Source organism: Variovorax sp. LG9.2, assembly GCF_035018885.1.
In the GTDB taxonomy this organism is placed as follows: domain Bacteria; phylum Pseudomonadota; class Gammaproteobacteria; order Burkholderiales; family Burkholderiaceae_C; genus Variovorax.
Window position 1 is genome coordinate 55651 of sequence record NZ_JASJXB010000011.1, and the last position, 55675, is coordinate 111325.

The following is a 55675-nucleotide window of genomic DNA, read 5'->3' on the forward strand; positions in this document are numbered from 1 at the left end:
ACGGCGCGCCGGTCAGTGCAACGGACCGCGCGCTGTACGCGGTCGGTAACCTGATGGTCTACGGGCCGCTGCGCAACGTGCTGGGAATGAGCCGCATCCGTGTGGCGTACACCGCGGGCGCCGCGATCGGCCCCGACCTGTTTCGTTTCTATCGCTCGATCGGCGTCAACTTGAAGCAGTTCTACGGCCAGACCGAAACCTGCGCGTACGTTTGCATGCAGCAGGACGGCAAGGTCAAGCTGCAAACCGTCGGCACCGCAGCGCCGGGGATGGAGCTGCGCATTGCCGACAACGGCGAAGTGCTGGTGCGCGGCGTGTCGGTACTGCAGGGCTACTACAAGCGGCCCGACGCGACAGCCGAAGTGCTCGATGCCGACGGCTACTTTCACACCGGCGATGCCGGCGTGCTCGACAGCGAAGGCCACCTGCGCATCATCGATCGCGCCAAGGATGTGGGTCGCATGGCCGGTGGCGCGATGTTCGCGCCCAACTACATCGAGAACAAGCTCAAGTTCTTTCCGCAGATCAAGGAAGCGGTGTGCTTCGGCGATGCACGCGAAACGGTGTGTGCGTTCGTCAACATCGACTACGAAGCGGTCGGCAACTGGGCCGAGCGGCGCGGACTGGCGTATGCCGGCTACGTGGACCTGGCCGGCAAGCCCGAAGTGCTGACGCTCATCGCCGGCTGCATCGGCAAGGTCAACGCTGATCTGGCGGGCGAGCCCGGCATGGCCGACACGCAGATCGCGCGCTTCCTGGTGCTGCACAAGGAACTCGACCCCGACGACGACGAGATGACTCGCACCCGAAAGGTGCGGCGCAGCTTCATCGCCGAAAAGTACGCGGTGCTGATCGAGGCGCTCTACACGGGCAAGACAGAGCAGTTCATCGAGACGCAAGTGAAGTTCGAAGACGGCCGCACCGGATCGGTCAGCGCGACGCTGCAGATCGTCGATGCGAAGCGGTTTGCCGAAGTGAAGGCGGCTGCATGAGCGCCGCGCCGGGCCGCCCCGGGCAAGCAAATAGAAAAGTCGGCGAGGTCATCCTCGACGTGCAGAACATCTCGCTCAGCTTCGGTGGCGTGAAGGCGTTGACGGACATCAGCTTCGATGTGCGCGAGCACGAGGTGCGCGCCATCATCGGGCCGAACGGCGCGGGCAAGAGCTCGATGCTCAACTGCATCAACGGCGTGTACCAGCCGCAGCAAGGCTCCATCACCTTTCGCGGCCAGACCTTCACGCACATGAACTCGCGCCAGGTAGCCGAAATGGGCGTGGCGCGCACCTTCCAGAATCTGGCGCTCTTCAAGGGCATGAGCGCGCTCGACAACATCATGACGGGCCGCAACCTGAAGATGAAGAGCAGCCTGCTCGCGCAAGCCTTTCGCAATCCGTTCGGCTGGGGATCGGCCGAACGCGAAGAGCTGGAGCAGCGCGAATTCGTCGAACGCATCATCGACTTCCTGGAGATCCAGCCGTTTCGCAAAACGCCGGTGGGGCAGCTGCCCTACGGCTTGCAGAAGCGCGTCGACCTCGGACGCGCGCTCGCGATGGAGCCGCAGGTGCTGCTGCTCGACGAGCCGATGGCCGGCATGAACGTGGAAGAGAAGCAGGACATGAGTCGCTTCATCCTCGACGTCAATGACGAGTTCGGCACCACCATCGTGCTGATCGAGCACGACATGGGCGTGGTGATGGACATCAGCGACCGCCTGGTGGTGCTCGACTACGGCAAAAAGATCGGCGACGGCACGCCTGACGAAGTGCGCAACAACGAAGACGTGATCCGGGCGTACCTGGGCGTGGAACATTGACATGGGCTTTTTTCTTGAGACCCTGTTCGGCGGCCTGATGGTCGGCATGCTCTACGCCCTGGTCGCGCTGGGCTTCGTACTGATTTTCAAGGCATCGGGCGTCTTCAACTTCGCCCAGGGTGCGATGGTGTTGTTCGCGGCGCTGGCGATGGCGCGGTTCTCCGAATGGTTCCCGCTGTGGTTCGGCTTCAGCAGCCTGGTACTGGCCAACATCCTGGCGTTCATCGCGGCGGCCCTGTGCATGGTCGGCGTCGCCTGGCTGGTCGAGCGCTTCGCGTTGCGGCGCCTTGTCAATCAGGAAGGCATCACGTTGTTGATGGCGACGCTTGGCATCGGCAACGTGCTCGACGGCGCGGGGCAACTCATCTTCGGCAGTGCGGCCTACAAGATCGATGTCGGCATGCCGAAAGATCCGCTGCTGGTACTGGAGAACATCTTTGAAGGCGGCTTGCTGTTGAACAAGGAAGACATGTATTCGGCGGTCGCTGCGGCAACGCTGGTCATCCTGCTCACCCTGTTTTTCCAGAAGACGCGCACCGGTCGCGCGCTGCGCGCCGTGGCCGACGACCATCAGGCGGCACAGTCGATCGGCATTCCGCTCGGGCGCATCTGGGTCATCGTGTGGTCGGTCGGTGGCATCGTGGCGCTGGTGGCGGGCGTGATCTGGGGCAGCAAGCTCGGCGTGCAGTACTCGATCTCGCTGGTCGCGCTGAAGGCGTTTCCGGTGGTGATCCTCGGTGGGCTTACCTCGGTGCCGGGCGCCATCCTGGGCGGACTGATCATTGGCGTCGGCGAGAAGCTGTCCGAGATCTATCTCGGCCCTTACGTGGGCGGCGGCATCGAAAACTGGTTCGCCTATGTGCTTGCGCTCGCAGTTCTGTTGATCCGCCCGCAAGGTCTGTTCGGCGACAAGATCATCGACCGCGTCTGACGAAACCGCCACTATGTTCTACAGAGAAAACGGTCAATTCAAGAGCAGCTACCGGGCCGACCTGGCGCTGTTCCCGATCGCGCAAGACCGCTGGGCGATGCTGGCGCTGGCGGTCATCGCGTTCGTCGTGGTGCCGCTCACGGTGAGCGACTACAGCTTTCGCGCGGTGCTGATCCCTTTTCTGATCCTCGCGCTGGCGGCCATCGGGCTCAACATCCTGGTCGGGTATTGCGGGCAGATCTCGCTCGGCACGGGCGCCTTCATGGCGATTGGCGCGTACGCGGCCTTCAACCTGCAGGCGCGCGTCGAGGGCATGCCGCTGCTGATCGCGATCCTCGGCGGCGGGCTGGCGGCCACGGTGCTGGGCGTTCTTTTCGGCATACCGAGCTTGCGCATCCGCGGGCTGTACCTGGCGGTCGCGACGCTCGCTGCGCAGTTCTTCATCGACTGGTTCACCAACCGGGTGAAGTGGGTCACCAACGACTCGTCTTCCGGCTCGGTCAGCGTGCGTACCTTGCAGATGCTGGGCTTCGAATTCAACACGCCGGTGCAGAAGTATTTGCTGTGCCTCGGCTTCGTCGTGGTGTTCGGCCTGCTCGCCAAGAACCTGGTGCGTGGGGCCATCGGCCGCGAGTGGATGGCGATGCGCGACATGGACGTGGCGGCCGCCGTCATCGGCATTCGACCGGTCTACGCCAAGCTCACTGCCTTTGCAGTCAGCAGCTTCATCGTCGGCGTGGCCGGTGCGCTGTGGGGCTTCGTGCATCTGGGCGCGTGGGAGCCGGCTGCCTTCGGCATCGACAAGTCGTTCCAGCTGCTCTTCATGATCATCATCGGCGGGCTCGGATCGATTGCCGGCGCCTTCTTTGGCGCTGCCTTCATCGTGATGCTGCCGCTGCTTCTGAACTATGTGCCGCACTGGCTCGGCCTGTCGATATCGACCGCCACGGCGTCGCATCTGGAGCACATGATTTTTGGCGCGTTGATCGTCTTCTTCTTGATCGTCGAGCCACACGGACTGGCGCGGCTGTGGTCGACGGCGCGACAGAAGCTGCGGCTGTGGCCCTTCCCGCATTGACCGCACTGAACCCGCTCACTCACCGTTTTCAACGTCGTTCCAACCCTGCACTTTTATGTGCTCAATAAAAGGAGACAAGCCATGAGATTGATGAACTTCGCTCGCACCGCGGCCTTTGCCGCCGCGGCACTGTCGATGGTCGCTGCGACCTCGATTGCCCAGGCGCAGACGGCCGAACAATTCGTGCCGCTGCTGGTGTACCGCACCGGTCAGTTCGCTCCCCTGGGCATCCCGTGGGCCGACGGCAAGCAGGACTACTTGAAGCTCGTCAATGCGCGTGATGGTGGCGTCAACGGCGTCAAGCTGACGTACGAAGAATGCGAGACGGCATACGACGCGGCCAAGGGCGTGGAGTGCTACGAGCGCCTGAAGGGCAAGGGCACCGGCGCCTCGGGCTTCGATCCGCAATCGACCGGCATCACCTTTGCCGTCACCGACAAGGCCTACGCCGACAAAGTGGCGATCGAGACCCCCGGCTACGGCCTGTCGCAGTCGGTCGATGGCACCGTGTTCGAGTGGAACTTTCCGTTGCTCGGCACCTACTGGACTGCTGCCGACGTGATGATCCAGGACATCGCCAAGAAAGAAAAAGGCAACCTCAAGGGCAAGAAGATCGCGCTGGTCTATCACGACTCGCCTTATGGCAAGGAGCCGATCCCGCTGCTGCAAAAGCGCGCTGCGGCCGATGGTTTCGAGCTTTCGCTGTTCCCGGTCACGCCGCCCGGCGTCGAGCAAAAGTCGGTCTGGCTGCAGATTCGCCAGCAGAAGCCCGACTACGTTTTGTTCTGGTCGGCCGGCGTGATGACGCCCGCCGGCATCCGTGAAGCACAGGCTAGCGGCTTCCCGCGCGAGAAGATGTACGCGATCTGGTGGGCCGGCTCCGATCACGACGTGAAGGACATCGGCGCCGGCGCCAAGGGCTACAACGCCATCACCATCCACAACAGCGCAGCCAAGGACAAGGTGCAGGACGACCTCAAGAAGTTCGTCTACGACAAGGGTCAGGGCACCGGTGCGGCCGACGGCGTCGGCACGCTGGCGCACACGCGCGGCATGATGATCTCGATGCTGCAGGTCGAGGCCATTCGCGCCGCGCAAGAGAAGTACGGCAAGGGCAAGTCGCTGACGTCCGAGCAGGTGCGTTGGGGTTATGAAAACCTCGACCTCACGGCCGACAAGCTCAAGGCGCTGGGCTTCGGCGAAATCATGCGGCCGGTCAAGACATCCTGCAGCAACCACATGGGCACCGACTGGGCGCGCATCGTGACGTGGGACGGCAGCAAATGGGAGAACAAGTCCGACTGGTACCAGTCGGACAAGAAGTTCATCGACCCGCTGGTCAAGGAGTTCTCCGAAAAGTACGCCAAGGACAAGAACGTCAAGGCGCGTTCTTGCAGCTGAGGCTGCAAGCTTCCAAGCGACAGCGAACTACCGCGTAAAGAACGCCCATGGAATCTTCAGCCACATCCATTGCATCGACGGCCAGGCCGATGCTCGAAGTCAACGGCATCGAGGTGATCTACAACCACGTGATCCTCGTGCTCAAGGGTGTGTCGCTGAAGGTGCCGGAGGGCGGCATCGTGGCGCTGCTCGGCGGCAACGGCGCGGGCAAGACGACGACCTTGCGGGCGGTGAGCAACCTGCTGCTGGCCGAGCGCGGCGCGGTGACCAAGGGCACGATCGAGCTGCGTGGTGAACGCATCGAAGCGCTGACGCCCTCGGCCCTGGTCAAGCGCGGGCTGGTGCAGGTCATGGAAGGCCGGCACTGCTTCGCGCACCTGACCATCGAAGAGAACCTGATGACGGGCGCCTACACGCGTACCGACGGCAAGGCCGCCATCGCCGAGACGCTGGAGAAGGTATACGCCTACTTTCCGCGCCTGAAAACGCGCCGCACTTCGCAGGCGGCGTACACCTCAGGCGGCGAACAACAGATGTGCGCCATCGGCCGCGCGCTGATGGCAGCACCCAACATGGTGCTGCTCGACGAACCGTCGATGGGCCTTGCGCCGCAGATCGTCGACGAGGTGTTCGGCATCGTCAAAGACCTGAACGAAAAAGAGCGCGTGACCTTTTTACTCGCCGAACAAAACACCAACATGGCACTGCGCTACGCCGACTACGGCTACATCCTGGAAAACGGCCGCATCGTGATGGACGGCGAGGCGAAGAGCCTGCGCGAGAACGAAGACGTCAAGGAGTTCTACCTCGGCGTCGGTGGCGCAGACCGCAAGAGCTTTCGCGACGTGAAGAGCTACAAGCGCAGAAAGCGGTGGTTGGCATGACGACAGATTTTTACGACGCGCTCGAAGTGCGCGACCCGGCCGAACGCGAGCGCGACTTGCTCGCTGCATTGCCCAAACAGATCATGCAGGCGCAGACTGCCGCGCCGGCCTTCGCGAAGATTCTCGATGGCGTGAAGCCGGCCGACATCACGTCGCGCGAAGCGCTGTCCCGGTTGCCGGTCACACGCAAATCGGAACTGCTCGCGCTGCAGAAAGAACGACGCGCGAACGACCCGTTCGGCGGCTTCGCGGCCATCGCGCGTGGCTCGCGCATGCCGCGCGTGTTCGCGAGCCCCGGCACCATCTACGAGCCCGAAGGCGAAGCACGCGACTACTGGCGGACGGCACGCGCGTTGCACGCGGCGGGCTTTCGCAGCGGCGAGCTGGTGCACAACTGCTTTAGCTATCACATGACCCCTGCGGGCTCGATCATGGAAAGCGGCGCGCACGCGATGGGCTGCACGGTGTTTGCCGGCGGCATCGGCCAGACCGAGCAGCAGGTCGACGCCCTGGTCGATCTTCAGGCCGAAGGCTACGTTGGCACGCCGAGCTTCCTGAAGATCATTCTCGAGAAGGCTGCAGAGCTGAAAACGCCGCTCCCCAGACTCAAAAAAGCGCTCGTGTCGGGCGAGGCTTTTCCACGCAGCCTGCGCGACTGGATCGATGCGCACGGAGTGCACGGTACGCAGTGCTACGCAACGGCCGACTTGGGCCTGGTCGCTTACGAGACGAGCGCGCGCGAAGGCCTGGTGCTCGATGAAGGCGTGCTGGTGGAGATCGTGCGGCCCGGCACCGGCGACCCCGTGCCCGATGGCGAGGTCGGCGAGATCGTGGTGACCACCTTCAATCGAGACTACCCGCTGGTGCGCTTCGGCACCGGCGACTTGTCTTCAGTGTTGGCCGGCGATTGCCCCACCGGCCGTACCAACAAACGTATCAAGGGATGGCTCGGCCGCGCCGACCAGACCACCAAAGTGCGCGGCATGTTCGTCCACCCTTCGCAAGTGGCGGACATCGCAAGCCGGTTTCCGGAAGTGCGGCGCGCACGTCTGGTGGTCGAAGGCGAGATGGGCGACGACCGCATGACGCTCAAACTGGAGTGCGACGGCGCACCCGAAGGCCTCGAAGCGCGCGTGGCAGAAACGATTCGCGAAGTCACGAAGCTGCGCGGCGCGGTCGAATGCGTAACGCCGAACAGTCTTCCGAACGATGGCAAGGTGATCGAAGACGCGCGCAGCTACAAGTAAGCCGCGCGCCGCAGCCGGGCGCTTCAATGGATCTCTTGCGCAATCCGGACCCGCGCCATCACTGGCGGGATCTCCTCGACCGCGATCAGTTCCGTGTCGAGGCTGGCAGCCACCGTGTCTGCAAGCTCGTCCCCGGAACGCCAGGCCGCCTCGACCGTGCCTGCGCCGAATGAATCTCCGCAAACGCCCAGGCCGATCACCGGATCCCACCAGCATTCGGAGCGCCCCGACGATGGCTGTCCAAGTGAGGCATACAGCCAGCGATGCACGCCGACATGCTGCCACTCGCGCTGCGAATCCGGAGGCATCAACGCGGTGAGTGCAGCACGCAACATCTGCACGACGGCTTTGGGATCGTCTTCCAGATGCGCCTCGCTCCAGGCGGCCGTGGCGTGGGCTATCCAACTGGCACAGCCGACAGCGCCGTCGCGACCCGGCTTGCGGTCGTTGCGCGTCACCACTGCGAGGGGGCCGTTTTCCGGCTCGGCGGCATCCCAGGGCCAATCGACATCGTCGGTGACGGCCATCAGCGTCCAGCATGGCGTCATGGGAACGGCTGCAAGTGCATCGGCCCAATCGTCCTTGTGTCCCGCCAACAACAGCGCGGCCTGGGCTGGCGGCATGGCCAGCATCACATGGTCGAACAATCCAGCCGACTCGCCGTCCGAAAATACGAGGCGCCAACCATCGACCCCCCGCTGCAGCCTTTGCACTTGTTGGCCCATGCGCATGGGCACGCCGCCGAGCAGGTTTCGGCAGAACGAAGGCATGTCGGGAACCGGCATGACCCGAAGCCGCATCCTCGGCTCGGGGAACGCCGCATACACCCGCTGCTGCCAAAACTCGGCTTGCCCAGCCGCCTCTGCGCGAGCGACGACCGCCCGGAAGCGCGGGCTTTGCGCACTGAACTGTTGCGCTCCATGGTCGAGATCGGTCGACCTCTCGACGCCTAAAGCGTCGGTCCATTGAACGCGTCGGGTGGCCATTCGACCGCCGACGTTGTTCGATTTCTCGAACAGCGTGACGTCGTGCCCGGCACGCAGGAGCGCCGCGGCGCAGGACGTCCCGGCTATTCCCGCCCCAATGACCGCGATGGCGGGACGAATTTTGCGGCTTGACATCGGTTTTTCCTTTTGGAGATGGAAGGTGAATCAGAGACGGCGAACAAGTGCGCCGAAGGCGCCCGAGCCGCTTTGCACCGGACGCGGTTCGCCCGCGTGCTCGTTGGTGGTGTCGACCGGGGCCGCTGAGGTCGCGGGCAATTCGGACGGCGTCTTGCGCCAGAGTGGCCGGACCGCCAGAAAGCCGCGATAAGCGAAATCGAGCACGATGGGCATCGGACCGAACGAAACGATGTGCCCCAGCCACGCTGTGCGGGGCAGTGCTTGCCACAAGACGCCGAAGCCGCGGGCACCGTCCGCGAGCGTTCCGTCGGGCCGGCGCACGTGGAAACGTTTCAAGGCGGCAGCGCGGGTCAGGTCTGGCCCGAGCTCCGCGTCGGCGCAGCTCGAAGCGTCGATCCACTGGCAGGTGTCCGCACCCGGTTGACGGCGGTAATAAGCGATCTCGCTGGAGCAAACCGGACACGCGCCGTCGAAGTACACAACCACTTCATTTTGTGTGACAACGTTCTCTTGAGTCATATTTGCACCTGTTTTGAACACTTCTTGAATCGAATATTAGCCAGATAACCTTGTCACGTACGGTTTATGACACGCTATTTGCACGTATCTTAGAGATTAGCGATTCAAATCCACTTCATTCTTTCGCTATGATGCGTAGGCAATAGCCTCTTCAACTTCCCGACCATGCCGCTCAACACTGACCCCATCGACCCCACGCCAAACGCAAGCCTTCGAAGCGGAACGGCTGCGCGCCTGGCCGGGCTGCCGGTAGCAACACTTCGCGTTTGGGAGCGCCGCTACGACGTGGTGTCAGCATCAAAAACGTCGACCGGGCAGCGCCTTTATTCGAGCCATGACGTGTCACGTCTCAAGTTGCTTCGACAACTCACCCACAACGGGCACGCCATCGGAACGATCGCCAACCTCGAGCTCGCCGCCCTCCAGTCGCTCGGCGAGGGGGTTTCTATCGCCATCTCAGGTGCTCCGGTCGCGATCCGAAGCGTTGTCGTCGTCGGTCGCAGTGCGGCGCACAAACTGGAGTCGGTCATGGGGTACGAGTTGCGGGCGGTTTACGAAGACCTGGAACAGGCCGAGTTGCATCCGACTGCTGAAGGCAGCATCGACGTCTTGCTTGTCCGGCTCGCGTCGCTGCAACCCGCATCGGTCGATCGCGTGCTGGCGCTCGCCAAGTCCCTCAACGCCGGCACGACGGCAGTCCTTTACAACTTCACCGCCGAGGGCACTGTCGAGGCGTTGCGCAAGGTGGGGGTAAGGGTCTGCCGCGAACCTGCCACTGCCCGCGATCTTTCGCAACTGATGCGAAACGAGTCCGACACCGCATTGCCCGTCAACATGGAATGGCACGCTGCACCGCGACGGTTCAGTGACGAAAAACTGACTGAATTTGCCGAGCGCCCTTCGACGATCGCGTGCGAGTGCCTTCGACATGTGGCCGAGATTGCGCTGCAACTCGCGGGATTCGAACGCTACAGCGTGGATTGCGCCTCGTCGAACGCCGCCGACGCTGCATTGCACAAACATCTGACGGCAGTGGCCGGCGCCGCACGCACGTCCTTCGAGCAGGCGCTGCAAAAAGTGCTGGCGCACGAAGCGCGTGGCCGAGCACCAATCTAAGGGCTAGTCGGTATAGGTCAGGGTCTGGTCAGCCGATACCATCGGCATTTTTCATCCGGGAGACACCCATGAAGACCTTGTTTGCGATCGCCGCAATGGCACTGACCGTCGTTGCGACACATGCCCAGACCTACCCGAACGCAAGGACGGTGACCATCGTCGTTCCGTTTGCCGCCGGAGGGCCGACCGATCGCGTGGCGCGTGACCTGGCTGAAGCCCTTGCCAAGCCGCTCGGCACCAACATCGTGGTCGACAACGTGGCGGGCGCGGGCAGTTCCATCGGCACCGCCAAGGTGGCGCGGGCCACCCCTGACGGCTACACGCTGCTGCTCAACCACATCGGCATGTCGACGATGCCTGCGCTCTACCGCAAGCTGCCGTTCAACGTCGAGACCGACTTCGAGTACCTCGGCATGATCAACGAGGTGCCGATGACGCTCATAGGCAAGCCCCAGCTGCCGGCCAACAACTTTCAGGAATTGCAAACCTGGATCGGCCAGAACAAGGGAAAGATCAACCTCGGCAACGCCGGACTGGGTGCCGCATCGCAACTCTGTGGCCTCTTGTTCCAGAGTGCGATGAAGGTCGAGATGACGCCTGTGCCCTACAAAGGCACCGCGCCTGCCATCGCGGACCTGATGGGCGGCCAGATCGACCTGCTATGCGACCAGACCACCAACACCACCGGCCAGATCACGGCAAAGACCGTCAAGGCCTATGCCGTGACCACGTCCAAGCGCCTGACGACCCCGGCGCTCAAAGGCCTGCCGACGCTCGCCGAGTCGGGCCTCAAGGATTTCGAGGTAACCATCTGGCACGGGCTCTATGCGCCCAAGGGCACCCCGCCGGAAGTGACCAAAAAGATCAACGAGGCACTGAAAGCCGCGCTCAAGGACCCCGCTTTCATCAAGCGCGAAGAAGACCTCGGCGCCGTTGTGATGGCCGACAAGCGCGTCGAGCCGGCAGACCACAAGAAGTTCGTGGCTGCCGAGATCGCCAAGTGGGGCCCGATCATCAAGGCCGCCGGCGCTTACGCCGACTAGCGTGTTGCGCGCGCCCTCAGGGTGCGCCAACTACTTCGGCCGGATGGCATCGGCCGTGCCTTGAATGAACGCCTTGATTTTCTCGACGTCTTCCATCGTCAGCTTGCCGGTGAAGTCGGGCATGCCGCGTTCCATGGCAGCGCCATGGAAGACGAACTTGTCGAGGTTTTCGATGTAGCTCGAGTTCATATAGCCGAGGTTGGGAATGTTGCCGCCGCGGTCCACGCCCGGCACACCGTGGCAGAACACGCAGTTGCTCACGTACAGGTAGGTGCCGGCCGTGACGTTGGCCGGGTCGTACTTGACGCCCTGCACCAGCTTGTCCATTCGGTACTGGACGAAGTCGGGCTTGGCCGCGTTGCCGCCCGCCGCGAAGGTGTAGACGGTGCCCGGCCCGTTGGTCTCGGTCGCGCGCTGCGCCAGGCCGTAGACACCGCCCCATCCCACCGCGATCGATACGTACTGCTTGCCGTCGACCATGTAGGTCGACGGTGCGGCGACGATCCCGGTGCCGGTCGGTGTTTCCCAGAGCTTGTCGCCGGTCTTTGCGTTGTAGGCGACCATTCGCCCGTCGGCCGTGCCCTGAAAGACAAGGTTGCCTGCCGTCGTCAGCGTGCCGCCGTTCCATGGCGAGACGTGCTCCACGCCCCACACCTCCTTCTGCGCGACCGGGTCCCAGGCCACCAGACGCCCGCTCGGCTTGCTGGTCGGTGGCTCCACATTAGCGAACTTGGCGGTGTTCCAGCCCAGTGCCGCATGCGGACGGCCGGGGGCGTTTTCATTGAACTTCCAGTCCTTGTCGTCCATCAGGTTGAGCGGGACGTGTTGCGACGGCAGGTAGGCCAGGCCGGTCATCGGGTTGAACGACATCGGTTGCCAGTTGTGCGCACCGAAAGGGCCGGGAATCGCATCGTTGGGCTTGGTGCCGTCGCGCGCCGCGGCCACGCCGATCGGCCGGCCGTCCTTGCCGTAGCCGGTCGCCCAATTCACCTCGGTGAAATTCTTCGCTGAAATGAACTTGCCGTTGGTGCGGTCGAGCACGAAGAAGAAGCCGTTCTTGGGCGCGTGCAGGATCACCTTGCGCGGCTTGTTGTCGATCTTGATGTCGGCCAGGATCATCGGCTGCGTCGAGGTGTAGTCCCAGTTGTCGCCGGGCGTTTCCTGGTAGTGCCAGACGTACTTGCCGGTATCCGGATTGAGCGCGACGATCGACGCCAGGTACAGGTTGTCGCCGCCACCCGGGCTGCGCGCCTTGTGCGACCACGGCGAGCCGTTGCCGGTGCCGACGTACATGAGGTTGAGTTCGGGGTCGTAGGTGATCGAATCCCACGCGGTGCCACCGCCGCCGGCTTTCCAGTATTCGCCCGAAGGGTCCCAGGTCTTGGCCGCCTTGGCCATCGATGCGTCTTCGAACGGTTTCGACGGATCGCCCGGCACGATGAACCAGCGCCACTTCTGGTCGCCGGTGGCAGCGTCGTAAGCAGTGACGTAGCCGCGCACGCCGTACTCGGCGCCGCCGTTGCCGATGACGACCTTGCCCTTGAACACGCGCGGCGCGCCGGTGATGGTGTACGACTTGCTGTGGTCGACGATAGTGTCCTTCTCCCACACGGTCTTGCCCGTCGCCGCATCGAGCGCGATGAGGCGACCGTCGTAAGACGCAACGTAGACCTTGCCCTGCCACAGCGCGACGCCGCGATTCACCACATCGCAACAGCCCTTGAAACCTTTCGCCTTATCGACCTTGGGGTCGTAAGTCCACAACGCCTTGCCGGTGCGCACGTCGATCGCGTGCACCACGCTCCAAGACGCGGTGACGTACATGACGCCATCGACCACCAGCGGCGTGGCCTCGACACCGCGCGTCGATTGCAGGTCGTACGACCAGACCAGCCCCAGGTCCTTCACGTTGCTGGCGTTGACCTGGTCGAGCTTGCTGAAGCGCGTCTCGGCGTAGTCGAGGCCGTAGCTCGGCCAGTCGGGCGTCTTGGCGGCATTGGCGCGCATGAAGGCAGCGTCGACCTTCGACGGCGGTTTGGTCGGTGGTTTGTTCTGCGCTGTGGCGGCAGCGCCGGCCAGGCACAGCAGCGCGCCGAGCATGCGCACGGCATGGGGGATCTTCATCGTGATGTCTCCTGTCGTTGTGCCCTAGAGGATCGCGCGCACGGCGCCTTTGTTCATCTTCGGGAATTCCCTGAAGCACGACTGTTCCATTGCGGAACACATTCGGACATGTCCTTGACGACCACCCGCACCACGCGAGCGCCCTGGCAACTCTTCGCAAACACGGCCGCAGAGCGGACCGCATTGGCGCGCCGGCAGTTTTTCGAAGAAGGCGTGCGGCCCTCGGGCCTGGTCGGCGAGGCGGTGATCCAGTCGTGGATGCGCTGCAACCGCGCGCATGAAAACACGCGCCGCGCAGTGGTGTTCGATGCCGTCACGCCGAGCCGCCTGCACGCCACGCTCGGCCGCAACCGCGAGTTGCTGGCGGCCGCGCAGATCGACTTGCACAGCATGGAAAACGCCCTCGCCGGCACCGATTGCCGCGTGCTGTTAACCGACGCGCAAGGCGTGATCGTGCATGCGACACAACACGATGCGGCCGCGCAGCAACCCATCCTGCGACAGACCGCGCGCGTCGGCATCAACATCGCCGAGAGCGTGATCGGCACCAGCGCGCCGGGCATCGTGGCCGCCACCGGCCAGGCCTGCACGGTGAACGGTGCCGAGCACTACTACGACTGCCTCAGCACGATGCAATGCGCCGCCGCACCGATCCGCGATGTGCATGGCCATCTTGCCGGCGTGCTCGACGTCACCGCCGAATCGCGGCGCTTCGGCTTCGATGCGGCGTCGATGGTCGCGCTCTTCGCCACCACCATCGAGAACCGGCTGCTGCAGGCGCAGTCGCACGACCATCTGGTGCTGCGCTTTCAGGCCAGCCCCTCGCTCTTCGGCACGCCGCTCGAAGGGCTGGCCGGTATCGCGACGGATGGCACGGTGGCATGGATGAACACCGCCGGTGCGGGCCTGATTCAACCGCGGCATTGCGATGAGAGTGGCCCGGGCGATGTCGAGCGATTGTTCGGACTCGACCTGCGCGCGTTGCTTCGGCTCGGGCGCAGCAACGGGCCGCAACCGGTGCGGCTGACGAGCGGCTTGTCGGTCTGGCTGCAGGCGACATGGCAAGGGCGCGACGGCATCGACTTCAGGCATGCGACGCCTCTGCGGGCGGCACGGATCGCCGACGCCGGACGCGCGATCCAGGGCATTGAAGTTGCAGAGGCAGCCGCCTCGACAACAACGATGAAGACAACAACGACGCCGGCCGACACGCCAGTCATTCCTGCAGCCGCATCACCTTCAGAAGCAGACACGTTGCGCGGCCATAGCCGCAAGCTGATCGAAGACGCGCTCGCCGCGCACGGCGGCAACATCGCGCAGGCTGCACGCCAGTTGAAGGTATCGCGCGGCATGCTGTATCGGCGGCTGTATCGGTGGTCGCACACCGACTGCGTCGTCCCTGACACCAACACGTCAGCCGGGTAAGCCCGCTCACGACCACGCGTCACGGTCGATACGATCTGCCGGCTTGCGCAGGCGGTTCTGCGCTGGAGCCGATATGGATTTGCTGGTGTCAGAAGACAAACGACGTGCGCTCTACCGCACGATGGTGCGCATTCGCGCTTTCGAGAATGCGGCGGAGATCGCCAGCCAGGGGGGCGTGAGCGCTTATGGGCAAGAGGCGGCAGGCCTCGTCAAGGTGCGCGGCCCGCTGCACTTGTCGACCGGACAGGAGGCGGTACCTGCGGGTGTCTGCGCGCACTTGAACGTTACGGACTACCTCACCTCGACGCACCGCGGCCACGGCCACACGCTGGCCAAAGGAGCCGACCTGACGCGAATGATGTGCGAGCTGTTCGGCAAGGCGACCGGCTTCAACGGCGGCAAAGGCGGCTCGATGCACATCGCCGATTTCTCGGTCGGCATGCTTGGCGCCAACGGCGTGGTAGCGGCGGGTCTGCCCATCGCTGTCGGCGCGGCGCACGCGCAAAAGTTGCAGAAGCGCGACGCCATCACCGTCTGCTTTTTTGGCGATGGCGCAATCAACCGCGGGCCCTTTCTGGAGTCGCTCAACTGGGCGCGGGTCTACGGCTTGCCGGTACTGTTCGTCTGCGAAGACAACCGATGGAGCGCCACCACCGCGAGCGGTCCGATGACCGCGGGTGATGGCGCGTCAGCGCGTGCGCAATCGATGGACATCGCGGCCACGCAGGTCGACGGCAACGATGTGTTCGCGGTGCATGCGGCGGCCGCGAGGCTCGTCGCCGAAGTGCGAAGCGGCGGCGGGCCGCGCCTGCTGCACGCGCTCACCTACCGCGTCAAAGGCCACGTGTCGGTCGACCCTGCGGCCTATCGCGACCCTGCCGAACTGGCGGCGGCACTCGAGACCGACCCGATCTCCAATGCGCGCGCGCAATGCCTGAAGGCGGGCATCACCGCCTCTGCACTGGACGGCATCGATGCCGAGGCGCATGCCGAAGTCGAAGCCGCTCTCGCTGCCGCCGACGCTGCGCCGTGGCCCGAGCCTAGCGCCGCCTACACCGACATCCAGACCATCGGAGCCGGCCAATGGCATTGATCGAACTCAGCTACGCCGAAGCCGCCGCGCTTGCGGTGCAGCATGAAATGGAAGCCGACGCCAACGTCGTCGTGATCGGCGAAGACGTCGGCCGCGGCGGCATCTTCGGCCAGTACCGGGGACTGCAGCAGCGCTTCGGACCCGACCGCGTGATCGACACGCCGATCAGCGAGGCCGCCATCATGGGCGCCGGCGTCGGCATGGCGCTCGCGGGCTTGCGGCCGGTGGTCGAAATGCGCGTGGTCGACTTCGCGCTGTGCGGCATGGACGAACTGGTCAACCAGGCCGCCAAGAACCGCTTCATGTTCGGCGGCCAAGGGCGCGTGCCGCTCGTGGCGCGCATGCCGGGCGGCATCTGGGACGCCTCCGCCGCGCAGCATTCGCAGTCGCTCGAAGCCTGGTTCACGCACCTGCCCGGCGTGGTCGTGGTGAGCCCGTCGACACCGCAAGACAACTACAGCCTGCTGCGCGCCGCGCTGCAATGCGGCGACCCGGTGGTCTACATCGAGCACAAGGCGCTGTGGGGCGCACGTGGCCCGGTCGACGCTGCTCTGCAGGTGCCCCTCGGCCAGGCCGCGCGGCGGCGCAGCGGCGACACGCTGACGATGGTCAGCTGGGGCAAGCAGCTGCTGGCTTGTGCCGCCGCGTGCGACGCGCTGTCCGATCAAGGCGTGACGGTCGATCTGCTCGACCTGCGCACGCTGTGGCCGTGGGATCGCGACACCGTGCTCGCATCGTGTGCCCGAACGAAGCGCTTGCTGGTCGTGCACGAGGCGGTGCAAGCGGCCGGCTTCGGTGCCGAGATCGCAGCGTCAGCGGCAGAGGCCACCGGTTGCACGATCGCACGGCTCGGTGCGCCACGCATTCCCGTTGGCTATGCGGCGGTGCTCGAAGCGCAGTCGCGCGTAAGCGCCGATGCGATCGTGGCCGCGGCACGCGCGCTGGCAGAACGCGGCGCCTGAGGGGCTGAACGCATCGAAAAACGCTTCGGGGCCGCATCGCGCGAGCCCGTGAAGCAAAGCCATCTCCACGGTAGCCTGTAGCGGCTTCGCCTGTAAAAATGAGCACATGACTTCATTCACCAAGATCCCCCGTCGCACCGCGCTGGCCGTGTCTGCGCTCGCATTGGCAGCCGCTGCACTGTCCACCCACTCGGCCTTCGCCCAAAGCACCTGGCCGGCCAAACCGGTTCGCATCGTCGTGCCGTTCTCCGCCGGCGGCACGACCGACATCCTGGCCCGCGCGGTCGCGCCAGAACTCTCCAAAGCATTCGGCCAGCAATTCATCGTCGACAACCGCCCCGGCGCCGGCGGCAATCTCGGCGCCGAAATCGTCGCGCGCGCACCGAACGACGGCTACACGCTGTTGATGGGCACGGTCGGAACGCACGGCATCAACCGGGCGCTCTACCCCAAGCTGCCGTTCGACCCAATCAAGGATTTCGCGCCGATCACGCTGGTCGCCGCGGTCCCGAACGTGATGGAAATGAATGCCGAAAAAGCCAAGGCCCTGAATATCAACAGCGTGGCCGACTTCATCAAATACGCCAAGGCCAATCCGGGCAAGCTCAACATGGCATCGAGCGGCAGCGGCACTTCGATCCACTTGGCCGGCGAGCTTTTCAAGAGCATGACCGGCACCTACATGATCCACATCCCTTACCGGGGTTCGGGTCCGGCGTTGATGGACATGGTGGGCGGCAGTGCCGATGTGATGTTCGACAACCTGCCCTCGTCGATGCAACAGATCAAGGGCGGCAAGCTGAAGGCGCTGGCCGTGACCAGCGCGACGCGCTCGTCCGCATTGCCCGACGTGCCGACTGTGGAAGAGGTCGGTGGCCCGCAGCTCAAGGGCTTCGAGGCCAGCTCGTGGTTCGGCCTGCTGGCCCCGGCGGGCACGTCGCCCGACATCGTCAATCGCATTCAGCAGGAAGTGGCCAAGTTGCTGGCCACGCCTGCCATGAAAGAGAAGATGCAGTTGCAAGGCGCGATCCCGAGCGGCGACACGCCAGCGGCGTTTACCACGCTGATCGCCAACGAGCACGTGAAGTGGGCCAAGGTAGTGAAGACCAGCGGCGCCAAGGTCGACTGATCAGCGGCTGATCAGCCCGGACGAATCAGACCTCCCAGGTCACGTCCTTGTTGTCAGCCAGCGAGTCCTTCAGCATGTGAAGCAACGGCGAGGCGCGTTGGCTCAAGCCGACGTGCTGTGCTTCAGCATCGGCGGCATGGCCTTCGACCGCAAAGTTGTCGTTGTTGTGCGCATTGCCGCTCTCAGTCGTCATGGCCGCCTGAAGCGCGGCAATAGCCGCCGGAATTTGCTCGACGGTCACGACGCCCTTGGGCGACGGCGTTTTGCCGATGACCTCGAACAGCTGGCGCGCGTGCACTTCGAGCATCACGAAATCGGGCGAGGCCCGGGACTTGAACCGATAAAGCATGGTCGTCTCACTCACTTGTAGATGTAATCACGGGCGAAAGGGTACACCGATTGCGCACCGCGCAAACGTCCCGTCGCCGCGTCACCGTCCGGCTTGGTCGCCAGCATCTGGTGAAGCGAAATCCATCCTTGCTCGAAACTCATGGCCGAGCCGGCCAGATAGAGGCGGTAGGCGCGCAGGATGCGCTCTGCGTTGCCGGCCCGATTGCTGGTGTGCTCAAGCACTTCGCGGGCCTCGATGAGCTTGGACTCCAGCGAGTCCGACCATGCCCAGAGCGTGCGCGCGTAGTGCGGCCGCAGGTTTTCGGTGTCGACCATTTCCAGCCCCGACGCTGCCATGTCGCGCAGCACGTGGGTGACATGCAGCAACTCGCCACCCGGGAAAATATACTTCTCGATGAAGTCGCCCATACCGGCGCCCAGTTGCTGGTAGTCGAGGCCGCCGGAAGTGATCCCATGGTTCATGACCAGGCCGCCCGGCTTCAGCAACGCATAGATCTTCTCGAAGTAGGTCGGCATGTTGGCCGCGCCGACATGCTCGAACATGCCGATCGACGAGATCTTGTCGAAGGGCTGCGTCTCGTCGAGCGTGCGGTAGTCGCGCAGCTCGACGCGCACACGACTCTGCAGGCCCTTTTCCTCGATGAGCTGCTGCACGTGCGCGTGCTGGTTTTTCGATAACGTGATGCCGGTGGCGTCGACGCCGTAGTGCTCGGCAGCCCACAGCAACAAGCCACCCCAGCCCGAGCCGACGTCCAGCAAGCGCTCACCCGGCTGCAGCATCAGCTTCTTGCAGATGTGGTCGAGCTTGGCTTCTTGCGCCTGCGCCAGTGTCATGTCGGCGGTGCGGTAGTAAGCGCACGAATACACACGGCGCGGGTCGAGCCAGAGTGCGTAGAAGTCGTCGGAGACGTCGTAGTGAAATTCGATCTGCTTCGCGTCTTTGTGCAGCGAGTGCGAGCCACGCGACTTGGCGTGCCGCTGCAGGCGGCTCCACCAGCTGGTGTCGGATTTTTCGATCGGGTTGCTTGGCACCAACGCGACCGCAGCGTCGAACAGGTCTCGCATGGCGCCTTCGATCTGCACTTTACCTTCGACATAAGCCTCTCCGATGGAGCCTATCTGTCGGCCAGCGAGCTTGGCCAGGGCCGACCATTCGGAGAAAGCCAAGGTGACGCGAGAGCCTGGTGCGGAGACCCTCCGGCCATCGGGCAACTGCAAGGCGATCGGGACAGAGAGTGCCGCAAGCTGCGACTCGATTTTGGGAATCAGGCTTTGCATGGTCTAAATATCCTAGTGAATTTCAGCGTCTTCTGCTTGTGGCGCGAGCCTCAATGTTCATTGACATAGGAATGTTTATGCCTAAACTATTCATCCATGAACAGCCTAAAAAGCATCCTTTGTATCGGCGGTGGCCCCGCCGGGCTCTACTTTGCACTGCTCATGAAAGCACGCCAGCCGTCGCTGCAAATCACGGTGCTGGAGCGCAATCGGCCATTCGATACCTTTGGCTGGGGCGTGGTGCTCAGCGACCAGACGCTCGCCAATCTCGACGCCGCCGACCATGCCAGCGCAACACTGATCGGCAACTCGTTCCACCACTGGGACGATATCCAGGTCTTCTTCAAAGGCGAAGCGGTTCGCTCTGGCGGCCATGGCTTTTGCGGCATCGGCCGCAAGCACCTGCTCAACATCCTGCAAGAGCGGTGCCTGGCTTTGGGCGTCGACCTCGTTTTCGAAACCGATGCAGCCGACGATCAGGCAGCGGCGGCGAAGTACGACGCCGACCTGGTGATCGCCTGCGACGGACTCAACAGCCGGATTCGTCAACGCTACGCCGAGACCTTCGCGCCCGACGTCGATCTGCGCAAATGCCGCTTCGTTTGGCTCGGAACGCACCAGACCTTCGACGCCTTCACCTTTGCTTTCGAGCAGACCGAGCACGGCTGGTTTCAAGCCCACGCGTACCAGTTCGACGACGACACCTCGACCTTCATCGTCGAGACGCCCGAAGAGGTCTGGAAGGCACACGGACTCGACGCAATGGAGCAACCGGAGGCGATCGCTTTCTGCGAGAAGCTCTTCGCCAAGTACCTCGGTGGCCACGCGCTCATCAGCAATGCGCAGCACCTGCGTGGCTCCGCTAACTGGATTCGCTTTCCGCGCGTGGTGTGCAAGCACTGGGTGCACCGCATCGAAGTGGCCGGCAAGACGGTGCCGGTCGTGCTGATGGGCGACGCGGCGCACACCGCGCACTTTTCCATCGGCTCGGGCACCAAGCTCGCGCTCGAAGACGCCATCGATCTGGCGAACGAATTTTCGGTCGGCGAGAACATCGACGAGGTCCTGGCCGCCTACGAAGCGCACCGCAGCGTCGAGGTGCTGAAGATCCAGAACGCGGCGCGCAACTCGACGGAATGGTTCGAGAACGTTGGCCGCTACACCGGCATGAAGGTCGAGCAGTTCGCGTATTCGCTGCTGACACGCTCGCAGCGCATCAGCCACGAAAACCTGCGCCTGCGCGATGCCGCCTGGCTCGGTGGTTACGAGCAATGGCTGGCCGGTGGCAAGAAGGCGATACCGCCGATGCTGATGCCGCTCACTGTGCGCGGCCTTACGCTGAAGAACCGCATCGTCGTCTCGCCGATGGCGATGTACAGCGCGGTCGATGGCGTGCCGATGGACTTTCATCTGGTGCACCTGGGCGCACGTGCACTTGGCGGCGCGGCGATGGTCTTCGTCGAGATGACGAGCCCGAGCCATGAAGGCCGCATCACGCCGGCTTGTACCGGTCTGTACAACGACGCGCAATCGGCTGCGTTCAAGCGCATCGTCGACTTTGTGCACGGCCAGAGCAGCGCAAAGATCGGCATGCAGCTGGGTCACAGCGGCCCGAAGGGCTCGACGCGTGTGGGCTGGGAAGGCACCGACGAGCCGCTCGAAGCCGGCAACTGGCCGCTGCTGGCTGCCAGTGCACTGGCCTATGGCGAACAGAATCAATTGCCGGCAGCGATGACGCGTGCCGATATGGACCTGATGCGCGAGCAGTTCGTGGCGTCGACGCGGCGTACAGCCGAGGCTGGCTTCGACTGGCTCGAGCTGCATTGCGCACACGGCTATTTGCTCTCCGCCTTCCTGAGCCCGCTGACCAATCTGCGCGATGACGAGTACGGTGGTGCGACGGAAAACCGCCTTCGCTATCCGCTCGAGGTCTTTGCCGCGATGCGCGCCGCATGGCCGGCAGAGCGACCGATGAGCGTGCGCATCTCGGCTCACGACTGGGTGCCCGGCGGCAACACCGACGACGATGCCATCGCGCTGGCACGAGCCTTCAAGGCGGCGGGCTGCGATGTCATCGACGTGTCGTCGGGCCAGACCACGCGCGCCGCGGCTCCCATCTATGGCCGCATGTACCAGACACCGTTTTCCGACCGCATCCGCAACGAGGTCGGCATCGCCACCATCGCAGTGGGTGCGATCACCGATGCCGATCAAGCCAACAGCATCATCGCCGCAGGCCGTGCTGACTTGTGCGCGGTGGCGCGGCCGCATCTAGCCGATCCGGCGTGGACGCTGCACGAAGCGGCCAAGTTGCAGAGCCGCGCGGTCGAATGGCCGAAGCAATACCTGAGCGGGCGCGACCAGATGTACCGCGAGATCGCCAAGCAGAAAGACATGCTGGCCGCCGCCGGTGCCGTTGCAGCCAGCGCGGCGGCCGCAAAATCGTTGCCGCCCGAGGAATAAAAAGATGGACCTCGAAGCCCGCGCCCACAGCGAACACCCCGACGAGTTGCGGCTCTGGCTGCGCATGCTGACCTGCACGCAGTTGATCGAAAAGCAGGTGCGCAACGGGCTTCGCGAACGCTTTGCCACGACGCTGCCGCGCTTCGACCTGATGTCGCAGCTCGAGCGCGCACCCGATGGCATGAAGATGAACGAGTTGTCGCGCCGCATGATGGTGACCGGCGGCAACGTGACCGGCATCACCGACCAGCTGGTCACCGAAGGCCTGGTCGAACGCGTCGACGTGGCGGGCGATCGCCGTGCCTGGCGCGTACGCCTCACGGCGCGCGGTCGCAAGGCGTTCATCGATATGGCCGAGCAGCATGAGCACTGGATCGTCGAGGCTTTCGGCGGACTGAGCAGCAAAGAGATCACGCAACTTCACCGCCTGCTCGGCAAGGTGAAGCAACATTCCAACAACCCGTTGGCGGAGGCCGAAAAATGAAACATTACATCGGTGAGCGCAGCCCCATGCGCGCGCAATTCGAGGCAAAGGCTGGATACGTGGCCAGGCATTTCGCGTGGTCGTACGAAGCCGGCGTCGGCACCATCACGCTGAACCGCCCCGAGCGCAAGAACCCGCTCACGTTCGACTCGTACGCCGAACTTCGCGACCTGTTCCGCGCGTTGAACTACGCGACAGACGTGAAGGCGATCGTCGTCACAGGTGCGGGTGGCAACTTCTGCTCTGGTGGAGATGTACACGAAATCATTGGTCCGCTCACCGCGATGACGATGCCGGAGATGCTCGAGTTCACGCGCATGACGGGTGACCTGGTCAAGGCGATCCGGCAATGTCCGCAGCCGATCATTGGCGCCATCGACGGCATCTGCGCCGGCGCGGGCGCGATGATCGCGCTGGCCTGCGACCTGCGCTACGGCTCGCCCGCAACGCGCACCGCGTTCCTGTTCACTCGCGTGGGTCTGGCCGGTGCCGACATGGGCGCTTGCGCACTGTTGCCGCGCATGATCGGCCAGGGTCGTGCATCGGAGCTGCTCTTCACTGGGCGCGCAATGACGGCGCAAGAGGGCTTTGCCTGGGGATTTTTCAACGCGCTGCATGACGGCGATGCACTGCTTGCGGCCGCAACAGCAGTTGCCCGCGATCTGGCTGAAGGCCCGACCTTCGCGCACGGCATGACGAAGACGATGCTCGCGCAGGAGTGGTCGATGACCATCGATCAGGCGATCGAATCCGAAGCGCAGGCGCAAGCGATCTGCATGCAGACCGAAGACTTCAAGCGTGCGTACGAGGCGTTCTCCGCCAAGCGCAAGCCCCTGTTTCAAGGGGATTGAGCGATCATGTCCGCCTTCGCCTCGCCTCCAGCACCACCTTCGACCGCACACCTTGCGTTGCCTTTTTTTGGCGATGAGCACCGTGCACTAGCGAACGACCTTTTGCCATGGGCTGCGGCACAGCGTGTGGACGAGCGAGATGACCGCGCAGCCTGCCGTGAGTGGGTGCGCAAGCTGGGCGATGGCGGCTGGCTGCGTTACTGCGTGCCCGCGACCTCCGGCGGTGCATTGGAGCGACTGGATTCGCGTGCGCTCGTGTTGCTGCGCGAGACACTGGCTTTCCATTCGCCGCTTGCCGACTTCGCGTTTGCGATGCAGGGCCTGGGCAGCGGTGCCATCACATTGGCTGGCACGCAAGCACATCACGCCGAGTACCTGACCGCGGTCGCTAGCGGTCGCAAGATCGCCGCGTTCGCGCTGAGCGAGCCCGAAGCTGGCTCGGACGTCGGAGCAATGGCCATGCGAGCAACCGCCACTGTCGATGGCTGGCGACTCGACGGCGAAAAGACCTGGATCAGCAACGGCGGCATCGCCGACTTCTACTGCGTTTTCGCAAAGACAGAACCGACCGCCGGCACGCGGGGCATCACGGCGTTCATCGTCGACGCGACGCTCGCGGGCCTCGACTCTTCCGAGCACATCGAAGTGATGGCGCCGCATCCGCTGGCCACACTTCGCTTCGAAGATTGCCGCGTGCCTCGCGCGGCACAGCTGGGCGACTTGAACGGCGGCTTCAAGCTGGCCATGCGTACGCTCGATATCTTTCGCGCGTCCGTTGCAGCGGCCGCACTTGGCATGGGGCGGCGCGCCCTTGCCGAAGCGGTGCACCATGCCCAGCATCGAAAAATGTTTGGCCAGACGTTGGCAGACTTTCAACTAACGCAAGCCAAGCTCGGCGAGATGGCAGCGCTGATCGACAGCGCCGCCCTGCTCACTTACCGCGCTGCGTGGATGCGCGACGACGCCGAGCAACGCGGCGCAACGGCTGTCGGCGACGTTTCTGCAGCCGCCGCCATGGCCAAGATGTGCGCTACCGAAAACGCGAGCCGCGTGATCGACATGGCGTTGCAGATGCACGGCGGCCTCGGCGTGAAAGTGGGCACGAAAGTTGAGAGCCTGTACCGCGACATCCGGTCGTTGCGCATCTACGAGGGCGCGACCGAGGTACAGCAATTGATCATCGGCAAGTCTGTCCTCAAGGGATGAGCGTGGAGGCCCCTATGTCTTTGAGCGCGCAAGTGGATCGATTCGTGCACGACCGGCTACCGCCGGCTGAGCAATTGCCGATGTTTCGGTACGACTTACCCGAGTTGCAGTTGCCCGACCAGTTAAACCTGGTCGAGGAATTGCTCGACAAGGCAGCGGCCAAAGGCTTCGGCGACAAGCCGATGCTGCGTTCACCCCAGCAGACGCTGACGTATGCCGAGGCTGCAGTCGAGGTCAGCCGCATCGCACAGGTGCTGGTCGAAGACTTCGGACTGGTGCCGGGCAACCGCGTGCTACTGCGTGGTGGCAACTCGGTCGCGATGGCGCTGTCGTGGCTGGCCGTGGTGAAGGCCGGCATGATCGCCGTGGCCAGCATGCCGTTGCTGCGCGCCAAGGAATTAGGCGAAATCATCGACAAGTCACGTCCGGTGCTGGCGCTGTGCGACGGCAAGCTGATCGCTGAGCTGGAAACAGCACAGCGTGAACATCCGTCGCTGTTGACCATCGTTGCGTTCAACCTTCCGGACGATCCGGCTTCTTTGTCGTCGCTCGCTGCGGCCAAGAGCGGCGTATTCGCGGCGTGTCCGACGTCGGCGGACGATGTCGCGCTGTTGGCGTTTACGTCGGGCACGACAGGTAAGCCGAAGGCGCCGGTAACGACGCATCGCGACGTGCTCGCCATGTGCGAGACCTGGCCGCGGCATATCCTCAAGGCGCGCAGCGACGACATCGTGATCGGCTCGCCGCCGCTGGCATTCACCTTCGGGCTCGGCGGGCTGCTGGTGTATCCGATGTGGGCGGGCTCTTCTGTCTACTTTCACGATGCGCCATACACGCCAGAAGGCGTGGTCAAGCTGATCAACGAGATCGGCGCGACCATCTGCTATACGGCCCCGACTTTCTACCGGCAGATGGCACCGTTTGCAAAGCTGCAAGGCGTGCCGTCAATGCGCACCTGCGTAAGCGCCGGGGAAGCCTTGCCCGATGCGACGCGCCAACTCTGGAAAGACGCGACGGGCATCGAGATGCTCGACGGCATCGGTGGCACCGAGGTCTTCCACATTTATATTTCGGCGGCGAACCACGAGGTGCGGCGCGGCGCGATCGGCAAAGCCGTGCCCGGCTTCACCGCGAAGGTTGTGGACGATGAAGGCAACGAGGTGCTGCGCGGCACTGTCGGCAAGCTGGCGATCATCGGCCCGGTGGGTTGCCGCTACCTCGACGATGCGCGCCAGACCGAGTACGTGAAGAACGGCTGGAACTACCCCGGCGATGCGTTCATGCAGGACGACGACGGCTACTTTTTCTACCAGGCACGCGCCGACGACATGATCGTGACCGCCGGCTATAACGTCGGCGGCCCCGAGGTCGAAGACGCGCTGCTGAAACACCCAGCGGTTGCGGAGTGCGGCGTGGTCGGCAAGGCCGACGCCGACCGCGGAACCATCGTCAAGGCCTATTGCGTGTTGAAGCCGGGCGAGACCGGTGACGCGGCGCTCGTCAAGGCGCTGCAAGAACACGTCAAGGCGACCATTGCGCCGTATAAGTACCCGAGAGAGATCGAGTTCGTCGCGGTGCTGCCTCGCACCGAAACGGGCAAGCTCCAACGATTCCGACTCAGACAAACACCATGATCAAATTCCTTCAACCGCCGGGCTGGACGGCACCCAAAGGGTATGCAAATGGCATCGCTGCACGCGGCACGACCATTTTCGTTGGCGGCCAGATCGGCTGGAACGCGCAGCAGCAGTTCGAGAGCGACGACTTCATAGTCCAAACGGGTCAAGCACTGCGCAACGTCGCCGAGGTGCTCCGTGAAGCCGGTGCCGGGCCAGAACACATGGTTCGGATGACCTGGTACATCAGCGATCGCGACGAATACAACGCACGGCTCAGCGAGTTGGGGCCGGTGTATCGCGATGCGATGGGCCGCAACTTTCCGGCGATGACCTGTGTGCAGGTCGCCGCGCTGGTTGAAGCGCGAGCGAAAGTGGAAATCGAAGTGACTGCGGTTCTGCCGGACTGAACTGCACGCGGGCGTCTTCGGGCAGGGTAAACCGAGAGCGCCGCTAAGCTAAATCCACTGAGTCCACGGCGCAGATTGAATTCGACTGTGTTGCGAGCTCAGCGGATGACCTACCGTTTCTTGCCACCATGACCCAAAGAAAAAAAGCCCTTTGATTTCTCAAAGGGCTTTTTAAATTGGTTGCGCGAGCAAGATTTGAACTTGCGACCTTTGGGTTATGAGCCCAACGAGCTACCAGGCTGCTCCATCGCGCGGTAAGATGGAATTATAGCTTATTCAGCGGCGTTCTGCTCGGCAGACGCATCTTCTTTGATCTCTGGGCGATCGACCAACTCGACCAGCGCCATCGGTGCGTTGTCGCCGACGCGGAAACCCATTTTCAGGATACGCGTGTAGCCACCAGGACGCGTGTTGTAGCGCGGGCCAAGGTCGGCGAACAGCTTGACGACGCTGTTGCGATCGCGAAGACGGTCGAACGCAAGGCGCTTGTTCGCAAGCGTCGGCTTCTTGGCCAGCGTGATCATCGGCTCGATGACGCGACGCAGTTCTTTCGCCTTAGGCAGCGTGGTCTTGATGACCTCGTGCTCGATGAGCGAGTTCATCATGTTTTGCAGCATCGCAAGACGATGCGAGCTGGTGCGATTGAGTTTGCGGAGGCCGTGACCGTGGCGCATGGTGCTTTCCTTTACTTTATTAAAAAGACAGCCGTATCAGGTACTGCCCGTGCACTGAGCTTTTTGAAGGCTCGCTGAAAATTAACGCTTGTCGAGGCCGGCCGGCGGCCAGCTTTCGAGCTTCATACCCAAGGTCAGGCCGCGCGAAGCGAGGACTTCCTTGATCTCGTTGAGCGACTTGCGACCCAGATTCGGGGTCTTGAGCAACTCGTTTTCGGTACGCTGAATCAGGTCACCGATGTAGTAGATGTTCTCGGCCTTCAGGCAGTTCGCCGAACGCACTGTGAGCTCGAGTTCGTCGACCGGACGCAGCAGGATCGGATCGAACTGCTGTGCACTGCGCGGCGCTGGGGTGTCGAAAGCGGCAAGTTCGCCACCTTCGAGCTGTGCGAACACTGCGAGTTGTTCGACCAGGATCTTCGCAGAAGCGCGCACTGCGTCTTCAGCGGTGATCGCGCCGTTCGTTTCGATCTCGACAAGCAGCTTGTCAAGATCGGTGCGCTGTTCTACACGAGCGCTTTCGACGGTGTAGCTCACGCGTTTGACCGGCGAGAACGATGCGTCGAGCACGATGCGGCCAATCGACTTCGTCGGCTCATCCGCATAGCGGCGCATCGTTCCCGGAACGTAACCGCGGCCCTTTTCGACCTTGATCTGCATGTCGAGCTTGCCACCTTGCGACAGGTGCGCGATCACGTGATCCGGGTTGATGATTTCAACGTCGTGCGGCGTCTGAATGTCAGAAGCCAACACCGGGCCTTCGCCGTCCTTGCGCAGACTCAACGTGACTTCGTCGCGGTTGTGGAGCTTGAACACCACACCCTTGAGGTTCAGAAGGATGTTGACCACATCTTCCTGGACGCCATCGATCGACGAGTACTCATGCAACACGCCAGCGATCGTCACTTCGGTGGCCGAATAGCCGACCATGGACGACAACAGAACGCGGCGCAGCGCATTGCCGAGCGTGTGGCCGTAGCCCCGCTCGAAAGGTTCGAGAGTAACCTTGGCCTTGTTTGGCGCAAGTTGCTCGACCTGGATGGTTTTGGGTTTCAGCAGGGTGGTTTGCATGCAGACTTCCTCTCAATACCCCCGGTTCGTTACACCGGTAAGGCTGGTGAAGTGCCCTGTCGCGGTGCAGCGCGGAGGGAACAAAAAAATCACAAGGACGAGGCGGCGCAGCAGCCTCGTTATCGTCCGTTTAACGCGAATACAGTTCGACGATCAGCGATTCGTTGATGTCGGCTGCGAATTCGTCGCGGTCAGGGACCTTCTTGAAGGTGCCTTCGCCCTTGTCGGCGTTGACCTCGACCCAAGCCGGCATGCCGACTTGCTGAGCCAACTGCAACGCTTCGGCAATCCGGGTCTGCTTCTTCGACTTGTCTCGCACAGCAATCACGTCGCCGGTCTTGACCAGGTACGACGGGATGTTGACCGACTGGCCATTCACCGTGATCGCCTTGTGCGACACGAGTTGGCGTGCTTCAGCGCGGGTCGAGCCAAACCCCATGCGGTAGACAACGTTATCCAGCCGGCATTCCAGCAAGAACAGAAGATTGGCACCCGTGTTGCCGCGGCGGCGATCGGCTTCTTCGAAGTAGCGGCGAAACTGCTTTTCGAGCACGCCGTACATGCGCTTGACCTTCTGCTTCTCACGCAGTTGCAGACCGAAGTCCGAGGTGCGCTGACCCGAAGTGCGGCCGTGCTGGCCCGGCTTGGAATCGAACTTGGCCTTGTCTTGAATCGAACGGCGAGCGCTCTTCAGGAACAGGTCAGTGCCTTCACGGCGGGAAAGTTTGGCCTTGGGGCCGAGGTAGCGTGCCACGTGATTTCCTTTGTGTCATCTGCCGCAGCTTTGAACTGCGGGAGCCATCAGCGGCGTGCCGATGGCGGTGGGCTTGATAAAAACAAAATGCGCAGCCGCCGCGAGGCAGACTGCGCCGGGCGATGAAGCTGGAGTGCCTCAACGCCTGACCGCAAAGCGATCAGATCCGGCGACGCTTTTGAGGGCGGCAGCCGTTGTGCGGAACTGGCGTCACATCGGCAATGGAATTAATCCGGATGCCCAGCGCAGCCAAAGCGCGCACCGACGATTCGCGACCGGGACCAGGGCCCTTGATCTCGACGTCGAGGTTCTTGATACCTTGTTCGACAGCAGCACGGCCCGCCACTTCGGACGCGACCTGCGCGGCGAACGGTGTCGATTTGCGCGAGCCCTTGAAGCCTTGGCCACCCGACGAAGCCCACGACAGGGCGTTGCCCTGGCGATCGGTGATCGTGATGATGGTGTTGTTGAACGAGGCATGCACGTGAGCGATACCGTCCGCGACGTTCTTGCGAACCTTCTTGCGAACGCGCTGTGCGGCGTTGTTTGCAGGAGCTTTAGCCATGCTGGTCTATCCTTATTTCTTCAGGGACTGCGCGGCCTTGCGCGGACCCTTGCGGGTACGGGCATTGGTGCGCGTGCGCTGGCCGCGCATCGGCAGGCCGCGACGATGGCGGAAGCCACGATAGCAACCGATGTCCATCAATCGCTTGATGTTCATCGTGGTCTCGCGGCGCAGATCGCCTTCGATGGTGAAGAGCGCAATCTGATCGCGGATCTTTTCGAGATCGCCGTCGGTCAGATCTTTGATCTTCTTCGAATATTCGATACCGCTCGCTTCGCAGATTTGACGGGCGCGCGTGCGACCGATACCAAAAATGGCGGTCAGGCCGATTTCAGCGTGCTTGTGCGGTGGAATGTTAATGCCAGCAATACGTGCCATGTGCGTCCTCTAATACTCTTGGATCAACCCTGACGCTGCTTGTGGCGCGGGTCGGTACAAATCACACGCACCACGCCTTTACGGCGGATGACCTTGCAATTACGGCAGATGGGTTTGACCGAAGCCGAAACTCTCATTTGATTCTCCTAAAACTTTAAACCTGGCGCTCTAACGCCCGAACTCAATACTGAAACCCAGCGCTACGACGTCTTGAAGTTCGCCTTCTTGAGCAGCGATTCATACTGCTGAGACATCATGTAGTTCTGTACCTGGGCCATGAAGTCCATCGTGACGACCACGATGATCAACAGAGAGGTCCCACCGAAATAAAACGGCACGTTGTATTTCAGAATCAGGAACTCGGGCAGCAGGCAAACGAAGGTGATGTACACCGCGCCGGCCAACGTCAGGCGAACCAGAATCTTGTCGATATAGCGGGCCGTTTGATCACCCGGGCGGATGCCAGGAATGAAGGCGCCGCTTTTCTTGAGGTTGTCGGCCGTCTCGCGGCTGTTGAACACCAAGGCTGTGTAGAAGAAACAGAAGAACACGATTGCAGCGGCATACAGCAGCACGTAGATCGGCTCACCCGGACGCAGCGCGCCAGCCACATCCTTGATCCAACGGAAACCACCTTCACCGGTGCTCAACCAACCGACTACTGTTGCCGGAAGCAGAATGATTGACGAAGCAAAGATCGGCGGGATCACGCCGGCCATATTCAGTTTGAGCGGCAAGTGGGACGATTGGCCGCCGTAGACCTTGTTTCCAACCTGTCGGCGAGCGTAGTTCACAAGGATCTTGCGCTGACCACGCTCCACGAACACCACGAAGTAAGTAACACCCGCCACAACGGCGACGATGAACAAAGCAACGATCACGTTCATGGCGCCGGTACGAACCAGTTCAAGCAAGCCCCCGACCGCGTTCGGCAAACCCGCCGCAATGCCAGCAAAGATCAGGATCGAAATGCCGTTGCCCAGACCACGCTCGGTGATCTGCTCGCCGAGCCACATCAGGAACATCGAACCTGCCGTGAGACTCACCATCGCAGTGATGCGGAAACCGAAACCAGGTGCGATGACCAGGCCCGCAGACGATTCCAGCGCAACCGCAATGCTGAAAGACTGGAACATTGCGAGACCAAGCGCGCCATAACGCGTGTATTGAGTGATCTTGCGACGTCCCGATTCGCCTTCCTTCTTCATTTGCTCGAAGGTGGGGAGCACATATGTCATCAACTGCATGATGATCGACGCCGAAATGTACGGCATGATCCCCAGGGCGAACACGGTGAAGCGAGACAACGCACCGCCCGAGAACATGTTGAACAGGCTCAGGATGCCACCCTGCTGACCTTGAAACAACTGCGCCAACTGATCCGGATTGATGCCCGGAACAGGAATGTGCGCACCGACGCGATAGACCACGAGGGCGAGCAGCAAAAAGACGAGCCGACGACGGAGGTCGCCGAACTTGCCTGTTTTTGCGAGCGTTGCCGCGTTAGTTGCCACGAAGAGGTTCTTTCAGTCCGAAGAGGAAATCAGGCGACGCTGCCGCCGGCAGCTTCGATTGCAGCCTTGGCGCCAGCAGTAGCGCCCACGCCCGTCAGCTTGATAGCCTTGGTAAGTTCGCCGGTCTTGATGATCTTGACGACCTTGATCATCTGACTGACCAGACCTGCTTGCTTGAGCGCCAGCATGTCGACGTCGGCCAAGCCGAGCTGCTCGAGGGCAGTCAGCGTGACTTCAGCGTTGTACTTCAGCAGATGCGACTTGAAGCCGCGCTTAGGCAAGCGCCGTTGCAAAGGCATTTGACCGCCTTCGAAACCAACCTTGTGGAAGCCGCCTGCGCGTGACTTTTGACCTTTGTGACCGCGACCTGCGGTCTTGCCGATACCGGAGCCGATACCGCGACCAACGCGACGCTTTGCGTGCTTGGCGCCGGCGGCCGGCTTGATGCCATTGAGTTCCATATCAGTCTCTCTTACAGAACCTTGACCAGATAACTGATCTTGTTGATCATGCCGCGCACTGCGGGCGTATCTTGCAGCTCACTCACGCTGTTGATCTTGCGCAGGCCGAGGCCACGCACGGTAGCGCGATGCGATTCCTTGGTGCCGATCGGGCTCTTTACCAAGGTCACCTTGAGGGTTGTTTGTTGCGTCGTCATGGGAGTCTTCTGGTATCCCTTCGCTTACGCGAAGATTTCTTCGACGGTCAGGCCGCGCTTGGCAGCGACTTGCGATGCCGTGGTCGAGTTCTTCAGACCGTCGAGCGTGGCGCGAACCATGTTGTAGGGGTTTGACGACCCGTGGCTCTTGGCCACAATATCGGTGATGCCCAGGACTTCGAACACAGCGCGCATCGGGCCGCCAGCGATGATGCCGGTGCCCTTTGGGGCCGGAATCATGACAACCGATGCGGCGCCATGGTGACCGGTCACGCGATGATGCAATGTGCCGTTCTTGATCGAAATCTTGAATAGATTGCGACGCGCTTCTTCCATAGCCTTTTGAACTGCAGCCGGCACTTCCTTCGACTTGCCCTTGCCCATGCCGACCTTGCCGTCGCCATCACCGACCACGGTGAGTGCTGCGAAACCGAGGATCCGACCACCCTTCACCACTTTGGTGACGCGGTTGATCGCGATCATCTTCTCGCGCAGACCGTCTTCCGGTCCTTCGTTCTGGGTGCGTGCTTGAATCTTTGCCATCTTGAATTCCTTGAACTCGCTGCTTGCGCTTAGAACTGCAGGCCGGCTTCGCGTGCCGCTTCAGCCAGCGCCTTGACGCGGCCGTGGTACGCAAAACCTGCACGGTCGAAAGCGACCTTGTCAACGCCGGCCGCTTTCGCTTTCTCCGCGATGCGCTTGCCAACCGCGGTCGCGGCAGCGGCGTTGCCGCCCTTGCCTGCGCCGCCTAACGACGTGCGAACTTCGGCTTCGGCCGTCGATGCAGTCGCGATCACCTTGGAGCCGTCGTCGGAAATGACCGTGGCGTAGATGTGCAGGTTGGTGCGGTTCACCGTGAGACGGGCAACGCCCTGGGTCGCGATACGAATGCGGGTCTGGCGCGAGCGGCGCAGACGCTGTGCTTTTTTGGTCAACATCATTTTGCTGCCCCTTATTTCTTCTTGGTCTCTTTGATCACGATCTTCTCGTCCGAATACCGGATGCCCTTGCCCTTGTAAGGCTCAGGCGGACGAACAGCGCGGATCTCGGCGGCGATCTGGCCGACGCGTTGGCGATCGGCACCCTTGATCACGATTTCAGTCGGAGTCGCAGTGGTTACCGTAATGCCTTGGGGCATGTCGATATTGACCGGGTGCGAATAACCGACTTGCAGATTCAACTTGTTATTGGCTGCAGCGGCCTTGTAGCCGACACCGACCAAATTGAGCTTCTTTTCGAAGCCCTTGGTGACGCCGACAACCATGTTGTTGACCAGCTGACGCAACGTGCCGCTCATCGCATTCGCTTCACGCGAATCGTTGGCGGGTTCGAAATTGAGCTTGCCGTCATTGCTGACGACTTTGACCAACACATTGCGATGCAGGCTGAGCGTTCCGCCCGAGCCTTTGACGCTGATCTGGTCTTCCTTGATCGACACATCCACACCTGCGGGGATGGTGACCGGCATTTTTCCTACGCGGGACATTTTCAGTGACTCCTCGATGTCTCGGTTAGGCGACGTAGCACAGGACTTCGCCACCGACACCGGTAGCGCGCGCCTTGCGGTCGGTCATCACGCCCTGGGGGGTCGTGACGATGGCAACGCCGAGGCCGTTCTGGACTTGTGGAATGGCAGCGCTGCCCTTGTAGACGCGCAGGCCGGGACGGCTCACACGCTCGATGCGCTCGATGACCGGGCGACCAGCGTAATACTTCAAGGTGATGACCAGTTCGGACTTACCCGACTCGGTCTTGACCTCGAAACCATCGATATAGCCTTCGTCTTTCAGCACCTGTGCGATCGCGACCTTCACTTTGGAAGACGGAATCGACACATTGGGCTTCGCCACCATCTGCGCGTTACGGATACGCGTCAGCAGGTCGGCAATGGGATCACTCATGCTCATGTTGTTTGCTCCTGCCGGGCTTACCAGCTGGCCTTGGTGACACCGGGGATGTCGCCAGCGAAAGCCAGTTCACGGATCTTGGCGCGAGCCAGACCGAATTGACGGAACGTGCCGCGAGGACGACCGGTGATGGCGCAACGATTGCGTTGACGCGTAGGGTTCGCATTGCGCGGGAGCTTCTGCAGACCCAGACGGGCTGCGGCGCGCTCTTCGTCGCTCTTCTTGGCATCGTTTGCGATTGCCTTGAATTCCGCGTGCTTCGCAGCGTACTTGGCGACCAAGTTGTCGCGCTTGAGTTCGCGCTGGATCAAAGATTGTTTAGCCACGGTTCGCCTCAGTTCTTGAACGGGAAACGGAAACCAGCGAGAAGCGCCTTGGCTTCTTCGTCGGTCTTGGCCGTTGTCGTGATGCTGATGTTGAGACCGCGCAAGGCATCGACCTTGTCGTATTCGATCTCAGGAAAAATGATCTGCTCTTTGACGCCGATGTTGTAGTTGCCACGACCGTCGAAAGCACGGCCGGAAATGCCGCGGAAGTCGCGGACACGCGGCAGCGCCACGGTCACGAAACGGTCCAGGAACTCATACATCTGCACACCGCGCAGCGTGACCATGCAACCGATCGGCTGCATTTCTCGAATCTTGAATCCGGCGATGGCCTTCTTCGACTTGGTAACGACTGGCTTCTGGCCCGCGATCTTCGTCAGATCAGCGACAGCGTTGTCGAGAACCTTCTTATCGGCAACCGCTTCACCCACGCCCATGTTGAGCGTGATCTTGGTGATGCGCGGTACCTGCATCGGCGACTTGTAGCCGAACTTTTCGATCAAGTCTTTGGAGACTTTTTCGCGGAAGTGTTTTTGGAGACGTGCCATGTGAGTACCCCTTAGGCGATCTTGATTTCGTCGCCACTGGACTTGAAGACGCGAAAGCGCTTGCCGTCCGCGATCTTGATGCCCACACGATCGGCCTTGCCGGTCGCGGCATTGAAGATCGCCACGTTGGATTGGTGGATAGGCATAGTCTTTTCGACGATGCCACCGGTCGTACCCTTGAGCGGGTTCGGTTTGGTGTGCTTCTTGACGGTGTTGATGCCGTCGACGATCAGATGCGAGTCGTCCTTGCGCAACGAAACGACACCGCGCTTACCCTTGTCACGACCGGCCAACACGATAACCTGGTCGCCTTTGCGAATCTTGTTCATGGCGTTGTTGTCCTTACAGAACTTCAGGAGCCAGCGACACGATCTTCATGAACTTTTCGGTGCGCAACTCGCGCGTCACCGGTCCGAAGATGCGGGTGCCGATCGGCTCCAGCTTTGCGTTGAGCAACACGGCTGCGTTGCTGTCGAATTTGACGAGGGAACCATCGGCGCGCCGGATGCCCTTGGCAGTGCGAACCACGACCGCGCTGTAGATCTCGCCTTTTTTGACGCGACCACGCGGAGCGGCTTCCTTGATGCTGACCTTGATAACGTCGCCCACACTGGCGTAACGTCGCTTGGAGCCACCCAGCACCTTGATACACAGGACGGATTTCGCCCCTGTGTTGTCGGCTACTTCGAGCCTGGATTCAGCTTGGATCATTTCGAATAGTTCCCAACTTGTACCGATGCGAACCCGAAGGCGGATTCACTGCAGTCAGTCTTGGGCCCGTCGTCCGCACCCCGAACCACTCGAGGCACTTCCGCTGGGCAGAAGCTTCACTCGTTTAGAGCGAAGCCCGCGATTGTGCCACGCGTTCGACGGTGCGTCAACTGAGCTTGGCCGAAGGAAGCCAGAAACTAGACTGGCGTCTGTGCATACCAAGCAACACAACGACCCGCACAAAGCCATCCCGACGGCGATGACGCGTCGCCGCCTGCTTGCCATGCTGCTCTCGGCAACCCCAATCGTCTTCGGGTTGACTGGCTGTAACGGTTCGTCGAGCGTCCAGTGGACCGCCCGTCCGCTTTCACCCGTCCGCTTGCGCCTGCTCGCTGAAGCCCGTTGGCCGCACCGGATCCAAATAGCGGGCACGCCCTCGGGCGGCCTCTCAGGAATCGACTTCGACGCCGCGAACAGTGAGTACCTGCTATTGAGTGATGACCGATCGGATCTCGCGCCCGTTCGGTTCTATACGGCGCGATGGCGTGATCCAGCCACCGCGCCGCCCGAACCAGTTTCCGTCCTTTTCCTGCAGCGTCCGGGCAGCGGGCCGTGGCCAGGGCGCGCCAAGGCCGTCGAGGGCACGCCCGTTCCGGATCCGGAGTCCCTGAGGTTGCGTCCTGCGACAGGCACGATTCTTTGGTCGAGCGAAGGCGACGTGGCGCGCGGCTTCGGCCCGGCGCTTTATGAATCGACACGCGATGGCCGCTTCCTGCGCGAGTTCACGTTGCCTTCGATGTTCAAGGCCGATGCTTCCATGCGATGCGGACCACGCGACAACCTCGGGTTCGAAGGCCTTGCCCTGACGCCGGACGGCGGCCACGCCTGGCTGGCGATGGAAAACGCTCTGATAGAAGACGGGCCCGTGCCAACACTCGAAGCCCCCGGTGGGCCCTGCCGCTTCACGCAGATCGATCTCGCTTCGGGCCGCGCAACGCGACAGATCGCCTACATCCCTGACGCCATCCCGCAACGCCCTACCGTTCCGGGTGGCTTCGCGGACAACGGCGTCAGCGAGGTGCTGATGATCGATGCACATCGCATGCTGGTTCTGGAGAGGGCGTACGCGGTCGGCGTCGGCAATTCATTGCGTCTCTACGAGATCGACCCGAGCACCGCCAGCGACGTGCTGGCGCTCGATACTTTGACGCCATCCAACCATCGCCCAGCGAACAAGACGCTCGTCGCCGACTTTGCGACGCTAGGCCTTTCGCGCCTCGACAACAGTGAGGGCATGTGCTGGGGCCCGCCGCTGGCCAACGGGCACCGCACGCTGGTGGTCGTCAGCGACGACAATTTCAATCCGCTGCAAATTACCCAATTCGCCGCATTCGAATTCATCGACCGACCCATGACCACATGACCATCGCCGTCACCTTCCTGCCCCGCAACGCCGCCACACCACTCCCGCCGATCGCCTTCATCGGTGGCGGCAACATGGCGAGCGCCATCATCGGTGGCTTGATTCGCCAAGGCACGGTGGCCGGCACTTTCGAGGTGGTCGAGCCATTCGACGAGGCCCGAACGCGGCTTGCAAATGAGTTTGGCATCGCAGCTCTGACTGAAGCGGACCCTGCGCTCGCGCGCTGCGCCGTCGTCGTGTGGGCCGTCAAGCCGCAAACCTTTGCGGACGCGGCGAAACCGGTGCGCGCCTTCGCACCCGATGCGCTTCACCTCAGCGTCGCGGCGGGCATTACCTCGGACAGCATCGCGCGCTGGCTGGGCAGCGAGCGCATCGTGCGCGCCATGCCCAACACGCCAGCGCTCGTCGGCCAGGGCATGACCGGCCTCTTCGCCCGACCGGCAACGAGCAGCGAAGACCGCGCGCTGGTCGCACAGCTGCTGGCACCGACCGGCGAACTGCTCTGGGTCGACGCTGAAAGCGATCTCGACGCCGTGACGGCGATGTCCGGCTCGGGCCCGGCCTACGTCTTCTATTTCATCGAAGCAATGACAGAGGCGGGCATCGAGATGGGATTGCCTGCCGACCAGGCGCAGCGCCTAGCCATCGGCACCTTCACCGGCGCATCGGCGTTGGCCAAGAGCGCAACGGAGGCGCCGTCGGTGTTGCGACAGCGGGTGACGTCGAAGGGTGGAACGACTTACGCTGCCATTGCGTCGCTTGAAGCCGCTGACGTAAAAGCCCAGTTCAAGACCGCCATTCTTGCGGCGCAAAAACGCGCGGCAGAGTTGGGTGAAGAATTCGGCAAAGGCTGATTGCCGGCCGAAGCCAGCCTTTCGAGCGAAGCGCGCTCAGCGCAGGGCGTAGCAGGCAACGACCCCTGCGAACACAGTGAAGCCGAGCCAATGGTTCAGGCGAAACGCCTTGAAGCAGCCTTCGCGCGTGCGCGTGCGAACCAATCGCCAGTGCCAAACGGCTTGCGCGGCAGCCAGAACAATAGCGATGAAGAAGACCAGGCCCAGCCCGCGGCTCGCGCCCGCAATGGTCCACAGCAACAGAAAAGCCGCATAGCTCGCCACGACCGCAGCAACATCGAAGCGCCCAAAGGTGATGGCAGAGGTCTTCATGCCGATCTTCATGTCGTCGTCGCGGTCGACCATCGCGTATTCGGTGTCGTAGGCCAGCACCCAGAACAGATTGCCCACGAGCAGCAACACGACGAAGGGCGGCACTGCCGACTGCACTGCCGCGAACGCCATCGGGATGCCGAAGCTGAAAGCTATGCCGAGAACCGCCTGCGGGATCGAGACGAAGCGCTTGGCAAAGGGATACGCGAGCGTGATGGCGAGCGCCGCGAATGACCAGAGAACGGTCAGCCGATTGGTTGTGAGCACCAAAGCAAAAGCAAGCAGCGCCAGCACTGCTCCCAGCGTCAATGCTTCTCTCACCGACACCGCGCCGCTCGTCACCGGCCTCTGTGCGGTTCGCTTCACATGGCGATCGAAATCACGATCGGCCACGTCGTTGATGCAGCAGCCCGCGCTGCGCATCAGAAAAGTGCCGAGCACGAACACGATCAACAAGTGCCACCCCGGCCAACCATCGGCAGCGAACCAAAGCGCACCCAGCGTGGGCCAGAGCAGCAGCAACCAACCTGCAGGCCGATTCCAGCGAATCAGATCAAGGTAGACATGCCGCCCACTTAGCTTGCTCACTTCATGTAGCCGCTTCCCCGCACGAGGGGGCAACGCCAGCGGCCCGGCAAAGCCCGTTCCGTGGCGTTTCTCGAACAGGCCATCGCCTCAGTCTTCAAGCAGCGAACGCAGCATCCACGCCGTCTGGTCGTGCACGGTGCAGCGCGCGGTCAGCATGTCGGCGGTCGGGTCGTCGCCGGCTTCTTCGGCCACCGGAATGAACTCGCGCGCAATGCGCGAGACGGTTTCGTGGCCCTTGACCAGAATGCGCACCATCTCCATCGCCTTCGGCGGATGTTGCGGCACGTCGGGCACGGTGGCGATCTTGCTGAACTCGGCATACGAGCCCGGCGCGTAGTGGCCGAGTGCGCGGATGCGTTCTGCAATCACGTCAGTAGAATTCCAAAGTTCGGTGTACTGACCCATGAACATCGCGTGCAGTGAGTTGAAGTGCGGGCCGGTCACGTTCCAATGGAAATTGTGCGTCGTGAGATAGAGCGTGTAGGTGTCTGCCAGCACGCGGCTCAAACCCTCGGCTATGTCCGCGCGGTCTTGCCGTTCGATCCCGATGTTGATGATCGGCGCGTTGCGACTGCCCGACTCCGTCGACACCACCGTTCCGCCCTTCTTGGGCACCTTGCCGGACGCAGACACGGAGTTGGACGATTTCGCTTTTTTCAGATCTTTGGTCATGACGAAGTGATCTCTTTTCGATGTGAGTTCTAAATTAAGATTCTGTGAGCGGAGCGCTCGTACCGCAACAGCACGTCGCTATGGCAGCGATGGTCTGTGCCTTCAAGACAGCCGCTTCACACCCGGAAGCTCGCACGCATAGATCGCATTGCGCAGCGCCGCGATCGCCTCGTAGCGTGTGAAGCTGCGGCGCCATGCCAGCACCACGCGGCGCGTCGGCGGCTCGCGGCCTTCGCCATCGACGACCGGAAGGTAGCGCACCATCTGCTCGTTGTCTTTCTTGCCCTTGCCCCTGGGCTTGAGCGCCTCTGCTGGCACAGACAACCGCGGCACCAGCGTGACGCCCATACCGGAAGCCACCATGTGCTTGATGGTTTCCAGAGACGAGCCTTCGAAGCTCTTGCGGATGCCTTCGGCATTGCTCGAAAAGCGCGCGAACTCGGGGCAGACTTCCAGCACGTGATCGCGAAAGCAATGGCCAGTTCCGAGCAGCAGCATCGTCTCGTTGCGCAGTTCGTCGGAAGTGATCGAATCCTTCCCCGCTAGCTTGTGGTTGATCGGCAGTGCGGCCATGAAGGGCTCGTCGTACAGCGCGGCCATCGCCAGGCCGTTGTCCGGAAAAGGCTCGGCCATGATGGCGCAATCGATCTCGCCGGCGCGCAACATTTCGAGCAGCTTCACGGTGAAGTTTTCTTGCAGCATCAGCGGCATTTGCGGCGTGCGGGCGATTACTTGGCGCACCAGGTCGGGCAACAGGTAAGGGCCGATCGTGTAGATCACGCCGAGGTTCAATGCGCCGGCCAGCGGGTCTTTGCCTCGCTTGGCAATCTCCTTGATGCTGGCGGCCTGATCGAGCACGCTCTGCGCCTGCTGCACGATCTGCTCGCCCAGCGGTGTGACCGTGACCTCGCCAGCGCTGCGCTCGAACAGCTTCACTTCGAGTTCGTCCTCGAGCTTCTTGATGGCGACCGACAGCGTGGGCTGAGAGACGTAACAGGATTCGGCGGCCTTGCCGAAGTGGCGTTCGCGCGCCACTGCGACGATGTATTTGAGTTCGGTAAGGGTCATAGCTTCCGGCAATTATGCGCAGTCGCCCCGTAGGCTACCGACCTCATGCTTTGAGATATTCGGCTTTGGTGCCGAGCCAGCGGTCCACGTGCTTCTGCGCTAGCTCAGGGTGTCGATCCAGCATACGAGGAGCGAGATCTCGCGCCCAATCGAGCAGCAACGCGTCTGTTTCGAGATCGGCAAAGCGAAGCAGGGGCGCGCCTGATTGCTTCGCCCCGAGAAACTCGCCGGGTCCGCGGATCTCGAGGTCGCGACGTGCGATCTCGAAGCCGTCGCCGGTTTCCGCCATTGCCTTCAAGCGCGCGCGCGCCGCCTCGCCGACGCGGCCGCCTTCGTTCGGCGCGTAGAGCAAAACGCAGGCCGATGCCGCTGTGCCGCGACCGACCCGCCCGCGCAACTGGTGCAACTGCGACAGCCCAAAGCGCTCCGCGTGCTCGATCACCATCAGCGACGCATTCGGCACATCAACGCCGACTTCGATCACCGTCGTACTGACGAGCACCTGGATCTGATTGGCGGTGAAGGCAGCCATCACCGCCTGCTTGTCTGGCGTCGACATGCGCGAATGCAGCAGACCTACATGGACCGGCTGACCCAGCACGTCTGCCAACTCGTCGCGCGTTTCTGTCGCATTGCGCAAATCGACTGCTTCGCTTTCTTCGATCAACGGACAGACCCAGTAGACCTGCCGCCCTTGCGAAAGCTGCGCCTGAATGCGCGCGACGACTTCGTCGCGGCGGTGGTCCGCCACCAGCTTGGTGACGATGGGCGTGCGGCCCGGCGGCAGCTCATCGAGCGTGGACACATCGAGATCGGCAAAGTAACTCATCGCAAGCGTGCGCGGAATCGGCGTGGCGCTCATCATCAGCAAGTGGGGTTCGAGGTGCCCGACGGCCTTGCCGCGCAGCGCCAGCCGTTGCGCCACGCCGAAGCGATGCTGCTCGTCGATGATGGCCAGCGCCAGTCGCCTGAAGCGCACCTTCTCCGAGATAACGGCGTGCGTACCGATGACCAGCGCCGCCTCGCCGCTTTCCACCGCTGCCGACATGACGTCGCGCTCCTTCTTCTTCTGGCTGCCGGTCAGCCACGCCACGCGCAAACCGCGCTCCGCCAGCAAGGGATCGAGCCAGCCCACCAACTTGCCGAAGTGCTGCGACGCCAGGATCTCGGTCGGCGCCATCAGCGCGCATTGAAAGCCGGCGTCGATACAGCGTGCGGCGGCGAGTGCGGCCACCACCGTCTTGCCGGAGCCGACATCGCCCTGCAGCAACCGGTGCATCGGAATCGCTCGCTCCAGGTCGCGCGTGATCTCATCGCCGACACGCTCTTGCGCGCCAGTCAGGCCGAACGGCAGCACCACCATCAACTGCGCATGCAACGACGTGGCGGACGTCATCGACCGCAACGGCGGCGCCTGCTGCGCGGCCCGCTCGCGCCGTGCCTGCAACTGCGACAGCTGTTGTGCCAACAACTCTTCGGCCTTGATGCGCTGCCAGGCCGGATGACTTCGATCTTCCAGCGTTGCCATCGCCACGTCGGGCGTCGGGTAGTGCAGAAACGACAGCGCGCGGCGCAAGTCCCACACCTCTTGCGCATCGATCGAAATCCCGACGGACTCCGGCACGGTCTCGTCTAGCGCAACACGCGCGAGGCCCGATCTCACCTCGCGCCGCAGCACCGGTTGCGCGAGCCCGGCGACGGTCGAGTACACGGGCGTCAGCGCCTCGGGCAACGCCGTGCCGGCCGCCTTGACGGTCGGGTGCATCATGGTGCGGCCGAGGAACCCGCCGCGCATTTCGCCGCGCACCCGAACCCGCGCGCCGACCTCCAGCTGCTTTTGCTGTGATGGATAGAAGTTGAAGAAGCGCAGCTGGCAGGTGTCGCTGCCGTCGTCGATGTTCACGTGCAGCTGGCGGCGCGGACGAAACGCGACTTCGCTTTCGGTCACCACGCCTTCGACCTGCGCCAGGTCGCCTTCGCGCGTGTCGGCCAGCCGCACGATGCGGGTCTCGTCTTCGTAGCGCATCGGCAGGTAGAGCGCGAAGTCGATGTCGCGTACGAGGCCGAGCTTGCGCAGTGCGCGCTGGACGAGGCTGAGCCCGGCGCCAGGTGGCGCGGGTGGTCCGGCTGTAGCCGCGGGGGTCGCGACCGCCATACCCGCCGTCGCCGGCGCTGACTTGTTCTTCCGGAGCGACGCCTTGGGCACGGTCAGCAAAGATCCTGCAACGCGCTCAGCGCATCCGGGAAGCGAAAGCGGAAGCCGGTTCTCTCGAGGTTCGCCGGCACCACGCGCTGCCCTTCGAGCAGCACGTCCGCCTGCTCGCCCAGCGCCAGCCGGACCGGCCAGGCTGGGGTCGGCAGCCAGCAGGGCCGATGCAGAACCTGCGCCGCGGTACGCGCGAACGCCTCTTGCGAGAGGTGACCCGGCGCAGTGAAGTTATAGGCCTGCGGTGCCAGCGGGGCATCGGGCTGCGCCGCGACGCGCCACACGTGCGCCATGCCGCGAACAATGTCATGCACGTGAATCCACGACGTGCATTGCCGCCCTGTTCCCAACCGTCCACCGGCGCCGAGCCGGATCGGCGCAAGCAGTTTGGGCAGCGCCCCGCCATGACCCAGGACCAGACCGAACCGCAGACACGCCACGCGCACGCCATAGCGTGCCGCCGTGTGCGCTGCGGCCTCCCAGCGCTGGCACAAAAGCGACATGAAGATGTTTTGCGAAGGGCTCGACTCGGTCAGCTCGGCAGTGTCGTCTTGTGACTGCACCCCGTAATAGCCGATGGCCGATCCCGACAGCATCAGCCAAGGCTTGACCGCCCGCGTGCCGATCCACTCGACCAGCTTTTGCGTCAGCCCTTCACGACTGGCCAGCAACTCGGCTCGACGGTGTGTGGTCCAGCGCGGGCCGATGACGGGCGCGCCCGCCAGGTTGACGATCACATCGACGGCCGGCACGGGCGGGATTTCTTCGAGCCGCCGGACGCAGCGCACGCCCGTGCCGAAGAGCTCCGTGGCCGCCGCCGCATCGCGCGTCCAGACGCTGACCGAGTGCCCGTCGGCCTGCAGCGCCTCGATCAGCAGTCGACCGATGAACCCGGTCCCGCCGGTGACCAGCACATGGGCGGGACCTGTGCCGAAACGAACCGGCGCCGCGAAGTCGGGTGAAGAGATCATCCGATCGATTCTGCCGCCTGAACAAGATTTGAGTTTGGGAACCAGTGGCGTTGAATCGGGGGTGGGACAATCCGTCCTGATTTTTCCTCGGCACACTCGCCGCCACCTTGGAACGGGCCTGTCCAGCCCTCAAGCGCATGCGCAACTTCACGCTCTCCGATTTCGACTTCGATCTGCCCCCTGAACTGGTGGCACAACACCCGGCCGTCGAACGCACCTCGTCCCGCCTGCTCGATAGCACCGCGGGCACATCGGGCACAGCAGTCGATCGCATCTTCAAGGACCTGCCTTCGCTGCTGCGCGCGGGCGACCTGCTGGTCTTCAACGACACGCGCGTCGTCAAGGCCCGCCTATTCGGCGAGAAACCGACCGGCGGCAAGCTCGAACTGCTGGTCGAGCGCGTGCTGACCGGCAACGAGGTCGTCGCGCACATGAAGGTCAGCAAGAAGCCACCAGTCGGCACCACGCTCCAGATGGTCGGCGGCTTCAGCGCGACGCTGCTCGGACGTTGGCCCGACGAGCAAGGCGCGCTGTTCCGTTTTGCTTTCGGCAGTGACGCCAACGAAGACCCGTACGCGCTCATGAGTCGCTGCGGTCACGTGCCCTTGCCGCCCTACATCACGCACACCGACTCGGCCGACGACGAAAGCCGCTACCAGACCGTGTTCGCGCGCGTGCCTGGCGCGGTCGCTGCGCCGACGGCCGCGTTGCACTTCGACGAAGCCCTGCTCGCGGAACTCGCGGCCCGCGGCATCGAGCGCGCGAGCGTCACGCTGCACGTCGGCGCCGGCACCTTCCAGCCGGTCAAGACGGAGAACATCGCAGAGCACACGATGCACGCCGAGCGCTATGAAGTGCCCGAAGCCACGCAGCGCGCCATTGCCGCCTGCAAGGCACGCGGCGGCCGAGTCGTCGCCGTCGGCACGACCACAGTGCGGACACTCGAATCGTGGGCCAAGACCGGCGAGGCATCGGGCGACACGCGCATCTTCATCACGCCCGGTTTCGCCTTCCAGCATGTCGATGTACTGGTCACCAACTTCCATTTGCCGAAGAGCACCTTGATGATGCTGGTGAGCGCCTTCGCCGGCTACGAACACGTGATGGCGCTGTACGCGCACGCCATCGCCCAGCACTATCGATTCTTCAGCTACGGCGACGCCATGCTTCTGGCGCGCGCACCGTCATGACCTTCACCCGCTTTGCATCGTTTGCCGCGCTGGCTTTGGCCGGGCTGGCGCCTGCCGCCGGTCAAGCACGCGGCTACACACCGCAAGGCATGTGCGGCGACTACGCACGGCTCGACATCACGAGTCCCACCGGCACCTGCGTCGCGCTGCTGGCCGATGAGGCGCAGGGCCTGCGCGCACCGCGCCGCATTCTGGAAGTGGCACCGGGCCGTTACTGGGTGGTCGACATGGGTTCGTGGGAGCCGCGCCGCGGCCGACTGCTCGAGATGACGCTGCCGACCGATGGGCCGGCCCCGCGGCGGGCGCGGTTCACCGTACTGGCTGAGCAGCTCGATCGCCCATTGGGACTCGTCATCGGACCGGACGGCAAGGCCTACATCGGCGAATCGAACGCGATCTGGCGTACGCCGATCCCTGCGCCCGGCGGCGCGCTGCAACGCGAGCCGCTGATCGACAACCTGCCCGGCGACGGCACGCATCCGCTCAAGGAACTGGCCTTCGCGCCCGACGGCCATCTCTTCATCAACGTCGGCTCCGACTCCGACAACTGCCGTGACACGTCGAAGCAGTTCCCCCTGCCTTGCCCGGATCTCGCCGGACCGCAGCCGCGCGCTGCGGTCTACGAAGCCATCTTCGCGGCACCGGGCTACAAGCTGCAGAGCTTCAAACCGTTTGCGACAGGCCTGCGCAATTCGGTCGCGCTGACCGTCATGGCCGACGGGCCGGCCAAGGGCACGGTGCTGCAAGGCGAGAACTCCATCGACTATGAAGAGGTCGGTCAGCCGCCCGAAGAACTCAACCGCCTGCAGGCCGGCCGCGATTACGGCTGGCCTTACTGCGTCGGCAATCGCCAGCCCGCGCGTGGCTACGAGGACCGGTACGACTGCAAGACGACCGAAGCTCCGCTCATGCTTTGGCCAGCGCACGTCGCGCCACTGCAGATGATGGTCGGCCCCACTGGCAGCCGCTTCGCCGGCCAGGTTCTGGTCGCATGGCGCGGCCACCAACCGCCGGGTCACCGCGTGGTCGGCTACAAGCTCAACGCGCAGGGACTGCCTTCAGGCAAGCCGATCGACTGGCTCTCGGGCTGGGACCCCAAGCCCGGCGTGCGCCCAATGGGCAAGCCCACCGGTATTGCCGTCGACCGCCAGGGCCGCCTGCTGGTGGTCGAAGACCTCAATCGCACCATCCTCATGTTGCTGCCCTCCCCAAAAAAATGACCGACACGTCCACCCTGCCCCGCCTGAAGTTCGACCTGCTCGCGACCGACCCGGCAAGCCACGCGCGACGCGGCACGCTCACCCTCAACCACGGTGTCGTGCAAACGCCGATATTCATGCCCGTCGGGACATACGGCACCGTCAAGGGCGTGATGCCGCGCAGCCTGGAAGAGATGGGCGCACAGATCATCCTGGGCAACACCTTCCATCTGTGGATGCGGCCGGGACTCGACGTGATGGCGAGCTTCGGCGGACTGCATCAGTTCGAGAAGTGGAACAAGCCGCTTCTCACCGACTCGGGCGGTTTCCAGGTGTGGTCGCTCGGCGCCATGCGCAAGATCAGCGAAGAAGGCGTCAAGTTCGCATCGCCCGTGAACGGCGACAAGCTCTTCTTGACGCCCGAAGTCTCGATGCAGATCCAGACCATCCTGAACAGCGATATCGCGATGCAGTTCGACGAGTGCACGCCGTACGACACGGCAGGCCACATCACGACCGAGGCCGAAGCGCGCACGTCGATGGCGCTCAGCCTGCGCTGGGCAGCGCGCTGCAAGACCGAGTTCGAGCGACTCGACAACCCCAACGCGCTGTTCGGCATCGTGCAGGGCGGCATGTTCGGGAACCTGCGCGAAGAGTCGCTGGCCGCGCTGGTCGACATGGACTTTCCCGGCTATGCCATCGGCGGGGTGAGTGTTGGCGAGCCAAAGGAAGAGATGCTGCACATCATGGGGCACACGCCGCACCGGCTGCCCACGGACAAGCCGCGCTACCTGATGGGCGTCGGCACGCCGGAAGACCTGGTGCAGGGCGTTGCCGATGGCGTCGACATGTTCGACTGCGTGATGCCCACGCGCAATGCGCGCAACGGCACCATCTTCACGCGCTATGGCGACTTGAAGCTGCGCAACGCGCGCCACAAAACCGACCCGCAGCCACTCGATCCGAGCTGCACTTGCCACGCCTGCGCAGGCACATCAGGCGTGAGTTGGGACGATGGCGGGCGCGATGGCTTCAGCCGCGCTTACATGCACCACCTCGACCGCTGTGCCGAGATGCTCGGGCCGATGCTTTGCACCATCCACAACCTGCACTATTACCTGAACCTGATGCGAGAGATCCGCGAGGCGCTCGACGTGGGGCGCTTTGCCGACTTGCGCGCACGTTTCAAGGCCGACCGCGCACGCGGGATCTAGTTTTCGGGACGCAACGTCCAACGACCCGTCAACGATGCGCCCGGCGCCAGCACCGTGCCGCCCAAAGTCTCGACCGGGTAGCGGTCCGACAGGTTGATGGCGTCGGTGCATTGGCTTACCGGCTCGGCGCAAAAGTGGTCGGCGCCGCGCGGGCAATACAGCACGAAGAAATCCAGCGGCGACTCGGCCGCCATGACGATGGCGTGCCCGCTGCCGGGCCACTCGATGCGTGCGCTGTGCTGCCAGCCGGCAAAGTTGTTGTCGAGGTCGAGCGCATCGAGGCCGACGCCATCGCGCAGCATCGCCACCTCGGGTGTCGCTTCGAGCGCGACGGGCATCACCTCGGCATCGCCACGCCACATGGCGTCCGTCACGGTCTGCAGGCGCGTGCCCGGGTGGTGCGGAAAGTAAGGATGGTGGCCGATGCCGGCCGGCATCGCCACGTCATCACGGTTGGTCAGCGCAATCGTCACAACCAGGCCAGTCGCATCGAGCTCGAAAACCTGCGATGCCTCGAAACGCCAGGGCCACGCAGCGCAGGCATCCACCTGCAATGAAAGCTTTGCGCGCGCCGGCGTCGCCTCGTCGACCGTCCAGGGCCGCAGCCACCCGAGGCCATGCAGTGGATGACGACCTGAAGGCGAGGCGGGATGTCCGGGTGGCACGTCGATCTCGCGGACGCCGAAGCGGGCATGGCCATCGCGGATGCGATTGCACCAAGGCAACAGCGGATAACTCGCCATGCCAGACGGGTTGCGCTGAGCCAGTGCTGCTGGCGTCGCCGGCCGGAGCCAGTCAGTGCGCGCACCGTCGCGTTCGCTCCAGAAGGCAGCGATGGCGCCGCCGACCGATGGCGCCAGCGTCATACGCAGCGCGCCGGCTTCGAGATGCACCAGAGCATCGGCTGTCTGGTCCGGGACTTCGACTGGGTTCATGCAGGTCCTGCGGGCGAATCGCCTCGATCGCGGCATTCTCGTTCACACGGGTATCGGGCGTGAACACGGTCGACGAAAATTGCAGCATGACATCGTCCATCGTGCCTTCGACTCCCCCGCCCTCGACCTCGCCTTCCGCTTCGCTTTCGGCGCGGTACCCGTCGCTCGAACGCCGCGTCGTGTTTATCTCCGGGGGTGCGACCGGCATCGGCGAAGCGCTGGTCAGCGCATTCCATGCGCAGGGCGCGCGAGTCGGCTTTTGCGACTTGGACGCCGTTGCCGGCGCCGCATTGGCTGCACGACTGAAAGGGCCCAATGCGGCCCTCTTCTTGACCTGCGACGTCACCGATGTGGCTGCGCTGCACGGCGCCATCGACACCGTACGCAAACACTTCGGCCCGATCGGCGCGCTGGTCAACAACGCGGCGAACGACCGGCGCCACGATATGGCCGATGTCACCAGCGAAGACTTCGACCGGCTGGTCGCGGTCAACATCAAGCACCAGTTCTTCGCGGCGCAAGCCGTGGCCGGAGACATGCGCTCGCTCGGCGGCGGATCGATCATCAACTTCGGCTCGATCAGCTGGATGATCAAGGGCGCCGGCTATCCGGTGTACCAGGCATGCAAGGCGGCGGCGCGCGGGCTCACACGGTCCCTGGCGCGCGATCTGGGCAAGCAGAACATCCGCGTCAATTCGATCGTGCCGGGCTGGGTGATGACGGAGCGGCAACTGCGTTTGTGGGTCAAGCCCGAGTCAGCGGCCGAGATCGATGCGGCGCAGTGCCTGCCGGGCCGCGTCATGGCTGAAGACATCGCCAGCATGGCGCTCTTTCTGGCTGCTGACGACTCGAAGATGTGCACGGCACAGGACTATGTGGTGGACGCAGGCTGGACCTGATCTTGCCGACCATGCACCAAGCAAGAAGCCCGGCAAGCCGGGCTCCTTATCGTCCGTATCCGGCATAAGCCGGAGCGCGGATGAGCGCGCAGGTCAGTCGCGCAGTTCAGCCGGCACCGTGCCGCCGTTGGCCGCCAGCTTGGTCATGACCTGGCGATGCAGCCAGATGTTCATCTTGGCGCTGTCGCTGGTGTCTTCGCCATAGCTCAGTTCAGCGGCCAGCTTCTTGCGCTCGTCCAGACTGCTGTCGAGGCCGAGCAGCTTCATCAAGTCGACGATCGAAGTGCGCCAGTTCAGGTTTTTGGCGCCCGGCATGGCGTCGAGCACAGCGGCCACGTCGCCCAGCGGAATGGCCGGTGGTGGTGCAGCCGCGGCCGGTGCATCGGAAGGCGCAGGTGCTGGCGTCGGATTAGCAGCGGTGGCCGTGGCGTCAGCGGCATGGGCCGAAGGGAAAATCTTGGAAAAAATGCTGCCGAAAATGCTCATGTTTTTGCTCCGTCGAAGGTGAAGGATAGTGGTTGAATCGGGCCCTCCCCGAACCTGCCGTCGCCGCACCTTTCGGTGACCGCGAAGCAGCAGCGCGTTGTATCACGGGCCTGCGACGACCCTGTTACAGCGCCGGCACCGGACCTGTCAGCGGACCGGCCGCCCTAGAGTCGGCCGGCTGGGTCACAGCCGAAGTGGTAGCCGACGCCGCAGCCGATGTACCGCAGGCATGGCAGAACTTCGAGAAGGCACTCTTGCGCGCGGCGCAATGCCCGCAGTGGTCGTACAGGCCAATGCCGCAATGCGGGCAAAAGTCGATGTCGGTGCTCTTCAAGTCGACTGGGCGCTCGCAACCGGGACACACGCTTTTGGCGAGCCGCGCGAGCGCCACGTCGTAGCTCAGCTCCTCGCGCCGGACTTGATCGGGCTGCTGCTCGGCCAGCTTTTGTTTAGCGAGGTAACGGTTGAGGCCGACGATCGCGTAGCGCCCCACCAGCACCGTGATGACGATGCCTACGATGTAGCGCACGTAACCGCCGTAGCTCGGCAGGTAAGGCACCAGCTCGACGAAAAATGCGAATAACGCGAAGTAGATGAAGCCCCAGACAAACGGCCAGTAGGTGCTCTTGCGCTTTTTCACGAAGAGCCAGCCGGCAACCGCGAGGAGTGGCAAGGTCAGCGCCAGCCGATAGCCGAACACGCGCAATTCGATGCGCCGGTATTCGGCTTCGAGCTTGATGTTGGCATCGTGCTCGAGTACCCCGAGTTGTTCCTGCGCACGCTCCTGTGCCTGCCGCGCGTCGAGCGCGATCTGCTGCTGCGCGCTCAAGCGAACCTCGGCTTTGTCTTCGGCGGCCTTCAAAGCATCGAGCGCCTTGGTGCGTGCGATCAACTCGCTGTCCTGATCCGGCTGCGCGGTGGCGCGCCGAGTCGCGATCCAATTACCGAAAGTCTCGCGCGCATTCCGGCTGGCTTGCTGCGCGACGTTGAGCTGCAACTCGGCCTGTTCAAGCTCTTGCGATGCCTTATGTTCTGCTGCCTCCGAAGTCTGGACGGTGGCGCGCAGCGGATCGGCCGCAGCATGGTCGATGAAGTCGTCCATCTGGCGCACGCGTTCGACCTGCGGCAAATCGCCGACCAGCGTGCTGCCGAGGCCGATCAAGAATCCGGCGAACACCACCGACACCACCCAGAGGCCGCGGCGAAACCATTTTTCCGAAAGACGTAAGGATTTGCTCATTTTTATTTACAGCGTAAGTGCGGTGATCGGGCCGAACGTGAGGGTGGTCAGCTCATGGTTTTGAACTTCAGCATGGGCCGGCTTGGTCGGGAACAGAAAGAGCCCCGCCAAACTGACAGCCAGCGCCAGCAGCACAATGCGCAACGCCGCCCACAGCACGCGCTGCCAGCGGGGCACCTTGGCAGCCCGATCGGCCTCGTAAGACGCGAAGTTGGTGATTCGACGAATCACGTCAGCCTCTCGCTGTGCTGCAACGCACGGTCGATGACGCCGCCGATATCGCCACGACAGCACTCGCTGTAGTGCTGTCGGCGATCACGAGAGTGGCAACTGGAGCGGTTCATAACGGTGAAGTGCCTCGCGGCATAGTGAAGGTGTGCGGATGATGGGTCGCACACCTCATGAAGGAGGCGAATTCATGCGCCGGTGGCGGCGCAATGGGCTCGTGGTATCCGCAGGAGATACCGCGCAGCGAGCAACGGCTCAGTGCCGATGAAGATCGTCGCGCGTAAAGGGCCGCTCGAGATGTGCGACCCGGACCGCTATTCGCTCGATCAAGTCTTGCGTCGGAGCGGGCGCTCCGATGGGCACGAACACCAGCGGCAGCGCCAAGCTGACCGCCACCCAGGGCCAGCGCAGCTTCGGGTGCGGCCGGTTGTGTTGAATCGCCAGAAAGGTGACGCTGACGATGCCCCCCATCAGGTAGCCCGCCAACACCTCGGAGATGGAATGGGCCTCGAGCACCAATCGAGAGACACCGATGACGAAGGCCAGCAACCAGCCGGCGATGGCGAAGGCCACACGCGGTGCATGGCCCCAGCGCGAGGCCATCAGCCACAACGCCACGGGCCAGATACTGGTCGCCAGCATGGTGTGTCCGCTGACGCCGGTGAAGTCGAGCCGCGCATTGCCGATGCCCCAGCCGAGGAACGCCAGCTTGGACGCAAAAACGATGCTGCTGCCGAGCCCGAAGATCACGACCCAGCGGATCGCGCCGTTGCGGGTGCGTGGTGAGACGCCGAGCCAGACCGCGATCAGCGCGGCGCAAGGCAACAGCAGACCGCTGTCGCCCAGAAGGGTCAGTAGATGCCAGCTCAGAAAGTGCTCCGTGGGTGCTTCATGCAGTCAGCAGCGCACGCACGCGCTGTTGCAGTAGTTCGGGCTGGACGTCGGCCGGAGCCGCGGCGCTACCGACATTCAGGCCGACGCTGCTGAAGAGGCCACGCCGGAACGGCTTGACCATCGCCACGTTTTTGTCTCCGCGCTTTTCAATGCGGCTGAAATAAGAGCCCCACAGGTTGGTCAACGCCATCGGCACGACCGGCACCTCCATGCCTTCGCTGCGCGCCATGTCGACGATCTTCATGATGCCGCCCTTGAAAGGTTGCAACTCGCCATCGCGTGTGAGCGCACCTTCTGGAAAGATCGCCAGCAGGTCGCCTTCGCGCAGCACGCCAATGGCCTGTGCAAACGCCGACTCGTAGGCCGCAGGATTTTCTTTGTTCGGTGCAATCGGAATCGCCTTGGCAAGCTTGAAAAGCCAGCCAAGCACCGGCACCTTGAAGATCTGGTGGTCCATGATGAAACGGATCGGTCGCGGGCTCGCGGCCATCAGCAGCACCGCATCGATGAAGCTCACATGGTTGCAAACGAGGATAGCGGCGCCCTCGGTAGGAATGTGCTCGTCGCCGCACACCTTGAACCGATAGATAAAGCGCGACAACACCCAGGAGACGAAGCGCAACAGGTATTCCGGCACCAGCATGAAGATGTAGAAAGCGACGATGGCGTTGGCGATGCCGGTGAACAAAAATATCTGCGGAATGGTGAAGCCGGCGCCGAGCAAGGCGCCGGCAATGACCGAACTCGCAATCATGAAAAGCGCGTTGAGGATGTTGTTGGCCGCGATGATGCGCGCGCGATGTGTCGGCTGGCTCCGCAACTGAATGAGCGCGTACATCGGCACGCTGTAGAGACCCGCGAACAGCGACAGGAGACCAAGGTCGGCCATCACGCGCCAGTGCGCCGGGCGTCCGATGAAGTCGCCGATGCCCATCTCGGCCAGGGTCGGCAAGGCACGTGAAGCGAAGTACAGGTCGATCGCGAAAACGCTCATGCCGATCGCGCCCAACGGCACCAGACCGATCTCGACCTGGCGCCGGCTCAGCGTTTCGCACAGCAGCGAGCCGGTGCCGATGCCGATCGAAAACACCACCAGCAGCAGCGACGCCACTTGCTCGTCGCCGTGCAGCACTTCCTTGGCGAAGCTCGGAAACTGGCTCAGGAACACCGCACCGAAGAACCACATCCAGGAGATGCCGAGCAGCGACCTGAAAACCACCACGTTGCCGTGCGCCAGTTTGAGGTTGCGCCAGGTTTCGCTGAACGGATTCCAGTTGATGACGAGGTTGGGGTCGGTCGCAGGTGCGCGCGGAATCGCCTGTGCCACGCCGCGCCCAACCAAAGCCAGCAACACGCAAGCGACCGCCACCGACGTATGCCCGATCTGCGGCACCGCGACCAGCAACCCGCCCGCCACCTGGCCCAGCAAGATGGCCACGAAGGTGCCCATCTCGACCATGCCATTGCCGCCAGTGAGCTCGCGCGCATCGAGCACCTGCGGCAGGTAGGCGAACTTGACCGGGCCGAACAGCGTCGAGTGCAGCCCCATCAAAAACACGCAGCCCAGCAGCACGACCGCATTGGCGCTCATGAAGCCCCATGCCGCAATGAGCATGATCACGATCTCGAGGTTCTTGACGAAGCGAATCATCTTCGTCTTGTCGAACTTGTCGGTGAGCTGGCCAGACGTCGCGGAAAACAAAAGGAACGGCAGGATAAAAAGGGCACCGATCACCAGGCCCGCTATGGCCGGCGGCATCCAGCTCAACTGCAGCTGGTAAGTGACCATCACTGTGAAGGCGAACTTGAAGAGGTTGTCGTTGGCCGCGCCGGCGAACTGCGTCCAGAAGAAAGGTGCGAAACGCCGCTGCTTCAGCAACGCGAACTGGTTGGCGTGCGCGTTGGCGTCGGGCGTTTGCAAAGCTGGTGAGGCCGTGACGGCAGCAGCGGGTGTGGTCATTCGATGTGTCCCTCGCGGGCTCCTCAGGCCGTGATCGCGGCCGCGCCCGGATTGTGCCGCAGGGTCCTGCGCCCGACGGTCTGCAAAGCATGCAGCACGGGCAAGCCGGCAAGCGCCGCCGTGAGGTGCTTCACGCTGTGGCCCGACACGATGTGGTGGGTGGCCTCGTAGACCGCGTGGTCCGACAGCTCGAACAGCTTGGCGAGCGCGTAGAAAAAGATGACCCAACCGAGCTTGAGCCCCACCGCGCCCCCACTTCCGGACACTTCGGGCAACGGCTTGGTCAACGCCAGCATGAGCACCAGCGCCATGCCGCCGAACTGCACCGTGGCCCACGGCGCGACGTTGCCTGTTTCGAACCAGATCGCCACCGCCAGCAACCCGCCCGCCAATGTGGCCCAGGCGGCGGCCCAGCCGGCACGCTGGCTTACCCTGTCGCACACGGCCAGTCCGATCAGTCCAGCGAAGGCGATCGCCATGCCGGCGCGGTCGGCAGCGAGCCGCAACATGTCGGGCTGCAGGTGATAGAAGACCGATCCTGCGGCGCAGGCGATCAGCCCGGCGAAGAAGAGCCAGGCGCAGTCGAGGCTATTGCCCAGACGTTGGCTCACGCCGAGGTCGACCGGCTCCCCAGCCGATGCGGCTGTCGGCGTGGCAGACAGTTCCGGCCGATCGAGCCAACGAAGCCACCGCAGCCCCAGCAGGCCGATCGCGAGGAACGGCAGATTGCTCAACACGTCCATCGCGTTCGGCAAACTGTGCCAGCCACGGTCATCGGCAAAAACAGAGACCGCATCGGGCCCGCTGAACGCAGGGCACGCAACGGCGAAAAGCGCCAGCAATGCGAACGCGGCGAACAAGATGCGTTCGCGGCGAGTTGCTGCGGGGAACGACAAGTCGGGCAAGGATGGCAGGTGCATGGTGGGCTCCGTAGGCGGGTAGTGGTTCGCGGTCGGCCGGAATTTAAGTTGTCAATCGCTCCGCAAGCATCGAAAATCGATACGAGGTACCAATTCACGCCCTTCCGTACCAGTTTTCAATACTCAACCGCCGAACCTGCGAGCAGCCTATGAGCACCACCGTCGACCTCGTCTTCGCCCTGAAGAACGAACTGAAGAACGCTCGAATGACCTACGCCGACCTGGCGCGTGCGCTCGACATGGCGGAGTCCAGCGTCAAACGCATGCTGGCCAAGGGCGACATGCCGCTGTCGCGCGTCGACGCGATCTGTCGTGCGCTGAAGATGGATTTCGCCGAGCTGGCGCGGCGTGTTGCCGATGCCCAGCCTTTGTTGAAGGAGCTGACGCAGGAGCAGGAAAAAGCCGTGGTGCGCGACAAGAAGCTGCTGCTGGTCGCCATCAGCGTGCTGAGCCAGTGGACGCTGGAGCAGATCGTCACTGCGTATCGGATCAGCGAGGCGGAGTGCATCGGCTGTTTGGCGCAGTTGGACCGCATCGGCATCATCGAACTGCGGCCGCTCAACCGGTATCGGCTCAAGCTTGCCAAGACTTTTCGCTGGCGGCCGCACGGGCCGGTGATGGAGTTCTTTCGCGAGAACGTGGTGCTCGACTACTACCGCGGCGGCTTCGACGGGCCGGCAGAAGGCCTGCTGCTGGTGCACGGATCGATCAGCCAATCATTGGCGCCGGCTTTTCTCGAACGACTGCAGCGCGTGGCGCAAG

At 63.1% G+C, this 55675-nt stretch carries 60 protein-coding genes and 1 tRNA gene (2 of these 61 running past the window's edge); 26 read left to right on the plus strand and 35 right to left on the minus strand.

The window, feature by feature from the left end:
• The 7 genes from QN413_RS13420 to QN413_RS13450 form a co-directional block, all read left to right on the plus strand.
• On the plus strand, nt 1-992 hold the 3' portion of the coding sequence (locus QN413_RS13420; RefSeq protein WP_323497112.1) for an AMP-dependent synthetase/ligase. It extends 973 nt beyond the left edge of the window; only the last 992 of its 1965 coding nucleotides appear in the window; its start codon lies off the left edge, out of view; its stop codon occupies nt 990-992.
• Entirely contained in the window at nt 989-1813 is an 825-nt protein-coding gene (locus QN413_RS13425) for an ABC transporter ATP-binding protein (RefSeq protein WP_187054133.1), read from the plus strand. Before QN413_RS13420 ends, QN413_RS13425 begins: the two co-directional genes overlap by 4 nt.
• A 1-nt stretch (nt 1814) precedes the next feature.
• Nucleotides 1815-2744 carry a branched-chain amino acid ABC transporter permease gene (locus tag QN413_RS13430; protein WP_323497113.1) on the plus strand — a complete coding sequence of 310 codons (930 nt, stop codon included), beginning with the start codon at nt 1815-1817 and terminating at the stop codon, nt 2742-2744.
• Nucleotides 2745-2757: 13 nt separating this feature from the next.
• Nucleotides 2758-3822, plus strand: a complete 1065-nt coding sequence (locus QN413_RS13435) for a branched-chain amino acid ABC transporter permease (protein ID WP_187054131.1) — start codon at nt 2758-2760, stop codon at nt 3820-3822.
• Nucleotides 3823-3903: 81 nt separating this feature from the next.
• Nucleotides 3904-5223 carry an ABC transporter substrate-binding protein gene (locus tag QN413_RS13440; RefSeq protein WP_416352182.1) on the plus strand — a complete coding sequence of 440 codons (1320 nt, stop codon included), beginning with the start codon at nt 3904-3906 and terminating at the stop codon, nt 5221-5223.
• Between the two features lie 47 nt (nt 5224-5270).
• Entirely contained in the window at nt 5271-6107 is an 837-nt protein-coding gene (locus QN413_RS13445) for an ABC transporter ATP-binding protein (RefSeq protein ID WP_323497114.1), read from the plus strand.
• On the plus strand, nt 6104-7354 hold the full coding sequence (locus QN413_RS13450; RefSeq protein WP_323497115.1) for a phenylacetate--CoA ligase family protein: 1251 nt from the start codon (nt 6104-6106) through the stop codon (nt 7352-7354). The genes QN413_RS13445 and QN413_RS13450 overlap by 4 nt, the downstream gene beginning before the upstream one ends.
• Nucleotides 7355-7377: 23 nt before the next feature.
• Here QN413_RS13450 and QN413_RS13455 read toward each other — a convergent pair whose 3' ends face one another.
• Together QN413_RS13455 and QN413_RS13460 are read right to left on the minus strand one after the other, a co-directional pair.
• A complete protein-coding gene (locus tag QN413_RS13455; RefSeq protein WP_323497116.1) occupies nt 7378-8475 on the minus strand; it encodes an NAD(P)/FAD-dependent oxidoreductase in 1098 nt (365 codons plus the stop codon).
• A 30-nt stretch (nt 8476-8505) separates the two neighbouring features.
• On the minus strand, nt 8506-8997 hold the full coding sequence (locus QN413_RS13460; RefSeq protein ID WP_323497117.1) for a DUF393 domain-containing protein: 492 nt from the start codon (nt 8995-8997) through the stop codon (nt 8506-8508).
• A 165-nt stretch (nt 8998-9162) separates the two neighbouring features.
• Between QN413_RS13460 and QN413_RS13465 the strand changes: the two genes are divergently transcribed.
• Together QN413_RS13465 and QN413_RS13470 are read left to right on the plus strand one after the other, a co-directional pair.
• Complete coding sequence (locus QN413_RS13465; protein WP_323497118.1) at nt 9163-10113, plus strand: MerR family transcriptional regulator; 951 nt, start codon at nt 9163-9165, stop codon at nt 10111-10113.
• 68 nt (nt 10114-10181) lie between these two features.
• Nucleotides 10182-11156: a tripartite tricarboxylate transporter substrate-binding protein gene (locus tag QN413_RS13470; RefSeq protein WP_323497119.1), complete on the plus strand. Its 975-nt coding sequence runs from the start codon at nt 10182-10184 to the stop codon at nt 11154-11156.
• Nucleotides 11157-11186: 30 nt separating this feature from the next.
• Here the strand turns inward: QN413_RS13470 and QN413_RS13475 are convergent, their stop codons facing one another.
• The gene (locus QN413_RS13475) at nt 11187-13280 is read right to left on the minus strand and encodes a PQQ-dependent dehydrogenase, methanol/ethanol family (RefSeq protein ID WP_323497120.1); all 2094 of its coding nucleotides are present in this window, start codon (nt 13278-13280) and stop codon (nt 11187-11189) included.
• Nucleotides 13281-13388: 108 nt separating this feature from the next.
• Here QN413_RS13475 and QN413_RS13480 point away from each other — a divergent pair, with 108 nt between their 5' ends.
• From QN413_RS13480 to QN413_RS13495, 4 genes are all read left to right on the plus strand, one after another.
• Nucleotides 13389-14705 carry a helix-turn-helix domain-containing protein gene (locus tag QN413_RS13480; protein WP_323497121.1) on the plus strand — a complete coding sequence of 439 codons (1317 nt, stop codon included), beginning with the start codon at nt 13389-13391 and terminating at the stop codon, nt 14703-14705.
• Between the two features lie 73 nt (nt 14706-14778).
• Nucleotides 14779-15798 (plus strand): thiamine pyrophosphate-dependent dehydrogenase E1 component subunit alpha, encoded by a 1020-nt coding sequence (locus tag QN413_RS13485; protein ID WP_416352183.1) that lies wholly within the window; start codon nt 14779-14781, stop codon nt 15796-15798.
• Nucleotides 15789-16760 (plus strand): alpha-ketoacid dehydrogenase subunit beta, encoded by a 972-nt coding sequence (locus QN413_RS13490; protein ID WP_323497122.1) that lies wholly within the window; start codon nt 15789-15791, stop codon nt 16758-16760. The genes QN413_RS13485 and QN413_RS13490 overlap by 10 nt, the downstream gene beginning before the upstream one ends.
• 106 nt (nt 16761-16866) lie before the next feature.
• Nucleotides 16867-17889: a tripartite tricarboxylate transporter substrate binding protein gene (locus tag QN413_RS13495; RefSeq protein ID WP_323497123.1), complete on the plus strand. Its 1023-nt coding sequence runs from the start codon at nt 16867-16869 to the stop codon at nt 17887-17889.
• A gap of 25 nt (nt 17890-17914) precedes the next feature.
• Here the strand turns inward: QN413_RS13495 and QN413_RS13500 are convergent, their stop codons facing one another.
• Both QN413_RS13500 and QN413_RS13505 read right to left on the minus strand, forming a co-directional pair.
• Nucleotides 17915-18253, minus strand: a complete 339-nt coding sequence (locus QN413_RS13500; RefSeq protein ID WP_323497124.1) for a DUF1840 domain-containing protein — start codon at nt 18251-18253, stop codon at nt 17915-17917.
• Nucleotides 18250-19518, minus strand: coding sequence for a class I SAM-dependent methyltransferase (locus tag QN413_RS13505; protein WP_323497125.1), 1269 nt, complete (start codon nt 19516-19518; stop codon nt 18250-18252). Before QN413_RS13505 ends, QN413_RS13500 begins: the two co-directional genes overlap by 4 nt.
• 96 nt (nt 19519-19614) lie before the next feature.
• Between QN413_RS13505 and QN413_RS13510 the strand changes: the two genes are divergently transcribed.
• The 6 genes from QN413_RS13510 to QN413_RS13535 are packed head-to-tail and all read left to right on the plus strand — an operon-like array spanning nt 19615 to nt 26548.
• On the plus strand, nt 19615-21981 hold the full coding sequence (locus tag QN413_RS13510; protein WP_323497126.1) for a bifunctional salicylyl-CoA 5-hydroxylase/oxidoreductase: 2367 nt from the start codon (nt 19615-19617) through the stop codon (nt 21979-21981).
• A 4-nt stretch (nt 21982-21985) separates the two neighbouring features.
• On the plus strand, nt 21986-22465 hold the full coding sequence (locus QN413_RS13515) for a MarR family transcriptional regulator (RefSeq protein WP_323497127.1): 480 nt from the start codon (nt 21986-21988) through the stop codon (nt 22463-22465).
• Complete coding sequence (locus tag QN413_RS13520) at nt 22462-23316, plus strand: enoyl-CoA hydratase family protein (protein ID WP_323497128.1); 855 nt, start codon at nt 22462-22464, stop codon at nt 23314-23316. Before QN413_RS13515 ends, QN413_RS13520 begins: the two co-directional genes overlap by 4 nt.
• Before the next feature lie 6 nt (nt 23317-23322).
• Nucleotides 23323-24522: an acyl-CoA dehydrogenase family protein gene (locus QN413_RS13525; protein ID WP_323497129.1), complete on the plus strand. Its 1200-nt coding sequence runs from the start codon at nt 23323-23325 to the stop codon at nt 24520-24522.
• Between the two features lie 20 nt (nt 24523-24542).
• Nucleotides 24543-26156, plus strand: coding sequence for an AMP-binding protein (locus tag QN413_RS13530; protein WP_323497206.1), 1614 nt, complete (start codon nt 24543-24545; stop codon nt 26154-26156).
• A complete protein-coding gene (locus QN413_RS13535) occupies nt 26153-26548 on the plus strand; it encodes a RidA family protein (RefSeq protein WP_323497130.1) in 396 nt (131 codons plus the stop codon). The genes QN413_RS13530 and QN413_RS13535 overlap by 4 nt, the downstream gene beginning before the upstream one ends.
• Nucleotides 26549-26725: 177 nt before the next feature.
• Here QN413_RS13535 and QN413_RS13540 read toward each other — a convergent pair.
• From QN413_RS13540 to rplN, 18 genes are all read right to left on the minus strand, one after another.
• Nucleotides 26726-26802 (minus strand) — tRNA-Met (locus QN413_RS13540).
• 18 nt (nt 26803-26820) lie between these two features.
• Nucleotides 26821-27222, minus strand: coding sequence for a 50S ribosomal protein L17 (gene rplQ / locus QN413_RS13545; RefSeq protein ID WP_187054113.1), 402 nt, complete (start codon nt 27220-27222; stop codon nt 26821-26823).
• An 81-nt stretch (nt 27223-27303) separates the two neighbouring features.
• Nucleotides 27304-28293, minus strand: a complete 990-nt coding sequence (locus QN413_RS13550) for a DNA-directed RNA polymerase subunit alpha (RefSeq protein WP_187054112.1) — start codon at nt 28291-28293, stop codon at nt 27304-27306.
• Between the two features lie 130 nt (nt 28294-28423).
• The gene (gene rpsD, locus QN413_RS13555) at nt 28424-29047 is read right to left on the minus strand and encodes a 30S ribosomal protein S4 (RefSeq protein WP_187054111.1); all 624 of its coding nucleotides are present in this window, start codon (nt 29045-29047) and stop codon (nt 28424-28426) included.
• Nucleotides 29048-29207: 160 nt separating this feature from the next.
• Nucleotides 29208-29612 (minus strand): 30S ribosomal protein S11, encoded by a 405-nt coding sequence (gene rpsK, locus QN413_RS13560; RefSeq protein WP_009124825.1) that lies wholly within the window; start codon nt 29610-29612, stop codon nt 29208-29210.
• A 12-nt stretch (nt 29613-29624) separates the two neighbouring features.
• Nucleotides 29625-29990 (minus strand): 30S ribosomal protein S13, encoded by a 366-nt coding sequence (gene rpsM / locus QN413_RS13565; protein WP_093243005.1) that lies wholly within the window; start codon nt 29988-29990, stop codon nt 29625-29627.
• A 23-nt stretch (nt 29991-30013) separates the two neighbouring features.
• Nucleotides 30014-30127 (minus strand): 50S ribosomal protein L36, encoded by a 114-nt coding sequence (gene rpmJ, locus QN413_RS13570; RefSeq protein WP_017760906.1) that lies wholly within the window; start codon nt 30125-30127, stop codon nt 30014-30016.
• A 63-nt stretch (nt 30128-30190) separates the two neighbouring features.
• Complete coding sequence (gene secY / locus QN413_RS13575; protein ID WP_187054110.1) at nt 30191-31504, minus strand: preprotein translocase subunit SecY; 1314 nt, start codon at nt 31502-31504, stop codon at nt 30191-30193.
• A gap of 29 nt (nt 31505-31533) precedes the next feature.
• The gene (gene rplO / locus QN413_RS13580; protein ID WP_323497131.1) at nt 31534-31965 is read right to left on the minus strand and encodes a 50S ribosomal protein L15; all 432 of its coding nucleotides are present in this window, start codon (nt 31963-31965) and stop codon (nt 31534-31536) included.
• An 11-nt stretch (nt 31966-31976) separates the two neighbouring features.
• Nucleotides 31977-32162, minus strand: coding sequence for a 50S ribosomal protein L30 (gene rpmD / locus QN413_RS13585; RefSeq protein WP_187054108.1), 186 nt, complete (start codon nt 32160-32162; stop codon nt 31977-31979).
• 24 nt (nt 32163-32186) lie between these two features.
• Nucleotides 32187-32705 (minus strand): 30S ribosomal protein S5, encoded by a 519-nt coding sequence (gene rpsE, locus QN413_RS13590; RefSeq protein WP_187054107.1) that lies wholly within the window; start codon nt 32703-32705, stop codon nt 32187-32189.
• Nucleotides 32706-32734: 29 nt separating this feature from the next.
• The gene (gene rplR, locus QN413_RS13595) at nt 32735-33100 is read right to left on the minus strand and encodes a 50S ribosomal protein L18 (protein WP_187054852.1); all 366 of its coding nucleotides are present in this window, start codon (nt 33098-33100) and stop codon (nt 32735-32737) included.
• 14 nt (nt 33101-33114) lie between these two features.
• Nucleotides 33115-33648, minus strand: coding sequence for a 50S ribosomal protein L6 (rplF, locus tag QN413_RS13600; RefSeq protein WP_323497207.1), 534 nt, complete (start codon nt 33646-33648; stop codon nt 33115-33117).
• 25 nt (nt 33649-33673) lie between these two features.
• Nucleotides 33674-34069, minus strand: a complete 396-nt coding sequence (gene rpsH / locus QN413_RS13605) for a 30S ribosomal protein S8 (RefSeq protein ID WP_187054106.1) — start codon at nt 34067-34069, stop codon at nt 33674-33676.
• A 20-nt stretch (nt 34070-34089) separates the two neighbouring features.
• Nucleotides 34090-34395: a 30S ribosomal protein S14 gene (gene rpsN / locus QN413_RS13610; RefSeq protein ID WP_068630277.1), complete on the minus strand. Its 306-nt coding sequence runs from the start codon at nt 34393-34395 to the stop codon at nt 34090-34092.
• An 8-nt stretch (nt 34396-34403) separates the two neighbouring features.
• A complete protein-coding gene (gene rplE / locus QN413_RS13615) occupies nt 34404-34943 on the minus strand; it encodes a 50S ribosomal protein L5 (protein WP_187054105.1) in 540 nt (179 codons plus the stop codon).
• Nucleotides 34944-34954: 11 nt separating this feature from the next.
• On the minus strand, nt 34955-35272 hold the full coding sequence (rplX, locus tag QN413_RS13620; protein WP_187054104.1) for a 50S ribosomal protein L24: 318 nt from the start codon (nt 35270-35272) through the stop codon (nt 34955-34957).
• Nucleotides 35273-35285: 13 nt separating this feature from the next.
• Nucleotides 35286-35654 carry a 50S ribosomal protein L14 gene (gene rplN, locus QN413_RS13625; RefSeq protein WP_187054103.1) on the minus strand — a complete coding sequence of 123 codons (369 nt, stop codon included), beginning with the start codon at nt 35652-35654 and terminating at the stop codon, nt 35286-35288.
• A gap of 211 nt (nt 35655-35865) precedes the next feature.
• Here rplN and QN413_RS13630 point away from each other — a divergent pair, with 211 nt between their 5' ends.
• On the plus strand, nt 35866-37077 hold the full coding sequence (locus tag QN413_RS13630) for an esterase-like activity of phytase family protein (protein WP_323497132.1): 1212 nt from the start codon (nt 35866-35868) through the stop codon (nt 37075-37077).
• Nucleotides 37074-37931 carry a pyrroline-5-carboxylate reductase gene (proC, locus tag QN413_RS13635; RefSeq protein WP_323497133.1) on the plus strand — a complete coding sequence of 286 codons (858 nt, stop codon included), beginning with the start codon at nt 37074-37076 and terminating at the stop codon, nt 37929-37931. The genes QN413_RS13630 and proC overlap by 4 nt, the downstream gene beginning before the upstream one ends.
• Before the next feature lie 36 nt (nt 37932-37967).
• Here the strand turns inward: proC and ubiA are convergent, their stop codons facing one another.
• The 5 genes from ubiA to QN413_RS13660 all read right to left on the minus strand — a co-directional run bounded on the left by ubiA (nt 37968) and on the right by QN413_RS13660 (nt 43748).
• The gene (gene ubiA / locus QN413_RS13640; RefSeq protein ID WP_323497134.1) at nt 37968-38831 is read right to left on the minus strand and encodes a 4-hydroxybenzoate octaprenyltransferase; all 864 of its coding nucleotides are present in this window, start codon (nt 38829-38831) and stop codon (nt 37968-37970) included.
• An 87-nt stretch (nt 38832-38918) separates the two neighbouring features.
• Nucleotides 38919-39503 carry a DNA starvation/stationary phase protection protein gene (locus QN413_RS13645; protein ID WP_323497135.1) on the minus strand — a complete coding sequence of 195 codons (585 nt, stop codon included), beginning with the start codon at nt 39501-39503 and terminating at the stop codon, nt 38919-38921.
• Nucleotides 39504-39605: 102 nt separating this feature from the next.
• Entirely contained in the window at nt 39606-40571 is a 966-nt protein-coding gene (locus QN413_RS13650; protein ID WP_323497136.1) for a LysR substrate-binding domain-containing protein, read from the minus strand.
• 43 nt (nt 40572-40614) lie between these two features.
• Entirely contained in the window at nt 40615-42726 is a 2112-nt protein-coding gene (gene recG, locus QN413_RS13655) for an ATP-dependent DNA helicase RecG (protein WP_323497137.1), read from the minus strand.
• A 53-nt stretch (nt 42727-42779) separates the two neighbouring features.
• On the minus strand, nt 42780-43748 hold the full coding sequence (locus QN413_RS13660) for a TIGR01777 family oxidoreductase (protein ID WP_323497138.1): 969 nt from the start codon (nt 43746-43748) through the stop codon (nt 42780-42782).
• A gap of 137 nt (nt 43749-43885) precedes the next feature.
• On the opposite strand from QN413_RS13660, the gene queA reads away from it, so the two are divergent.
• From queA to tgt, 3 genes are read left to right on the plus strand one after another with little or no spacing between them, the layout of a single operon-like run.
• Nucleotides 43886-44938 carry a tRNA preQ1(34) S-adenosylmethionine ribosyltransferase-isomerase QueA gene (gene queA / locus QN413_RS13665; protein ID WP_323497139.1) on the plus strand — a complete coding sequence of 351 codons (1053 nt, stop codon included), beginning with the start codon at nt 43886-43888 and terminating at the stop codon, nt 44936-44938.
• Nucleotides 44935-46158: a PQQ-dependent sugar dehydrogenase gene (locus QN413_RS13670; protein WP_323497140.1), complete on the plus strand. Its 1224-nt coding sequence runs from the start codon at nt 44935-44937 to the stop codon at nt 46156-46158. Before queA ends, QN413_RS13670 begins: the two co-directional genes overlap by 4 nt.
• Nucleotides 46155-47351, plus strand: a complete 1197-nt coding sequence (tgt, locus tag QN413_RS13675) for a tRNA guanosine(34) transglycosylase Tgt (RefSeq protein ID WP_323497141.1) — start codon at nt 46155-46157, stop codon at nt 47349-47351. Before QN413_RS13670 ends, tgt begins: the two co-directional genes overlap by 4 nt.
• Here the strand turns inward: tgt and QN413_RS13680 are convergent.
• Complete coding sequence (locus QN413_RS13680; RefSeq protein ID WP_323497142.1) at nt 47348-48286, minus strand: aldose 1-epimerase; 939 nt, start codon at nt 48284-48286, stop codon at nt 47348-47350. The genes tgt and QN413_RS13680 overlap by 4 nt on opposite strands.
• Before the next feature lie 86 nt (nt 48287-48372).
• Between QN413_RS13680 and QN413_RS13685 the strand changes: the two genes are divergently transcribed.
• Nucleotides 48373-49185 (plus strand): SDR family oxidoreductase, encoded by an 813-nt coding sequence (locus tag QN413_RS13685; protein WP_323497143.1) that lies wholly within the window; start codon nt 48373-48375, stop codon nt 49183-49185.
• A 93-nt stretch (nt 49186-49278) separates the two neighbouring features.
• On the opposite strand, the gene QN413_RS13690 is transcribed toward QN413_RS13685, so the two are convergent.
• The 6 genes from QN413_RS13690 to QN413_RS13715 all read right to left on the minus strand — a co-directional run bounded on the left by QN413_RS13690 (nt 49279) and on the right by QN413_RS13715 (nt 54913).
• Nucleotides 49279-49671, minus strand: a complete 393-nt coding sequence (locus QN413_RS13690; RefSeq protein ID WP_323497144.1) for a DUF3597 domain-containing protein — start codon at nt 49669-49671, stop codon at nt 49279-49281.
• Nucleotides 49672-49795: 124 nt separating this feature from the next.
• Nucleotides 49796-50911, minus strand: a complete 1116-nt coding sequence (locus QN413_RS13695) for a serine endopeptidase (protein ID WP_323497145.1) — start codon at nt 50909-50911, stop codon at nt 49796-49798.
• Between the two features lie 6 nt (nt 50912-50917).
• Nucleotides 50918-51142 (minus strand): hypothetical protein, encoded by a 225-nt coding sequence (locus QN413_RS13700; RefSeq protein WP_323497146.1) that lies wholly within the window; start codon nt 51140-51142, stop codon nt 50918-50920.
• A gap of 252 nt (nt 51143-51394) precedes the next feature.
• Complete coding sequence (locus tag QN413_RS13705) at nt 51395-51964, minus strand: phosphatase PAP2 family protein (RefSeq protein ID WP_323497147.1); 570 nt, start codon at nt 51962-51964, stop codon at nt 51395-51397.
• A gap of 64 nt (nt 51965-52028) precedes the next feature.
• The gene (locus QN413_RS13710; protein WP_323497148.1) at nt 52029-53993 is read right to left on the minus strand and encodes an MFS transporter; all 1965 of its coding nucleotides are present in this window, start codon (nt 53991-53993) and stop codon (nt 52029-52031) included.
• A gap of 23 nt (nt 53994-54016) precedes the next feature.
• A complete protein-coding gene (locus QN413_RS13715) occupies nt 54017-54913 on the minus strand; it encodes a hypothetical protein (RefSeq protein WP_323497149.1) in 897 nt (298 codons plus the stop codon).
• A gap of 149 nt (nt 54914-55062) precedes the next feature.
• Here QN413_RS13715 and QN413_RS13720 point away from each other — a divergent pair, with 149 nt between their 5' ends.
• A protein-coding gene (locus tag QN413_RS13720; protein ID WP_323497150.1) for a helix-turn-helix transcriptional regulator crosses the window boundary here: on the plus strand, nt 55063-55675 show its 5' portion. 119 nt of this gene lie beyond the right edge of the window; the window shows 613 of its 732 coding nt (coding positions 1-613); it begins with the start codon at nt 55063-55065; its stop codon lies off the right edge, out of view.

Coding starts and splice junctions, on each gene's coding strand:
- QN413_RS13460 (WP_323497117.1), bottom strand. CDS start 8,997: ATGACTCAAGAGAACGTTGTCACACAAAATGAAGTGGTTGTGTACTTC.
- QN413_RS13685 (WP_323497143.1), top strand. CDS start 48,373: ATGACATCGTCCATCGTGCCTTCGACTCCCCCGCCCTCGACCTCGCCT.
- tgt (WP_323497141.1), top strand. CDS start 46,155: ATGACCGACACGTCCACCCTGCCCCGCCTGAAGTTCGACCTGCTCGCG.
- QN413_RS13710 (WP_323497148.1), bottom strand. CDS start 53,993: ATGACCACACCCGCTGCTGCCGTCACGGCCTCACCAGCTTTGCAAACG.
- QN413_RS13435 (WP_187054131.1), top strand. CDS start 2,758: ATGTTCTACAGAGAAAACGGTCAATTCAAGAGCAGCTACCGGGCCGAC.
- rpsE (WP_187054107.1), bottom strand. CDS start 32,705: ATGGCAAAGATTCAAGCACGCACCCAGAACGAAGGACCGGAAGACGGT.
- QN413_RS13690 (WP_323497144.1), bottom strand. CDS start 49,671: ATGAGCATTTTCGGCAGCATTTTTTCCAAGATTTTCCCTTCGGCCCAT.
- QN413_RS13495 (WP_323497123.1), top strand. CDS start 16,867: ATGACTTCATTCACCAAGATCCCCCGTCGCACCGCGCTGGCCGTGTCT.
- QN413_RS13445 (WP_323497114.1), top strand. CDS start 5,271: ATGGAATCTTCAGCCACATCCATTGCATCGACGGCCAGGCCGATGCTC.
- rpsK (WP_009124825.1), bottom strand. CDS start 29,612: ATGGCTAAAGCTCCTGCAAACAACGCCGCACAGCGCGTTCGCAAGAAG.
- QN413_RS13450 (WP_323497115.1), top strand. CDS start 6,104: ATGACGACAGATTTTTACGACGCGCTCGAAGTGCGCGACCCGGCCGAA.
- QN413_RS13475 (WP_323497120.1), bottom strand. CDS start 13,280: ATGAAGATCCCCCATGCCGTGCGCATGCTCGGCGCGCTGCTGTGCCTG.
- rpsH (WP_187054106.1), bottom strand. CDS start 34,069: ATGAGCATGAGTGATCCCATTGCCGACCTGCTGACGCGTATCCGTAAC.
- QN413_RS13430 (WP_323497113.1), top strand. CDS start 1,815: ATGGGCTTTTTTCTTGAGACCCTGTTCGGCGGCCTGATGGTCGGCATG.
- QN413_RS13505 (WP_323497125.1), bottom strand. CDS start 19,518: ATGCAAAGCCTGATTCCCAAAATCGAGTCGCAGCTTGCGGCACTCTCT.
- QN413_RS13550 (WP_187054112.1), bottom strand. CDS start 28,293: ATGCAAACCACCCTGCTGAAACCCAAAACCATCCAGGTCGAGCAACTT.
- QN413_RS13650 (WP_323497136.1), bottom strand. CDS start 40,571: ATGACCCTTACCGAACTCAAATACATCGTCGCAGTGGCGCGCGAACGC.
- QN413_RS13680 (WP_323497142.1), bottom strand. CDS start 48,286: ATGAACCCAGTCGAAGTCCCGGACCAGACAGCCGATGCTCTGGTGCAT.
- rplF (WP_323497207.1), bottom strand. CDS start 33,648: ATGTCCCGCGTAGGAAAAATGCCGGTCACCATCCCCGCAGGTGTGGAT.
- QN413_RS13525 (WP_323497129.1), top strand. CDS start 23,323: ATGTCCGCCTTCGCCTCGCCTCCAGCACCACCTTCGACCGCACACCTT.
- QN413_RS13645 (WP_323497135.1), bottom strand. CDS start 39,503: ATGACCAAAGATCTGAAAAAAGCGAAATCGTCCAACTCCGTGTCTGCG.
- QN413_RS13515 (WP_323497127.1), top strand. CDS start 21,986: ATGGACCTCGAAGCCCGCGCCCACAGCGAACACCCCGACGAGTTGCGG.
- QN413_RS13670 (WP_323497140.1), top strand. CDS start 44,935: ATGACCTTCACCCGCTTTGCATCGTTTGCCGCGCTGGCTTTGGCCGGG.
- proC (WP_323497133.1), top strand. CDS start 37,074: ATGACCATCGCCGTCACCTTCCTGCCCCGCAACGCCGCCACACCACTC.
- QN413_RS13715 (WP_323497149.1), bottom strand. CDS start 54,913: ATGCACCTGCCATCCTTGCCCGACTTGTCGTTCCCCGCAGCAACTCGC.
- rplQ (WP_187054113.1), bottom strand. CDS start 27,222: ATGCGCCACGGTCACGGCCTCCGCAAACTCAATCGCACCAGCTCGCAT.
- QN413_RS13535 (WP_323497130.1), top strand. CDS start 26,153: ATGATCAAATTCCTTCAACCGCCGGGCTGGACGGCACCCAAAGGGTAT.
- rplX (WP_187054104.1), bottom strand. CDS start 35,272: ATGAACAAGATTCGCAAAGGCGACCAGGTTATCGTGTTGGCCGGTCGT.
- rplN (WP_187054103.1), bottom strand. CDS start 35,654: ATGATCCAAGCTGAATCCAGGCTCGAAGTAGCCGACAACACAGGGGCG.
- rplO (WP_323497131.1), bottom strand. CDS start 31,965: ATGGAACTCAATGGCATCAAGCCGGCCGCCGGCGCCAAGCACGCAAAG.
- QN413_RS13480 (WP_323497121.1), top strand. CDS start 13,389: ATGTCCTTGACGACCACCCGCACCACGCGAGCGCCCTGGCAACTCTTC.
- rplE (WP_187054105.1), bottom strand. CDS start 34,943: ATGGCACGTCTCCAAAAACACTTCCGCGAAAAAGTCTCCAAAGACTTG.
- QN413_RS13425 (WP_187054133.1), top strand. CDS start 989: ATGAGCGCCGCGCCGGGCCGCCCCGGGCAAGCAAATAGAAAAGTCGGC.
- QN413_RS13455 (WP_323497116.1), bottom strand. CDS start 8,475: ATGTCAAGCCGCAAAATTCGTCCCGCCATCGCGGTCATTGGGGCGGGA.
- QN413_RS13465 (WP_323497118.1), top strand. CDS start 9,163: ATGCCGCTCAACACTGACCCCATCGACCCCACGCCAAACGCAAGCCTT.
- QN413_RS13660 (WP_323497138.1), bottom strand. CDS start 43,748: ATGATCTCTTCACCCGACTTCGCGGCGCCGGTTCGTTTCGGCACAGGT.
- QN413_RS13470 (WP_323497119.1), top strand. CDS start 10,182: ATGAAGACCTTGTTTGCGATCGCCGCAATGGCACTGACCGTCGTTGCG.
- QN413_RS13485 (WP_416352183.1), top strand. CDS start 14,779: ATGGATTTGCTGGTGTCAGAAGACAAACGACGTGCGCTCTACCGCACG.
- rplR (WP_187054852.1), bottom strand. CDS start 33,100: ATGTTGACCAAAAAAGCACAGCGTCTGCGCCGCTCGCGCCAGACCCGC.
- QN413_RS13520 (WP_323497128.1), top strand. CDS start 22,462: ATGAAACATTACATCGGTGAGCGCAGCCCCATGCGCGCGCAATTCGAG.
- rpmD (WP_187054108.1), bottom strand. CDS start 32,162: ATGACGACGCAACAAACAACCCTCAAGGTGACCTTGGTAAAGAGCCCG.
- queA (WP_323497139.1), top strand. CDS start 43,886: ATGCGCAACTTCACGCTCTCCGATTTCGACTTCGATCTGCCCCCTGAA.
- rpsM (WP_093243005.1), bottom strand. CDS start 29,990: ATGGCACGTATTGCTGGCATTAACATTCCACCGCACAAGCACGCTGAA.
- QN413_RS13440 (WP_416352182.1), top strand. CDS start 3,904: ATGAGATTGATGAACTTCGCTCGCACCGCGGCCTTTGCCGCCGCGGCA.
- recG (WP_323497137.1), bottom strand. CDS start 42,726: ATGGCGGTCGCGACCCCCGCGGCTACAGCCGGACCACCCGCGCCACCT.
- QN413_RS13695 (WP_323497145.1), bottom strand. CDS start 50,911: ATGAGCAAATCCTTACGTCTTTCGGAAAAATGGTTTCGCCGCGGCCTC.
- rpmJ (WP_017760906.1), bottom strand. CDS start 30,127: ATGAGAGTTTCGGCTTCGGTCAAACCCATCTGCCGTAATTGCAAGGTC.
- QN413_RS13490 (WP_323497122.1), top strand. CDS start 15,789: ATGGCATTGATCGAACTCAGCTACGCCGAAGCCGCCGCGCTTGCGGTG.
- QN413_RS13510 (WP_323497126.1), top strand. CDS start 19,615: ATGAACAGCCTAAAAAGCATCCTTTGTATCGGCGGTGGCCCCGCCGGG.